General features: G+C 70.6%; 68 protein-coding genes (2 of these 68 only partly in view). 18 read left to right on the plus strand and 50 right to left on the minus strand.

What is annotated here, in order from left to right:
* The 19 genes from ACFY1H_RS44605 to ACFY1H_RS44695 form a co-directional block, all read right to left on the minus strand.
* On the minus strand, positions 1-1489 hold the 5' portion of the coding sequence (locus ACFY1H_RS44605) for a hypothetical protein (protein ID WP_386956138.1). It extends 1520 nt beyond the left edge of the window; only the first 1489 of its 3009 coding nucleotides appear in the window; it begins with the start codon at positions 1487-1489; its stop codon lies beyond the left edge, outside the window.
* Positions 1490-1613: 124 nt separating this feature from the next.
* Positions 1614-1991: a hypothetical protein gene (locus ACFY1H_RS44610; protein WP_386956140.1), complete on the minus strand. Its 378-nt coding sequence runs from the start codon at positions 1989-1991 to the stop codon at positions 1614-1616.
* A 14-nt stretch (positions 1992-2005) separates the two neighbouring features.
* A complete protein-coding gene (locus ACFY1H_RS44615) occupies positions 2006-2413 on the minus strand; it encodes a hypothetical protein (RefSeq protein ID WP_386956141.1) in 408 nt (135 codons plus the stop codon).
* A 9-nt stretch (positions 2414-2422) separates the two neighbouring features.
* Positions 2423-2818, minus strand: a complete 396-nt coding sequence (locus ACFY1H_RS44620) for a hypothetical protein (RefSeq protein ID WP_386956142.1) — start codon at positions 2816-2818, stop codon at positions 2423-2425.
* A gap of 10 nt (positions 2819-2828) precedes the next feature.
* Positions 2829-3599 (minus strand): hypothetical protein, encoded by a 771-nt coding sequence (locus tag ACFY1H_RS44625; protein WP_386956143.1) that lies wholly within the window; start codon positions 3597-3599, stop codon positions 2829-2831.
* Positions 3596-4054: a hypothetical protein gene (locus ACFY1H_RS44630; RefSeq protein WP_386956144.1), complete on the minus strand. Its 459-nt coding sequence runs from the start codon at positions 4052-4054 to the stop codon at positions 3596-3598. The genes ACFY1H_RS44625 and ACFY1H_RS44630 overlap by 4 nt, the downstream gene beginning before the upstream one ends.
* Positions 4051-4428: a hypothetical protein gene (locus ACFY1H_RS44635; protein ID WP_386956145.1), complete on the minus strand. Its 378-nt coding sequence runs from the start codon at positions 4426-4428 to the stop codon at positions 4051-4053. The genes ACFY1H_RS44630 and ACFY1H_RS44635 overlap by 4 nt, the downstream gene beginning before the upstream one ends.
* A 1-nt stretch (position 4429) precedes the next feature.
* A complete protein-coding gene (locus ACFY1H_RS44640) occupies positions 4430-5476 on the minus strand; it encodes a hypothetical protein (RefSeq protein ID WP_386956146.1) in 1047 nt (348 codons plus the stop codon).
* An 80-nt stretch (positions 5477-5556) separates the two neighbouring features.
* Positions 5557-5751, minus strand: coding sequence for a hypothetical protein (locus ACFY1H_RS44645; protein WP_386956147.1), 195 nt, complete (start codon positions 5749-5751; stop codon positions 5557-5559).
* Between the two features lie 4 nt (positions 5752-5755).
* Complete coding sequence (locus ACFY1H_RS44650; RefSeq protein ID WP_386956148.1) at positions 5756-6085, minus strand: SAP domain-containing protein; 330 nt, start codon at positions 6083-6085, stop codon at positions 5756-5758.
* Positions 6085-6435, minus strand: a complete 351-nt coding sequence (locus ACFY1H_RS44655; RefSeq protein ID WP_386956149.1) for a hypothetical protein — start codon at positions 6433-6435, stop codon at positions 6085-6087. The genes ACFY1H_RS44650 and ACFY1H_RS44655 overlap by 1 nt, the downstream gene beginning before the upstream one ends.
* A 143-nt stretch (positions 6436-6578) precedes the next feature.
* A complete protein-coding gene (locus ACFY1H_RS44660; protein WP_386956150.1) occupies positions 6579-7919 on the minus strand; it encodes a phage major capsid protein in 1341 nt (446 codons plus the stop codon).
* Positions 7916-8743 carry a head maturation protease, ClpP-related gene (locus tag ACFY1H_RS44665; protein WP_386956151.1) on the minus strand — a complete coding sequence of 276 codons (828 nt, stop codon included), beginning with the start codon at positions 8741-8743 and terminating at the stop codon, positions 7916-7918. Before ACFY1H_RS44665 ends, ACFY1H_RS44660 begins: the two co-directional genes overlap by 4 nt.
* Complete coding sequence (locus ACFY1H_RS44670; protein WP_386956152.1) at positions 8743-10860, minus strand: phage portal protein; 2118 nt, start codon at positions 10858-10860, stop codon at positions 8743-8745. Before ACFY1H_RS44670 ends, ACFY1H_RS44665 begins: the two co-directional genes overlap by 1 nt.
* Positions 10853-11056: a hypothetical protein gene (locus tag ACFY1H_RS44675; protein ID WP_386956153.1), complete on the minus strand. Its 204-nt coding sequence runs from the start codon at positions 11054-11056 to the stop codon at positions 10853-10855. The genes ACFY1H_RS44670 and ACFY1H_RS44675 overlap by 8 nt, the downstream gene beginning before the upstream one ends.
* A 90-nt stretch (positions 11057-11146) precedes the next feature.
* Positions 11147-12547, minus strand: coding sequence for a phage terminase large subunit (locus ACFY1H_RS44680; RefSeq protein ID WP_386956154.1), 1401 nt, complete (start codon positions 12545-12547; stop codon positions 11147-11149).
* Positions 12544-13116 (minus strand): hypothetical protein, encoded by a 573-nt coding sequence (locus ACFY1H_RS44685; protein WP_386956155.1) that lies wholly within the window; start codon positions 13114-13116, stop codon positions 12544-12546. The genes ACFY1H_RS44680 and ACFY1H_RS44685 overlap by 4 nt, the downstream gene beginning before the upstream one ends.
* Positions 13113-13475 (minus strand): hypothetical protein, encoded by a 363-nt coding sequence (locus tag ACFY1H_RS44690; RefSeq protein ID WP_386956156.1) that lies wholly within the window; start codon positions 13473-13475, stop codon positions 13113-13115. Before ACFY1H_RS44690 ends, ACFY1H_RS44685 begins: the two co-directional genes overlap by 4 nt.
* Positions 13468-13773 carry a hypothetical protein gene (locus ACFY1H_RS44695; RefSeq protein WP_386956157.1) on the minus strand — a complete coding sequence of 102 codons (306 nt, stop codon included), beginning with the start codon at positions 13771-13773 and terminating at the stop codon, positions 13468-13470. The genes ACFY1H_RS44690 and ACFY1H_RS44695 overlap by 8 nt, the downstream gene beginning before the upstream one ends.
* Positions 13774-13890: 117 nt before the next feature.
* On the opposite strand from ACFY1H_RS44695, the gene ACFY1H_RS44700 reads away from it, so the two are divergent.
* From ACFY1H_RS44700 to ACFY1H_RS44715, 4 genes are all read left to right on the plus strand, one after another.
* Positions 13891-14232, plus strand: coding sequence for a DUF6011 domain-containing protein (locus ACFY1H_RS44700; protein ID WP_386956159.1), 342 nt, complete (start codon positions 13891-13893; stop codon positions 14230-14232).
* Positions 14233-14258: 26 nt separating this feature from the next.
* A complete protein-coding gene (locus ACFY1H_RS44705) occupies positions 14259-14624 on the plus strand; it encodes a hypothetical protein (RefSeq protein ID WP_386956160.1) in 366 nt (121 codons plus the stop codon).
* Positions 14625-14701: 77 nt separating this feature from the next.
* The gene (locus tag ACFY1H_RS44710; RefSeq protein WP_386956161.1) at positions 14702-14950 is read left to right on the plus strand and encodes a hypothetical protein; all 249 of its coding nucleotides are present in this window, start codon (positions 14702-14704) and stop codon (positions 14948-14950) included.
* On the plus strand, positions 14947-15138 hold the full coding sequence (locus ACFY1H_RS44715) for a hypothetical protein (protein WP_386956162.1): 192 nt from the start codon (positions 14947-14949) through the stop codon (positions 15136-15138). The genes ACFY1H_RS44710 and ACFY1H_RS44715 overlap by 4 nt, the downstream gene beginning before the upstream one ends.
* Before the next feature lie 66 nt (positions 15139-15204).
* Here ACFY1H_RS44715 and ACFY1H_RS44720 read toward each other — a convergent pair whose 3' ends face one another.
* The 22 genes from ACFY1H_RS44720 to ACFY1H_RS44825 form a co-directional block, all read right to left on the minus strand.
* Positions 15205-15612 (minus strand): hypothetical protein, encoded by a 408-nt coding sequence (locus tag ACFY1H_RS44720; protein WP_386956163.1) that lies wholly within the window; start codon positions 15610-15612, stop codon positions 15205-15207.
* Between the two features lie 53 nt (positions 15613-15665).
* On the minus strand, positions 15666-16184 hold the full coding sequence (locus tag ACFY1H_RS44725; protein ID WP_386956164.1) for a hypothetical protein: 519 nt from the start codon (positions 16182-16184) through the stop codon (positions 15666-15668).
* Positions 16181-16519 carry a hypothetical protein gene (locus tag ACFY1H_RS44730; protein WP_386956165.1) on the minus strand — a complete coding sequence of 113 codons (339 nt, stop codon included), beginning with the start codon at positions 16517-16519 and terminating at the stop codon, positions 16181-16183. Before ACFY1H_RS44730 ends, ACFY1H_RS44725 begins: the two co-directional genes overlap by 4 nt.
* 162 nt (positions 16520-16681) lie before the next feature.
* Positions 16682-16951: a hypothetical protein gene (locus ACFY1H_RS44735; RefSeq protein ID WP_386956166.1), complete on the minus strand. Its 270-nt coding sequence runs from the start codon at positions 16949-16951 to the stop codon at positions 16682-16684.
* A gap of 2 nt (positions 16952-16953) precedes the next feature.
* Positions 16954-17616 carry a hypothetical protein gene (locus ACFY1H_RS44740; protein WP_386956167.1) on the minus strand — a complete coding sequence of 221 codons (663 nt, stop codon included), beginning with the start codon at positions 17614-17616 and terminating at the stop codon, positions 16954-16956.
* Between the two features lie 40 nt (positions 17617-17656).
* Positions 17657-17917 carry a hypothetical protein gene (locus tag ACFY1H_RS44745; protein ID WP_386956168.1) on the minus strand — a complete coding sequence of 87 codons (261 nt, stop codon included), beginning with the start codon at positions 17915-17917 and terminating at the stop codon, positions 17657-17659.
* On the minus strand, positions 17914-18234 hold the full coding sequence (locus ACFY1H_RS44750; RefSeq protein WP_386956169.1) for a hypothetical protein: 321 nt from the start codon (positions 18232-18234) through the stop codon (positions 17914-17916). The genes ACFY1H_RS44745 and ACFY1H_RS44750 overlap by 4 nt, the downstream gene beginning before the upstream one ends.
* A 241-nt stretch (positions 18235-18475) precedes the next feature.
* Positions 18476-19303: a hypothetical protein gene (locus ACFY1H_RS44755; RefSeq protein WP_386956170.1), complete on the minus strand. Its 828-nt coding sequence runs from the start codon at positions 19301-19303 to the stop codon at positions 18476-18478.
* A gap of 115 nt (positions 19304-19418) precedes the next feature.
* Positions 19419-20303: a DUF2303 family protein gene (locus tag ACFY1H_RS44760; protein ID WP_386956171.1), complete on the minus strand. Its 885-nt coding sequence runs from the start codon at positions 20301-20303 to the stop codon at positions 19419-19421.
* Between the two features lie 38 nt (positions 20304-20341).
* The gene (locus ACFY1H_RS44765; RefSeq protein ID WP_386956172.1) at positions 20342-20674 is read right to left on the minus strand and encodes a hypothetical protein; all 333 of its coding nucleotides are present in this window, start codon (positions 20672-20674) and stop codon (positions 20342-20344) included.
* A 41-nt stretch (positions 20675-20715) separates the two neighbouring features.
* The gene (locus tag ACFY1H_RS44770) at positions 20716-20955 is read right to left on the minus strand and encodes a hypothetical protein (RefSeq protein ID WP_386956173.1); all 240 of its coding nucleotides are present in this window, start codon (positions 20953-20955) and stop codon (positions 20716-20718) included.
* The gene (locus tag ACFY1H_RS44775) at positions 20952-21368 is read right to left on the minus strand and encodes a response regulator transcription factor (protein ID WP_386956174.1); all 417 of its coding nucleotides are present in this window, start codon (positions 21366-21368) and stop codon (positions 20952-20954) included. Before ACFY1H_RS44775 ends, ACFY1H_RS44770 begins: the two co-directional genes overlap by 4 nt.
* A 145-nt stretch (positions 21369-21513) precedes the next feature.
* Entirely contained in the window at positions 21514-21900 is a 387-nt protein-coding gene (locus ACFY1H_RS44780) for an SsgA family sporulation/cell division regulator (RefSeq protein WP_386956175.1), read from the minus strand.
* Entirely contained in the window at positions 21900-23033 is a 1134-nt protein-coding gene (locus ACFY1H_RS44785; RefSeq protein ID WP_386956176.1) for a hypothetical protein, read from the minus strand. The genes ACFY1H_RS44780 and ACFY1H_RS44785 overlap by 1 nt, the downstream gene beginning before the upstream one ends.
* Entirely contained in the window at positions 23030-23941 is a 912-nt protein-coding gene (locus tag ACFY1H_RS44790; protein ID WP_386956177.1) for a PD-(D/E)XK nuclease-like domain-containing protein, read from the minus strand. Before ACFY1H_RS44790 ends, ACFY1H_RS44785 begins: the two co-directional genes overlap by 4 nt.
* Positions 23938-24060 carry a hypothetical protein gene (locus ACFY1H_RS44795; protein ID WP_386956178.1) on the minus strand — a complete coding sequence of 41 codons (123 nt, stop codon included), beginning with the start codon at positions 24058-24060 and terminating at the stop codon, positions 23938-23940. The genes ACFY1H_RS44790 and ACFY1H_RS44795 overlap by 4 nt, the downstream gene beginning before the upstream one ends.
* Positions 24057-24245 (minus strand): hypothetical protein, encoded by a 189-nt coding sequence (locus tag ACFY1H_RS44800; protein ID WP_386956179.1) that lies wholly within the window; start codon positions 24243-24245, stop codon positions 24057-24059. The genes ACFY1H_RS44795 and ACFY1H_RS44800 overlap by 4 nt, the downstream gene beginning before the upstream one ends.
* A complete protein-coding gene (locus ACFY1H_RS44805; RefSeq protein ID WP_386956180.1) occupies positions 24242-24562 on the minus strand; it encodes a hypothetical protein in 321 nt (106 codons plus the stop codon). The genes ACFY1H_RS44800 and ACFY1H_RS44805 overlap by 4 nt, the downstream gene beginning before the upstream one ends.
* On the minus strand, positions 24562-24918 hold the full coding sequence (locus tag ACFY1H_RS44810; protein WP_386956181.1) for a hypothetical protein: 357 nt from the start codon (positions 24916-24918) through the stop codon (positions 24562-24564). The genes ACFY1H_RS44805 and ACFY1H_RS44810 overlap by 1 nt, the downstream gene beginning before the upstream one ends.
* On the minus strand, positions 24915-25589 hold the full coding sequence (locus ACFY1H_RS44815) for a hypothetical protein (protein WP_386956182.1): 675 nt from the start codon (positions 25587-25589) through the stop codon (positions 24915-24917). The genes ACFY1H_RS44810 and ACFY1H_RS44815 overlap by 4 nt, the downstream gene beginning before the upstream one ends.
* Positions 25590-25666: 77 nt before the next feature.
* Positions 25667-25858 carry a hypothetical protein gene (locus ACFY1H_RS44820; protein WP_386956183.1) on the minus strand — a complete coding sequence of 64 codons (192 nt, stop codon included), beginning with the start codon at positions 25856-25858 and terminating at the stop codon, positions 25667-25669.
* Positions 25855-26088: a helix-turn-helix domain-containing protein gene (locus tag ACFY1H_RS44825; protein ID WP_386956184.1), complete on the minus strand. Its 234-nt coding sequence runs from the start codon at positions 26086-26088 to the stop codon at positions 25855-25857. The genes ACFY1H_RS44820 and ACFY1H_RS44825 overlap by 4 nt, the downstream gene beginning before the upstream one ends.
* A 131-nt stretch (positions 26089-26219) precedes the next feature.
* Between ACFY1H_RS44825 and ACFY1H_RS44830 the strand changes: the two genes are divergently transcribed.
* On the plus strand, positions 26220-26639 hold the full coding sequence (locus ACFY1H_RS44830; RefSeq protein ID WP_386956185.1) for a hypothetical protein: 420 nt from the start codon (positions 26220-26222) through the stop codon (positions 26637-26639).
* A 487-nt stretch (positions 26640-27126) separates the two neighbouring features.
* Here the strand turns inward: ACFY1H_RS44830 and ACFY1H_RS44835 are convergent, their stop codons facing one another.
* Both ACFY1H_RS44835 and ACFY1H_RS44840 read right to left on the minus strand, forming a co-directional pair.
* Complete coding sequence (locus tag ACFY1H_RS44835; RefSeq protein ID WP_386956186.1) at positions 27127-27405, minus strand: hypothetical protein; 279 nt, start codon at positions 27403-27405, stop codon at positions 27127-27129.
* A gap of 22 nt (positions 27406-27427) precedes the next feature.
* Positions 27428-28927 (minus strand): recombinase family protein, encoded by a 1500-nt coding sequence (locus ACFY1H_RS44840; protein ID WP_386956187.1) that lies wholly within the window; start codon positions 28925-28927, stop codon positions 27428-27430.
* 31 nt (positions 28928-28958) lie between these two features.
* Between ACFY1H_RS44840 and ACFY1H_RS44845 the strand changes: the two genes are divergently transcribed.
* The 4 genes from ACFY1H_RS44845 to ACFY1H_RS44860 are packed head-to-tail and all read left to right on the plus strand — an operon-like array spanning position 28959 to position 33324.
* On the plus strand, positions 28959-29894 hold the full coding sequence (locus ACFY1H_RS44845; RefSeq protein ID WP_386956188.1) for an ABC transporter substrate-binding protein: 936 nt from the start codon (positions 28959-28961) through the stop codon (positions 29892-29894).
* Between the two features lie 3 nt (positions 29895-29897).
* Positions 29898-30854: an ABC transporter permease gene (locus ACFY1H_RS44850; protein WP_366589447.1), complete on the plus strand. Its 957-nt coding sequence runs from the start codon at positions 29898-29900 to the stop codon at positions 30852-30854.
* A complete protein-coding gene (locus tag ACFY1H_RS44855; protein WP_366589444.1) occupies positions 30851-31723 on the plus strand; it encodes an ABC transporter permease in 873 nt (290 codons plus the stop codon). The genes ACFY1H_RS44850 and ACFY1H_RS44855 overlap by 4 nt, the downstream gene beginning before the upstream one ends.
* A gap of 11 nt (positions 31724-31734) precedes the next feature.
* The gene (locus ACFY1H_RS44860; protein ID WP_366589441.1) at positions 31735-33324 is read left to right on the plus strand and encodes an ABC transporter ATP-binding protein; all 1590 of its coding nucleotides are present in this window, start codon (positions 31735-31737) and stop codon (positions 33322-33324) included.
* 63 nt (positions 33325-33387) lie between these two features.
* On the opposite strand, the gene ACFY1H_RS44865 is transcribed toward ACFY1H_RS44860, so the two are convergent.
* Positions 33388-34875 (minus strand): exo-alpha-sialidase, encoded by a 1488-nt coding sequence (locus ACFY1H_RS44865; protein ID WP_386956189.1) that lies wholly within the window; start codon positions 34873-34875, stop codon positions 33388-33390.
* 156 nt (positions 34876-35031) lie between these two features.
* Between ACFY1H_RS44865 and ACFY1H_RS44870 the strand changes: the two genes are divergently transcribed.
* Positions 35032-37818 (plus strand): transcriptional regulator, encoded by a 2787-nt coding sequence (locus ACFY1H_RS44870; protein WP_386956190.1) that lies wholly within the window; start codon positions 35032-35034, stop codon positions 37816-37818.
* Between the two features lie 4 nt (positions 37819-37822).
* Here the strand turns inward: ACFY1H_RS44870 and ACFY1H_RS44875 are convergent, their stop codons facing one another.
* Positions 37823-38410 (minus strand): ABATE domain-containing protein, encoded by a 588-nt coding sequence (locus ACFY1H_RS44875; RefSeq protein WP_366589111.1) that lies wholly within the window; start codon positions 38408-38410, stop codon positions 37823-37825.
* Between the two features lie 120 nt (positions 38411-38530).
* On the opposite strand from ACFY1H_RS44875, the gene ACFY1H_RS44880 reads away from it, so the two are divergent.
* Positions 38531-39073, plus strand: coding sequence for a carboxymuconolactone decarboxylase family protein (locus ACFY1H_RS44880; protein WP_366589109.1), 543 nt, complete (start codon positions 38531-38533; stop codon positions 39071-39073).
* Between the two features lie 52 nt (positions 39074-39125).
* Here ACFY1H_RS44880 and ACFY1H_RS44885 read toward each other — a convergent pair whose 3' ends face one another.
* Positions 39126-39722, minus strand: coding sequence for an XRE family transcriptional regulator (locus ACFY1H_RS44885; RefSeq protein WP_366589107.1), 597 nt, complete (start codon positions 39720-39722; stop codon positions 39126-39128).
* Positions 39723-39945: 223 nt separating this feature from the next.
* Here ACFY1H_RS44885 and ACFY1H_RS44890 point away from each other — a divergent pair, with 223 nt between their 5' ends.
* The 5 genes from ACFY1H_RS44890 to ACFY1H_RS44910 are packed head-to-tail and all read left to right on the plus strand — an operon-like array spanning position 39946 to position 45579.
* The gene (locus tag ACFY1H_RS44890; protein ID WP_386956191.1) at positions 39946-41511 is read left to right on the plus strand and encodes a hydantoinase/oxoprolinase N-terminal domain-containing protein; all 1566 of its coding nucleotides are present in this window, start codon (positions 39946-39948) and stop codon (positions 41509-41511) included.
* Positions 41498-42580, plus strand: a complete 1083-nt coding sequence (locus tag ACFY1H_RS44895; RefSeq protein ID WP_366589103.1) for a DUF917 domain-containing protein — start codon at positions 41498-41500, stop codon at positions 42578-42580. The genes ACFY1H_RS44890 and ACFY1H_RS44895 overlap by 14 nt, the downstream gene beginning before the upstream one ends.
* Positions 42577-43788, plus strand: coding sequence for an amidohydrolase family protein (locus ACFY1H_RS44900; protein WP_366589100.1), 1212 nt, complete (start codon positions 42577-42579; stop codon positions 43786-43788). Before ACFY1H_RS44895 ends, ACFY1H_RS44900 begins: the two co-directional genes overlap by 4 nt.
* A gap of 24 nt (positions 43789-43812) precedes the next feature.
* Positions 43813-44196, plus strand: coding sequence for a nuclear transport factor 2 family protein (locus ACFY1H_RS44905; protein ID WP_366589098.1), 384 nt, complete (start codon positions 43813-43815; stop codon positions 44194-44196).
* Between the two features lie 54 nt (positions 44197-44250).
* The gene (locus tag ACFY1H_RS44910) at positions 44251-45579 is read left to right on the plus strand and encodes a purine-cytosine permease family protein (protein WP_386956192.1); all 1329 of its coding nucleotides are present in this window, start codon (positions 44251-44253) and stop codon (positions 45577-45579) included.
* Positions 45580-45599: 20 nt separating this feature from the next.
* Here the strand turns inward: ACFY1H_RS44910 and ACFY1H_RS44915 are convergent, their stop codons facing one another.
* Positions 45600-46637 carry a hypothetical protein gene (locus tag ACFY1H_RS44915; RefSeq protein WP_386956193.1) on the minus strand — a complete coding sequence of 346 codons (1038 nt, stop codon included), beginning with the start codon at positions 46635-46637 and terminating at the stop codon, positions 45600-45602.
* Between the two features lie 56 nt (positions 46638-46693).
* A complete protein-coding gene (locus ACFY1H_RS44920) occupies positions 46694-47140 on the minus strand; it encodes a winged helix-turn-helix transcriptional regulator (protein ID WP_386956194.1) in 447 nt (148 codons plus the stop codon).
* 119 nt (positions 47141-47259) lie between these two features.
* Here ACFY1H_RS44920 and ACFY1H_RS44925 point away from each other — a divergent pair, with 119 nt between their 5' ends.
* The gene (locus ACFY1H_RS44925) at positions 47260-47625 is read left to right on the plus strand and encodes a tautomerase family protein (RefSeq protein ID WP_366589087.1); all 366 of its coding nucleotides are present in this window, start codon (positions 47260-47262) and stop codon (positions 47623-47625) included.
* A 3-nt stretch (positions 47626-47628) separates the two neighbouring features.
* Here the strand turns inward: ACFY1H_RS44925 and ACFY1H_RS44930 are convergent, their stop codons facing one another.
* Both ACFY1H_RS44930 and ACFY1H_RS44935 read right to left on the minus strand, forming a co-directional pair.
* Positions 47629-51114, minus strand: a complete 3486-nt coding sequence (locus ACFY1H_RS44930; RefSeq protein ID WP_386956195.1) for a multifunctional oxoglutarate decarboxylase/oxoglutarate dehydrogenase thiamine pyrophosphate-binding subunit/dihydrolipoyllysine-residue succinyltransferase subunit — start codon at positions 51112-51114, stop codon at positions 47629-47631.
* Between the two features lie 102 nt (positions 51115-51216).
* Positions 51217-52683: a class I adenylate-forming enzyme family protein gene (locus ACFY1H_RS44935; protein WP_386956196.1), complete on the minus strand. Its 1467-nt coding sequence runs from the start codon at positions 52681-52683 to the stop codon at positions 51217-51219.
* A gap of 65 nt (positions 52684-52748) precedes the next feature.
* Between ACFY1H_RS44935 and ACFY1H_RS44940 the strand changes: the two genes are divergently transcribed.
* Positions 52749-52832 carry the beginning of a TetR/AcrR family transcriptional regulator gene (locus tag ACFY1H_RS44940; RefSeq protein ID WP_366589082.1) on the plus strand. Its footprint extends 525 nt past the window's final position, so 84 of the gene's 609 nt are visible here — the first part of the coding sequence; its start codon is at positions 52749-52751; its stop codon lies beyond the right edge, outside the window.

The raw sequence follows: 52832 nt of genomic DNA on the forward strand, positions 1-52832 counted from the left end.
GGTTCGCGGAGGCGTTCTTGTCGGCCAGAGCCTGCGAGTTCACCTGGTTCGTGTGGTCGCCGAGGACGCCGCTGTCCTGGCGGAGCGCGTCGGTCAGCTGCCGGACGTTCTCCTTGTGCGCCGCGGCGTACTCGGCGGCCTTCTCCTGCGCCTGCCCGAACGCGGACAGCAGGAACGAGCCCGCAGTGAGGACCAGGCCGAGCGGGTTGAGCCCGTTCGAGACGAGCGAGTTCAGGCCGGCCTTGAGCTTGCTGGAGCCGTTCTTGTCGGCGTCGTTCAGGGCGGCCTTGAAGGGGCTGATCTTCTGGTCGCCGTCCTGCACGGTCTTCGCGAGCGCGTTCACGCCGAACCCGGTCTGCGTGAGGCTGGTGCCGAACAGCTTCAGCATGCTGTTCGTGGCGAACAGCGTGCCGCCGACGTTGCCGAGCGGTTGTGCCCACGCGCCGAGCCCCTGCGCGAACGCGTTCACGATGCCGAGGCCGCCGCTGATCACGCTCAGGGCGCCGCTGGAGGCGCCTTGGAGGGCGGGCATGCCGTTGTGGGCCAGCGTGAGGACGGTGTCCTCGGCGGAGTGCAGAGTGGTGGCGAACTTCGGGAGGACGTTGGTGCTGCCGTTCGAGAGCTCGGCGAGCAGCGACCCCGCAAATCCCTCGAGGTCGCGCACGACGCCGCCGGTGGTGGCGATCGATTTGCCGGCGGAGTCCGAGCCCTCCGAGAGGTTGGTGAAAAAGTCGGTGACCCCGGCGCCGGCCTGCCCGGCGAAGTCGTGCACGCCCTTGAGCGGGGCCTGCGCGGACTTCGCCGCGATCACGAGGCCCGGCATGGCGTTCTCGGCGAGGTCGGTCACCGTGCCGGTGAGGTCCTCGACCGAGCCCGACGAGTAGTCCATCGCGGTCTGGATCTCCGGCTGCAGCCGGTCGAAGCTCGCGACGACGTCGGCGTTGGCCTTGAGGATCGGGTCCCGCAGGCCTTGGGACATCCGGGTCACGCTCGTGAGGACGTGGTCGGAGGTGCTGTCGAACGCGTCGTCGATCTGCTGGTTACCCCTGAGCGCGGCCACGCCGATCCCGACGAACAGCGCCGGTACGGCGGCGAGGGCGAGCGAGGCACCCGCGGCGCCGACGGTCGCGGCGGCCGGGAGCCCGACCGAGAAGGCGGTGAACTTCATCGCCTCGAACTGGGCCTGCGTACGCTTCGCGACTTGTTCGGTGGCCTTCTCGGTCTCCTTCGAGCCTTTTTTGTAGCCCTCGGCCTGCGATTTGCCGGCTTCCTCGCCGGCCTTCTCGAACCCCTCCTTGGCCTTGGTCTCGACGTCCTTGGCGGCCTTCTCCGCCGCGGCGACGCTCTTTTTCGAGAGGGTGCCGGAGAACGAGCCCGAGAACTCGTCGCCCGCCGCGCCGCCGGCCTTCTTCGCCTTGGCCTTGACGGTGGCGAACACCTTGTCGGTGTTGTCGTCGTAGGCCTTGACGTGGATCTCGATCTCGTTCACTGCACCTCCTTTCGGGCCATGGCTTCAAGTTCGAGCATGCGGAGCACGCCGGCGTCCTCGGCCATCAGCTGCGATGGCAGGCACCCGAATCGGGTGCAGAGGCCGAGGACGAACTCCGCGTCGGTCAGCTCGCGAGGCTTTCGGACAGGTCGTCCATCGGCATCGATTCCTCCAGCGAGGTCGCGCCAGCGCTCGACTGCTGCTCTAAAGGGGCCGGGATCGTCTGCCGGAGGTTGGTCCAGGCGCGCTGGATCGCGAGGAACGTGGGGTGATCGAGCCGCTTCACGCCGTCCGGAGTCGTCGGCAGCGGCCCGTCGGTGTCCTCGGCGTTCCACTCGACGAGCAGATCCGCATAGAACGAGACGATGTCGTCGTTCGTGTTCAGCTGGTCGAGGTGCATCCGCTGCCCGACGGTTCCGGCGTGCATGCGCACGACCAGGCCCTCAAGCTCGGGGTCGTCGAACACGAGCTTGAGGGTGGTCTGGTTGACCATGAATCCCATGTAGACAGTTCTCCTTAGGACCAGGTGGGGACGGTGCCGTCGGCGAGCGCGAACGGTGCGTCGAACGTGAGCTCGCCGGAGGTGGCGCGCTTGAGGCTGTAGTCGGTGATCAGGCACTCGTTGTTCAGCGAGACACCGCCGACGGTCATCGAGACCGTGCGCGCGACCGAGGTGGACGGCACGGTCTTGAGGACGTCGTGCGCGCGGCCCGTGGCCGGGTTGAACACGCCGGTGAGGGTGCCGGAGAAGTCGGCGAGCAGCAGCAGCCGCTCCATCGCCGACTTGTCAACACCGGTCACGTCCTGCGTCGCGCGCGGGGTCGCGAAGTCCCAGTTCGTGATGTCGTTGCGGATGTCCCGGACCGTGCCTGCAGCGTCGTCGACGCTGAGCGTGGTCATTCCGAGCCCGGACGATTTGGCCATGGTGTGCTCCTATCCTCGGTTGATCAGCCGCGAGAGGCTGTCCTGGTTGGTGTTCAGGTCGTCGACCCACGGATCGGGTCCGGAGTGGACGCGCCGGAACCCGGCGCCCTCGACCAGGTACAGCTCGGGCCGGTCGAGCGGAACGCGGTGCGTGCGGAAACACCGCTGCCCAGGCCCGTACGTGAACACCGTCCGGGCGGCGCCGTCGACCAGCTCGCTCGACTCGACGTGCCGGCGTGTGCGGTCGCCGCGGATGTAGGCGGCCTGCTGCTGACCGAGCTGGGTGGTCTCGTCGATCACCGTGCGCCAGCCGTTCAGGTAGGCCGAGCACCGGTCTTCCTCGCACGTGCCGACGCGGAAGTGCGTGTCGAGCGGCGAGGCGATGCGGTAGTGCTGGATCTGCATGGCCGGTCCCTCAGAAGTCCGTGGCGACGTCGTTGCGGGCGACGACGACGGCGAACTGCGCGTTCGTGAACGTGCCGGTCGTGACGACGCGGAGGTAGCGCTCGACGGTCTGGTTGCGGGCGGTCTGGATCCGCTGCGCTCCGGCGGCGGTGGCCGCGGTGAAGGCGCCGCCGACGACGTCGGCCCACGCGTCCGCCACACCGTTGTCGCTGGACTCCTGCAGCTTCACGGTGACGTCGGTGCCGGTGAGCGCGAACACGTGGAGGTAGGCCTGCAGGCCGAAGAGCGCCGGGCCGGTGAACCCCGGTCCGGAGCCCGGGCCCATGTCGACGCCGACACCGTTCGCGCCCGCGACGTCGGTGCGGATGCCGGGGGTGAGCAGCGTGCCCCACTCCAGCCCGAAGCCGTTGCCGGCCGCGGACACGTCGAACGTGAGGCCGCCGTCGGTGGCGCGCTTGGGGTCGTAGTTGAGCTGCTTCGCGACGAGGCACGCGGCCGCGGCGCCGAGCGCTTTGCCGCGGCAGTAGGTGACGATCTGGTCCGCGGTCGGCAGCGCGGAGAGCTTCGCGTGCACGCCGGTGACGAGGGTGGGGTTGAAGTAGGCGGTGTAGTCGATGCCGCCGTCGCGGAGGCCGCCGATGCGCTCGGCCGCGCTCTTGTCGATGGCGGTGACGTCGAGGGCGGCCGGACCGCCGCCGACCTTGCCGAGCTGGCCGATGTCGCCGGAGTAGTCGCCGCCGTGCAGGAACAGCGCGTCTCCGAGTCCGCTCTGCTTCGTCATGCTGTCTGCTCCCATGCGTCGTTGATGATCACCGGCAGAACGATGTCCACCGTGCGGAACTGGCGGCCGTCCTGGTTGAGGTAGCCGGCCTTCGCCGACAGCGGCGCGCCGAACTGGCCGAGGAGGTCGATGTTGCGGACGGACTCGCCGAGGTCGAAGTCGCCGGAGTAGGCGGCCATCAGCTCGTCGACGGCCTCGACGATCGCAATGTCGATCCCGTCCTGCGGCTGCTGCAGCGCGGGCAGGTAGACACGCACCCAGAACTCGAGGCGCACGCTCGTCGCGGCGAGCCCCGACGCTCCGGCGGCCGGGTTGATGGTCTGGAACCAGATGGCCGCGGTGAGACCATTGCCGGGCGCATTCGTCGGCTCGTGCTGGTTGACGCGGTCGAAGATCCCGAGCTGCTTGGCGTGCGAGATCAGGCTGTCGAACACGTCTGCGATGCCGAGGCTCATCCGTTCAACCTCCCCACGGCGCGCTTGACGGCGTGCTCGACCAGCCGCGGCACCTTCTCCCCCAGGCCCTGCGCGGCGCGCCGGAACGAGGCGTAGCCCTTGAACCGGGTCGTCTTGTTCCGGGAGCCGACGCCCTCCAGCCACGGGCCGTAGATCACGCCGCGGTCGTGCACGACGGCGTTGTCACCGTCGACGTCCACGGCGATCTGCGTTTCGTAGTACGGCGTGGGGTGCCGGATCGAGTGGTCGAGGTTCTGGTGCACGTCGGCCAGGCCCTGCCCGGCGACGCTCTCGACGGCGTCGTGCTTGAGGTCGCGCACGGCGGCGTCGCCGCGGGCGTCGAAGATCGGGCCCTTCAGGGTCACGGTCGCCACGTCACACCGCCCTCGTGCGGGCCTTGCGGCCGTGCGCCGCGTACACCTGGTTGCGGAGGTCGGCGATGCCCTTGCCGGAGGCCTCGCGCTCGTTCTCGCCCGCACCGACCGTGCGCCCGTAGGCCGACGTCTCCTGCTGCAGGCTCGTCACGGCCTCGGCGATGGCGAGAGCCCACACGAGCGGTGGCGGCGTCCACGCGGTCAGCGCCGCGCCGGCGCCGTGGACGCCCGGGGTGGAGCCGAGCACGGCGCGCTCGACGGTGAGCCGCCGAGGCGCCCACACGTGTGCGCCGGTGGTGTGCGCGGCGAGCGCGGTGCCGTCCCAGCCGCGGGCGACGAGCAGCGTGTCACCGGCGACGTCCTCGACCAGCATGCGCTCGGTGTCGACGAGCACCACCTCACCCGCGCTGAACGCGTTCCCGTCCTGCACGTTGAGCGCGGTGGCGTTGTTGCGGTCGGCCAGGTCGGTCGTGAGGGTCTGGCCGGTGTCGAGCTGCCGCTTGCCGGTCACGACGAACCGTTCGTCCTCGACGCGGAACAGCGTGCCGACACCGACCGCGGCCGAGCTGGTGACGTCCACTGTGGTCTGTGAAGCGTCCAGGCTGGCGGCGAGCGCGCCGGCCGGGTTCTCGTCGTCGCCGTAGCCCCAGAGCCCCGTGAGGCTGATGGACCGCTGGTGGCTGGCGCCGGAGGTGAACGCCGCGCTGGTGCCGATGTCGATCTCGACGTGAGTGAACGGCGGCCCGCTGTTGTCGGGGCGCAGCAGCACCGCGTCGGGCGGCACGACCTCGGCGCCGGAGACGAGCGTGTCGCAGCGGATGAGGTCGTTCTGGTCGAGCCACAGCCGCCACGGCCGCGCGGTCTGGGCGTTCGGCCAGTCGAAGGTGCGGGTGTCGGCTTCGGGGTAGAACACACGGTGGCACAAGGCATCGACGGCGCGGGAGCCCGCCGCGATGAGTCGGTCGACCTGCGCGTTGTTGCGCGCGGTCTCCTTGAAGTCCAGGGCAGACTTCACGTCCTCCCTGGTGCAGTACCAGATGCTGACCATCCTGTGCCCTTGCTTTCTTGGCCGTGCCGGCCCGTGAGCCGACAGGGGTGGTGCGTGTGTTCAGTTGTTCGCGTGGCCGTTCAGCAGCGGCGCATGCGTTCGTTCCAGCCGTCGAAGGTGCAGAAGAGGAGCCCGTCGGGGCTCTCGGTGAGCGGTTCGCCGTCGTGGGGGCAGGCGACCGGGCGTTCGTCGTGTTCGGCGCGCGCGATGTCCTGGCGTTCGCGCAGGATGTCGACGAGCCCGTACCAGCCTCCGCTGCCGCCTGCCCCGGTCACGCCGCTACTCCGGGCTGTCCTCGGCGCCGGTGGCCGGGCCGTCGTGCTCGGTGAGCCGCTCGATCAGCTCGTCTTTGTTCCCGCTCTTCGACAGGCCGCGCTCGCCGAGCTCGGCCTTGAGCTGGTCGACGGTCCACGCGTCGTAGCCGTCGGCCGGCTGCTCGGCCGGGGCGGTTGTCGTTTCCTCGAGGGACGCGTCGGACGCTCCCCCGTGGACGGTGATCTTCGCCATCTGCTCGTCCTCCTTGATCGGGTCGTTTGCACCGCACTGGGGGCACCGCGGCGCACCGACGCTGTAGGCCGCGGTGCAGCCGCGGCACTCCCAGGTGGCCATCAGGCGCTCAGCGCCGCGAGGTTGGCCGGCGTGCGCTGGACGGTGAGGTCGTGCACGACCGCGGTGACGAGGCCGGCCGCGCCCGCGGCGCACTTCACGTAGGCCTTGCCGTCCGGCAGCGCCGCTGCCGGAACGTGGATCGCGACCGTGCCGGAGGCGATGGTGACCGCGTTCGATGCGGCCTGCGTCGACTCGGCCCACGCGGCAGTGCCGTTCGTGGCGGTGTTCGTGACCTTGCGCGTGATGATGTTGCCCGGGGACGCGTAGGCGCCGCCGAGCGTGTCCGACACGGTCAGCGTGAACGTGTCGGCGCCGGTGCAGATGAACGTCAGGCCGGTCGCGTTCTTCATGCTGATGGCGACACCAGCTGCGATCGGAACGACGTTGAAAGCCCTGCCGAGCCCTTCCATGGTGATTGCCTTCCTTGTAGGGGTTGAGTGCTACTTCGGGGGGAGCCCGGCCGGGGGCGTTACTGCCCGGCCGGGCCGGCGACTCACCGGGCGGCGAGCTTCACGAACGGCGAGAGGGTGTTCGCGCCCTTCTTCGGGGTGATCGCGGACTGCAGCCACGGCAGCCCGTCGACGCGCTCGATGAATCGAACGCTGGTCTTGTCGTTGGCGAACTTGTAGTGCGGGCTCGACTCGGCCTGCATGGTCTGCCGGTCGCCGATCAGGTAGTAGCCGAAGTCGACGAAGTTGATGTCGCCGGCGTCGCCGACGGATTCGGCCTTCTCGGTGAAGATGACCGGCCGGCCGAGGATCATGGCGGGCGGGCCCTCGACACCGTTGTTGAGCCAGATCGCGGAGCCGCCGGTGCCGACGTTGAGCGCCATCGTGGCCAGCTGCGGGAAGGTGTCGAGGTTCGCGATCCACACCGCGCGGCCCAGCGACGTGGGCAGCATGCGGGAGTACATCTTGACGATGTTTTCCCACTTCAGCGTGTCGGCCGCCTGGCCGGACTCGGCGGTGACCGAGACCGCGGCCGCAGCGTTGAGGAAGCCCTTCGGCTCACCAACACCGGTGCCGGAGAAGAACGCGGAGTCCTCGAACCAGGCGACGGCCTCGGGGAAGATCTGCGAGATCAGGGCCTGCAGCGAGATGAGCGAGTCCTGGAACAGCTCGTTCGGGATTTCGCTGTAGGCGGTGAGCTTCTTCGCCTCCAGCTTCACGCGGCCGAACTTCGCCGAGGACTCGGTGAGTGCGGCGCCCTCTTCGGTCCAGTAGGCGGTCATGCCGCCGTAGACGGAGCTGGCGTTGCTGGTCGAGTCGATCGTCGGGAACGGGACGGTGAGGCTGTCCATCGGGATCACGCGGGCCCGGGAGCGGACGATCGCAGACTCCAGCGACACGCGCAGCAGCTCGGCGCGCAGCACCTCCGGCACGAGGAACCCGCCGTCGGCGGGGATCGTCGAGCCGAAGCTGTTGCGGATCTCGTGGAGCTTCGCCTGCATACCCAGGGCGCTCGGGGTGGTGGCGCGGTGCCACGTCGCCTGCATGAAGTCGGCCCAGTTGTCGACGACCCCGTCGACCTTGGCGCCGGGCGCCTTCGCGTTGTACTGCGCCGCGTACTTGCGGTTGGGCGAGGTTTCCGGCGACAGGTTGAGGTTCTTGAGCTGCTTGGCGCCGTTCTCCTTCAGCCACTCGGCGAGGACGCGCTGGGTCTCGGCCTTGACCTGCTTGCCGATCTCGTCGTCCTTGTTCATGACCGTGCGGCCGTAGTTCGTGACGAACTCGCCGAACTTCTCGGTGTTCTTGAGCAGGTCCTGCATCTTGGCCGAGTCGGCGAGCATCTCCTCCAGCTCGGCAGCGTTGGTCGGGATCGTGGGTGCGGTCACTTGACTGCCCTCCTGGTGGTGACTGCTTCGCGCATGGCCGCGCGGAAGACGTCTGCGGGAAACGGAACGGCCACCGGCGCGGGTGCCGGGGGTTCGGGTGGCGTCGGCTCGGCGGCCGTCGCCGTGGGGGCCGGGGCGGCGATGCGCCCGGCGTACTGGAACACGGTCAGGTCGAACGACGCGGCCGCGGGCGCGCTGTCGTCGGTCTGGTCGCGGCGCTTCGGCGCGAGGACCTCGTCGGCGAGCCCGGCGGCGACGGCTTCCGTTGGCGTGTACCAGGTTTCGGCGAGCATCGCCGCGCGCCACTGCTCGGCGTCGCCGCCAGCGTGGTCGGCGTAGACCTGCGCGATGGTGGCCGAGATGCTGTCGAGCACGTCGACCATCGCGCGCATCTCGCCGGCGTTGCCGATGCAGAGCCCGGACGCGTCGTGGATCATCAGCTGCGACGCGGACATCATGCGGACCGAGTCGCCGGCCATCGCGATCACCGAGGCGGCCGAGGCGGCGAGGCCTTCGACGGTCACCGTGACGTTCCCGTCGAGGTTCGCCAGCATGTTGAAGATCGCGAACCCGTCGAACACGTCGCCGCCCGGGGAGTTGACGCGGACGTGGAGATCGCCCCGGTGCCCGTCGAGCTGCGCGGCGACGTCGGCCGCCATCACGCCCCAGAAACCGATCTCGTCGTAGACGTAGAGCTCGTCAGCGGCATCCTCGACGCGCATCAGCTTCAGCCCGGGCTCGCGCTTGACCTCGGGCCGGGGCCGTTCGTTACGGGCGTTGAGCAAGTCGTGCACGCGGCCGACGAGGCGGGCGTCGACGTCCATCAGGCACCTCCATCGGTGGTCTTGGGGCGCCAGACGCCGACGATGGTGCCGCGGCAGCGCCAACGGCCCTTGCAGTCGATGTAGCCGCCGGTCGGGTAGAGCTTGAACACCGCGGTCAGGTCGTCGGTGGTGGCGATCCACCGGCCGTGGACCTCACGGCACGGGCCGCACGTGTTGCTGTCCATCTGCTCCGACGCGTAGAGCGCGCCGACCGGGCCGTGCCGCATGGTCTGCTGCCGGGCCTGGTTCTGGGCGTCGGTGAGCGCGGCGCCGAGCGCTTGCCGGGCGCCGGCGTCGGACAGCTCGGTCAGCTGCGCGCGGACGTGCTCGACGACGTCGTCGTCCGGGACACCGGGTGCGCGGACGCGCGCGGCTTCGCGTCCGGCGGTGAGGGCGTAGCGCTGGCCCTCGAACGCGGCGGTCTCGCGCGCGGCCGCGGCGAGGTCTGCGGCGCTCGGCCATACCGGCGACAAGGTGACGTCCTGCGCGGCAGCTTCGGCTACGGCGTGCCCGGCGGCCGTCTCGCCGAGACCGGCCATCGCGTGCGCCAGGCGGGAAGCGGCGTCCGTGGTGTCGACCGTGAGGGTGGCGAGCGCGCCGCCGTCGCCGCGGAGCACCGTCCGGATCTGCTCGAGCAACTGGTCGACCCACCCGGCGACCACGCTGGACTGCCACGCCTCCAGCAGTCCGGCGAGCGCGCGCTCCCACGCGGATTGAACCGGGGCCAGGTCGATCGCGTCGACGGTGTCCCGGTCGATCTCCGGCCACCCTTCCGGCGGCGTGCCGAGCGGCGGCGCGGCGCGGAACCTCGACGCGGAGACTCGGGCGGCGGGCGGCTCGGGCGCGGCCGGCGGTGCGGGTGGCTGAGGTGCGCCCGGCGCGGCCGGAACCGGAGCCGTGCCGGGCGCGGGCTGCGGTTCGGGCTTCTCCCACACGAGCCCGTCCGGCAGTTCGAGGGCGTCCTGAACGGACTCGCCGGTGAACCCGGCGTCGATGAACGTCTTCGCCGCGGTCGAGCGCGCGGTGAGGCGTGCGTCTTCGGCGGCCAGGTCCTCGGGGACGGGGCTGTCGTAGTCGAACTCGTAGCCCTCGCCGACGTCGCCGTACATCGGCAGCAGGTGCCAGTTGAGGGCGTCGCGCCAGTCGTCCAGCCGGGGCACGGTGACCCACTCGGCGAACATCGTGTTGGCCTCTTCGCTGTTCGCCTTGTTCGCGTCCTCGACGACGCCGAGCATCGACTTGGGGAACCCGAACGCTTCGAGGATCTGGTCGCGGGTCGCCGTGCGCAGCTCGACGAACTGCATGTCCTTCTGCGACATCTTTCGGTCGACCCACTGGCCTTGCTCCAGGATCGCGACACGGTGGGCCTTGGAGACGCCCTTGTGCTGCTCGTTCCAGCGGGTGCGCAGCTCGTCGAACTCCGGGTCCGACAGGCGCTTGTCGACCTGGATGATGCCGCCGGGCTCCGCGGAGTTGAGGAAGAACGAGCGGTTCCACTCGGCGCTGTACCGGGCCGAGTCGAGGTCGGCGAGGATGGCCTGCACGGCGCCCATGCCGCGGTAGGGGTCGAGCGGGTGCGGCTGCAGGAGCGGGATGACCTCGTCGACGTCGAGCGGGACCTGTTCGCCGTCCGGGGCGGTGTAGATGTAGCCGGCGAGGAACGTGTCGGGGTCCGGCACGGGGGTCATGCGGTCGGGGCGGACGTGCCACATGTCGATGGGCAGCCCGCCCATGCGGCGCACGACGATCCAGCCCTCGCCGACGAGGTCTTTGTGCTGCTGAACGGCGCGCTTGAACCGGTTCTCGTTGAAGAACTTGTTCGGCTTGCGCCACAGGTCGAGCGCGGGGTGACTGGTGACCTCGACGCGGTCCTCGTCCTTGCCGGACTTCGCCTTGCGGTACAGGTGCCACGTCGCCTTTGCGACCGCGCCGCCGATGCGCTCCTGGATGCCGAACAGCGTGCCATTGGCGCCCGGGGCGGCCAGCTGCTGCTCGCGCTCGCGGGACATGCCCCACGGCAGGGACCAGCGCGCGGAGCGGCTGGTGTACGGGATGGGCGGCTGGCCGGCCACAGCGGCAGGCGCTCGGTTGACGAGCCCGCCGAGGAGGCTAGCCACGCTGCGCCCGGTCTCGGCGCTCGATGTCCAGGCGCAGCTCGACCAGGATGCAGGACACACCAACGGAGGCCCAGCCCGCGATCGTGGTCCAGGTGAACGCGGCGACGCACAGGAACGCAAGGCCGATGATCACCCAGAACGCGGGCGCGATGTAGGCCAGCACAGGGCGGAGAGCGGCACCGAGGCTGGTCAGCATGCGCGAAGAATACCTGCACGACTGCACAGGTGAACAGGTATGCATGTTTCGAGGTGCATGAGCGTGTCGCGCCCACGCACCTCGAAGCAGCTACAGCCAGCGCACCCGCGGCCGACCGGCCAGATCCAGCTCGGCGACCACGTACCGCATCGTGTCGTCGGCGTCGTCGAGGATCTTCAGCGGCTGATCCTTCGGCTTGCGCCCGTCGGCGGTGTCCCACACGTAGCCGGGGATCTCGTCGGCCAGGCACGTCGGGTGCTCGGCGTCGACGAGGTCCTGGTCCTCCTCGAGGAGACTGTCGCGCAGCAGCTGCAGCCGCGGCCGGCCGTCCGCCTGGACCACGAGCCGCGCTGCCACGGCCTGGATGCCGTCGGAGACGGTCTTCTTCGCGGCGACCGTGCCGAGGCCGAGGTGCCGTTCGAGGGTGGCGCGGTCCTCGGCGTCGTGGTCGCAGATCACCGAGCGCGGCCGCGGCTCTGTCCACTCGCGACGGCCTGCGGCGAGCGAGGCCAGGATCTCGTTCGCGTGCCCGTCGGCGCCCTCGTCCTGCTCCCCCGGCAGCAGGCGCGTCACGGCGCGCAGCATGGTCCGCGCGTGGTCCTCGACCAGGCGCTTGGTGTGCAGGATCTCCCGGTACAGGTACAGGCGGCCGTCGGGATCCTCGGCCCACCACTGGCACGCGAAGGGGTGGACGAACCCGAAGTCGACCGCCCAATAGCGGGTCCAGTCCTCCGGGATGTCGAACCGGTCGACCACGTGCACGGCGCGGTCGAACCCGTCGAAGATCACGCCCTCGGCCGACACCCACTTGCCGTGCCGGAGCCGGAGCCTGCGCAGGCCAGTGAGCTTGTCCAGCTTGCCCTCGATGTAGGCGCGGCCGGCCTCGGTCATCTCCCGGTTCTCGTCGAAATAGACGGGGTTGTCCTCGTGCCGCGACTCCAGCATGACCGTGGTGCCGTCGATGCACCGCCGGTTGAGCCAGTGGGTTTCCTTGTCGGGGTTGGTGTCGGCGAGCAGCTGCTGGAACGAGAGGCGGCCGTTGCGGAGCCGGGTGGTCAGGGCCTCCCAATCGTCTTTGGTGAGCTCGATGGCTTCCTGCACATAGATCAGGTCGTACTCGGTGGACATGTGCTTGCTGGCCTTGTCCATGCCGCCGACGACCAGGACGGAGCCGTTCGCGTACTTCCACGCCGGGGGTTCGCGCTGCGAGCCGCCGAACCACGTCACATGGCCGGCGGTGATGGACTCCTTCGCGACGTGCTCCTGGTACGTCACGAGTCCGGAGCTGGTCATCGACGCCAGCGTCTTGCGCACCATGAGCGCGCGGACGCCGGGCGTCTTGAGGCACGCGAAGTGCAGCTTCTCCAGGCAGGCGCGGGACTTGCCGGTTCCGGCCGGCCCGGACATGAGCACTTCGGACTCGCGGCGCGTCATGATCTCGCGGGCCGCGCCACGGGGCCGGTAGACATGCCGGATCACGGGCGCGGTCACCCGAGCCCTCCTGACTCAGGGACAGGCGGGTTGCTGCCGACACGCCGCCACCCACTGTCGGAAAGGTCTCGGAACGCGATCTCCACATCCGTCTGGTCAAGCTCGCCCATTCGGTGCGAGATTGAGACCTGGACGTCTCCCGGCAATCTGTTGAGCGGGACCTCCCATCGTTCACTGGGCAGCAGTACGGCTTTTGACAACCCGATGGGGATCACACGGGGCGAGTTGCGGGTGCGCAGGGTCAGCACCTCGACATCGACTACAGGGTCAGTGCCGCGGTTGGTGACCACCAGCTCCCACGACCGGCGCCGCCCGTCGCCGGCGTCCTCCCACTGGCCGCTGACGAAGTAGGGGTGCAGGCGCACCCGCTCCGCTTCACGCACTCGTTCGCGCCGGGTTTCGGCACCCGCAAGCCAAAGCGCAGCAACCACGGCAGCGAGGGAGCCGAGGCCGCCGACCCATTGGCCGAGGCCGGCCCAGTCGTCGGTGCCGAGCCAGAACCGGGTGCCGACGGTCACCGCCACGGCCGCGACGCACGCGATGATCACCCAGGTTCGCGCGCGGATCACGGGCGCCGCCGGGCCTGGAGGAACGCGATCAGGTCGTCGACGAGATCGTCATCACCGCCGCCGCGGGGTTCAGCTGATTCGTCCTCCTCGATCTCCTTGAGGAACAGCGCAACCACTTCCGGGGCCATGAGCATCGCAGCTCCGGCGGGTTGACGCGGGGTGATTCTGAGACCCGGCACGAGGTCGAAGTTGACGACGTAACCCTCGGGACCCCCGGTCGGTCCGTGCAGGACCTCACCACTGCGCGAGCAGTGGGTGGCGATGTTCAGGGCCTCTTCGTAGGTGACGTCTTCGATGGCGATCGACACGGGCATTTCCTTGGCGGTGATGTAGTACGTCACGCGGTCTTCGTCAGCCACGGTCGGTCTCCTTCGTGGACTTGGGGCCGGGTTTGGCCGGCGCGGCGCCGGCTTCGCGGCCGATGCGGCGCACGTAGGCGGCGCTGTAGGGCGCGCGCTCGGCGACCTCCCCCGGGCTGTCGCCGGCTTTCAAGGCGCCGGCGACGGCTTCGTTGACGGCTTCGCGCGCGATCTCGTGCGCGTCTTCGGTGGCCTTGAAGATCGCCGCGGTCGCGGTCACGCGGTCGAGTGTGCCGCCGGCGGCCGCGGCGTCGAGCTCGGCGCGCACGAGGTCGCGTAGTCGGTCTGCGAGTTCCATGCGCGTGACCGTATCGCAACCTAGTTTCGAAACCTAGTGCCGAAACCCTCTTGTCATCTCGATACCTTGTTGCGATACTTAGTTTCGCAACAAGGTAGCGATACAAAGGGAGCCGAGATGACCACCACCGCCACCACCGCCAAGTGCACCCGCTGCGGACGCACGCTGCGCGCGGCGGCCTCGGTCGCCCGGGGCTTCGGCCGCCACTGCCAGGCCAAGGTCACCGCCGCCGCCAAGACCACCGGGCACAAGCCCGCCCAGGTCGCCAAGGCGGTCGAGCTGATCGAGGTCGGCGGCATCGTCCCGCTCCGCACCCGCCACACCCGCGTGTTCGCCGTCGTCGCCTCGGACGGCGTCGGCCGCTACCTCACCGCCCCGCAGGCCTGCAACTGCAAGGCCGGACTACGCGGGGTGTCCACCTGCTACCACCGCATCGCCGCCGAGCTGCTCGCCGCCTGACCGTCCACATCAGACAGGAGAACCCGATGACCCACACCGAGCACCGCACCTTCGAGAGCTTCACCGCACGCGACCTGGACAACACGGCCACGTACGCAGCCGACAGCTACGAGATCGAGCGAGCCCGCTTCACGCGCCCAGGCAGCAACCTCCCGATGTACGTCGCGCTGACCATGCTCCACGAGCTCGCGCTGGAGATGAACGTCCGCCTCGACTTCCACACCGAGGCGCTGGAGATCGCGCGGTGCGTCGCCGACGCTCACGCCCTCGTCGCCGAGCACGGCTACAACGTCGGGCTTGGCTTGGCGCACAAGCGATACGGCACCGAGGCCTACCACGAGGCGTACGGCATCTGGGAGGGCGAGGACGAGCGCCGAAGCGACCAGAGCTGAGCCGAAACGCCCCCGCGCGGGGCGTCCCCGGGATCGAGACCGGGCTGAGGATGGCTCCGAAAGGGAATCGAGGATCGATGACGCACCGAATCGAGCACATGGTATACGTCTACCTGGTGTGGGGTGAGGGCGGGTGGGAGATCGACGGGACCACGATGAGCGGTGAGCCGCTAGACGAGATGGAGAGCGGCGCGTACAGCCAGTGCGAATGCTCCGATGTCGAGGGGTGCAACGCCGCGCTCGCGCAGGCTCGCGACGCGGTCGCGCCGACGGGCCGCGAGCTGTTCAAGGCGATGGCGGACTACATCCGCAAGGTCGAGCCGTGATCGCCGAGCACGAGGGGTTGAAGGCGGTGGACTTCGTGTGCACGGCCTCGTGGTGCGACAAGCCTGGGTGGAGCTGGAGCTACACGGACTGGAACGCGCGCCACAAGCGCCCGATGCTGATCTGCCCCGACTGGCACCTCACCCACGGCCGACGCCGCCGCACGGCCCCTGAGCCGCCGCAGAGCTGACAGGACGCGAAACGGCCCCCGCCCATCATGGGCGGGGGCCGTCGTCGTGTTCAGCCGCCATCGCGGTCACGGCCGCCACCCGGGCGGGTAGCCCGGGTAATACCGCGGAGCCGGTCGGCTCCGCCAGAGCGGAATCGACAGCAGCAGGAGGAGAGCGAGGGCACTGCTGACGACAGCCCACACGGAGCGGGTCACCGCGGCACCCTCGCAGATCTGTCCGTAGTAGCGCTGTTCCGGAGTCGACGTCACCGCGTGCACGGCTGTGAGGAACTCCAACGGGGCGGCCGCGGTGGTTCCGTTGCCGCAGAGCACGGCTCCGGACAACCCGCCGACTTGCTGCGGTGGCAGCGGCAGCACCAGCAGGAGGAGCGCCGCGAGGAGTCCGCCGGCGCTGACGATGCAGGCTGCGGCGACGAGGCCGTTGCGGTTCGTGCGCGGCGGCGGCCCGTAGGCAGGCTGCATCGGGTGGTACATGCCGGAGAGGTCGCGCGAAGGTCGGTTTCCGTTACCGGCGCGGAAGACACCCACTACGTGAGGGCGTCGGGATCGACACCGACGACGGTGTACTCGTACCGGCCGTTCAGGTCCACGGGCTGCCTGACCGGGGTGTCGAGGCCGAGGAGTTTCGCGCGCCGCTCCTCGATGGACAGGATGGCGCGCAGCGCGGCGAGCTTCGGCATGTCGTCGAGTACCGGTTCCCCGGCGCCCTCGAGGATGGTGGCCTCGCCGTCGACGATCTCGGGCGAGCCGATGCGGACGACGCGGCCTTGCGACACGGCGACGTGGTCGCGCGTGAGCACCTCGCGCGCCTGGCGGAGCATCTCGTCGAGCCGCTCCAGCTGTTCGGCTCGGTAGGTCTGCACCTCCATGGCCGGTATCTGCTTGAGCGCCTCGGCGTAGATCTGGTGGGCGCGCTGCTTGGACACGGGCGGGTCGAGGCGCCGGCCGATCTCCTCGAACGGCACGCCGTCGCGGCGCCAGGCGATCACCTGCGTCTTGCGGTCCTCGCTGAGTTCCTTCTCGGCGGGAGTGCGGTTGTCGGTCACGTGACCTCCTCTGCGGTGAACAGCACGGACGGCTTCGCGGCGTCGGGGGCGGGCCGGTATTCGGACTCGTCGGGGTCGTCGGGCACGGGGAAGAGGCGCCAGCGGCCGGGCTCCGGATGGCGCGCGGCGACGCCTTCGCCGAACTGCCGGCGGATCGCGTAGTCGGCGATCGGTCGGGCGCGCTCGACGTCGCCAGTACCCCAGACGATGACGCCGCGGCCGCCGCCCGGGAGGTTGGTGTTGTCCCAGCCGTGGGCGGAGAGCTTGCCCTCCACGTACGCCACGCCCCATCGGGGGTCTCTCGGCGCCGCGCGCAGCGTCAGCTGCTCACCCACGGCGCACCTGCCTGCAAACGCGGTGCACCTGCCCGCGAAGCTCGGCCCAGCGCCAGCCCCACCACAGGCGCAGCCTGCGCCGCCACGGCAGCAGGCGGCGCTTGCACTCGACGCACCGGACCGGGCTGGTAGTGGTCCAGAGGTGCTGGTGCGGTGGGTGCTTCACGGGTTCTGGACCTCGGTGGGCGCGTCGGCGGCCTCGCCCGGTTCGCCGCCGGACGACGGCGGCCGGTCGTCGTGGTCCTGGGCCCACACGATGACGTCGCCGAGGCTGCCATCGGTCGTCTTGCCGTCGTGGAAGCACTCGCCGTGGTAGAGCAGGCGCCACTCGTCCGGCCAGTCCGCGGGAGCGTCGGGCAGCAGCGCGGTACCGGACGTGATGGCGACGTTCTCGGGCCACGAGGTCGGGATGGTGTCGTCAGGGCCGAGCATGGTCAGCGGTCTCCTTCGGGGATGTGTCGGGTCACCTTGTCGGTGAGGCCGGCGGGCGGGCGGTCGTTCTCGACGAGGTCGGCCAGGACCTCGGCCTCGGTGCGGTCGTCAGCCACGGGGCCGGCGTCCTCGGCGTGTGCGTGGTCGCGGAGGAAGGCACGCAGCTCGTCGGCGTCCGACGTCCACGCGCTGTGCGGCTGCGGCTTGTGCTTGGCGCACCACAGCTTGCCTTCGTCGCCCACCCGGCCGGTGTGGATGTGGGCGGGCAGCGCCAGGCCGAGCAGGGTGCGCGCGGCGGGAGCGGGCTCGCGGGCTTCGTCCGCGGCGGAGAGGAACCCTCCGTCGGCGAGTGCGCGAGCCAGCTTGCGGTACGGGTCGCGCTTGGCGACGCCGCTTGGTGAACCGTCCGCGCGCCACATCGCCCATGCAGCACGCTCCACGATGTCGGCGCGGTCGCTTCGCGCGGCCGGACTGCCGGACGGCGGGTAGCCGACGACCACAAGCGCCGCCTTCACGGCCCGCGAGATCAGCGTGGAGACGTCCCACTCCGGCCGGCTGGATCGGACTGCCTCGACGATCGCGGCGAGCGGGACGGTGTCGCACACGGCAACCCACACGGGGTGGGTGCTGTCGCTGAGGTCGACGTTGTCGGTTTGCTCGGGCATTCGGGGTCAAGCCTCCTTGGTCAAGTTGAGTGTGGGCTGGTCAGCGGAGAATTCGGCGGATTGCGCGTGCGAGCCATCCGGGTTGGTCGGCTGGTGGTGCGTCGAGGGCGGCGGTGCGCAGTGCTTCGGCGAAGTGGGGTCCGTCGGGGCCTTGCTCGAGTTGGTCGGCCATCTGGCGGAGCTGGTCGGCGTTGGGTGGTCCGAGGTGGACGCGTTCGCGTTGTGGCGCGAGGGCGGTGTCGATGCGGGCGATGGTGGCGTCGAGGGCGGCGAGGTCGAGGCGTGCGCGGTGGTCGGTCATGGGTGTCTCCGGAGGTCGGTGGTGATGGCGTGGGGCCAGTGGCGGGGGGTCCAGAGGCGGCCATGGTCGCCGAGGGCTTCGAGCCACAGGTCTTGGTCCGCCGAGGTGCGGCCGCGGTCGGATTTGAGCTCGGCGAGGAGGACGCGGCCGTCGCGGGCGAGGACGAGGTCGGGGAGCCCGACGTCGCCCTCGACGGGGGTGCGCCAGCCCTTGGCGGTGCGGGCGGGGCGGAAGTGCGCGACGCGCCAGCCGTAGAGGCCGGCGGCCTGGATGACCATGGCCTGCAGCTCGGTCTCGCTCAGCTTGGCGTCGGGCACGGGGTCTCCTGGGGCGGTGGGGTTTTGCGGCTGTCGTGGTAGCCGCGGAGGGTGCGGCGGCCGCCGCGTTGGCGGCTGGGGGCGGTGCAGCGTTGGCGGGGCGCTGCGTGGCAGTGGGGGCATTCGCGGACGAGGGGCGTGTCTGCGGGGTCGTCGGGGAGCTCCTCGGCGGGGACGAACCCGGGGCCGGGGAGGTCCTGCCAGAGGCCTCGGCGGAGGTTCGCGCGCCCCTTGTGCCGGGTCACGGTGGGTCTCCGGTTTCGTGTCCGGCGGGGAGTCCTCGGCGGCATGCGGCGCAGGAGGGCGTGCCGTCGGGTCGTCGGTGGTTCGGGAGTCCGTGGGGGCAGCGGCGAGGGCGGAGGGTGGCGGGTGTCGGTTCGGGTTCGCGCGCGGTCGGTGGTTGCGTTGGGTCGGGACCAGGGTGTTGGTCTGTTGTGGTTGGTGTAGTGGCTGGTAGTTGTCCACCAGGGTGAGCGCTCAATCGAGGTTTTTGAGCGGTCAATCCCTCGGAAACGTCGTTATTTGAGCGGTCAATCGCGGTGTCCACATCGGATTGAGAGCTCACTAGGGTGAGCGGTGAATCGGAGTTGTCCACAGGGGACACATCCGATTGAGCGCTCGCCTGAGTGAGCGGTGATTCCGGGTTGCCCACCGAGGATTGACCGTCCACCTGGGTGAGCGGTGAATCGGCGGCGGAGCCACGGCGCGCAGCATCCCCCGGCGGCAGCAGCTCCACGCGGTCGAGCAAATCCAGCGGGAGCACCAGGCGGTACTCGGCCGCCTTGCCACGGCCCGCGCGACCCCCGCCACGGGACACCAGACCGATCAGGCCGTACGTGTCGCGCAGCTCGGCGATCCGCCGGCGGACGGTGCTCATGCCCTCCCCCGTCACCGCGGCGAGGACGTCCAGCCCGGGCCGCACGCGGGAGCCGTCGGCGTCGGCGTAGGTGGCCATCACGAACGCGACGTACTTCACCTGTTTCGGCATCTGGGCACGGCGAACGATGCGTTCCCACTCGTACCGGCCGACCGGGCGGCCGCCCGGCATTTCGTTGGCTACGGCGCTCATGCAGCCAGCCCCCAATCGTGCGTAAGGCGCGTCCCGGGCCCCGGGGAGGCAGGCCCGGGACGCGCCGGTTGGTACACCGGCGCGGCCGCATCGGGAGCGACCGCGCCAGCGGTGGTCAGGCTTGCGGGCGGACGGGTTGCGGCGCGGCGCCGAGGAGGACCGGGATGCCGGCCTCCTCCAGACCGTCGGCGAGCTTGCCCCGGATCCCGGCGAACGCGTCGCGGCGGACCAGGTCCGGACGCACGAGGCGGAACCCGATCAGCAGGCCGTCCTTCTGGATGTCGAACCGCAGGCGCGCGGTCACCGCGACCGGGTCCATGCCAAGGAACGGCGACAGCGACACCACGAACTCGCGCGGCACCTCGATCTGGCCGGCCTTCGGCGCGGTCTTCGCGGTGGTCTGCTCGACGTACTGGAACGACACGTCACCGGTCTCCAGGTCGACGGCGGACTCGAACTCGGCCTTGCGGTGGGCCTTGAAGTTCATCGCGACCTCAAGCAGCGTCGCGCCGTCCGGGCTGATGATCGAGGGCGCGTAGTCCTGCAGGAACTCGGCGAAATCGATCTGGCTCATGTAGCCGCCGGACCGCTTCACGAACGCGTTCCACTCGGGGTCGTCCTGCAGCTGCAGCACGGCGGTGTGGTCGCGCCACCCGGGATCGTGCGGGGTCAGGTGGTCGTTGAACACGGCGGTGAAGCTGGTGGCCGCCTCGTTGCCCCACACAGTGGTGCTGCCGTTGCCGAGCCGGTCGACGTACTCGACGAAGTTGTCCGGGTCAAACAGCGTCGCCGCGCCGCGGTTACGGCTCGGCGTGTCCTGCCAGCCCTCCAGGCTGAAGCGCTCGACACGCTCGTCCTGGCGCAGAACGCGGACGACGTTCGAGCCCTGGCCCTCGAGGTCGAAACCGGTGGGCGGGTCCTGGTAGCCGGCGCGGCGGGTGAGGTCCTCGATGAGCGCGCCGTCGGTGGCGGTGGTGTCGAGGGTGGATGGCTCGGTCACGGTTCTCCTTGGTGTGGTGGGGTTGTCGCGCACGGGGGTCAGTAGAGGGCGTGCTGGCGGGGGTCGTCGCGGACCAGGTCGCCGTCGTCGGTGGCGTAGAAGATCGCGCCCTGCTGGTCGAACACCGGGGCGGTCGCCTTGCTGGCCTCGGTGACGATCACCGCGCCCGGCACGCTCTTCTGGGGCTTGACGTTGACCGTGAGCGTCACCTTTCCGGCCTTGCCGGTCTTGGTGACGGCGGCGACGACGTCGCGCAGCTCGTCGGAAAGACGCTGATTCGTCTTGCCCTTGCCCAGCTGGGCAAGGGTGACGGCGAAGTCCATCTTCTCGTCGGTGCTGGTCGTGTCCTCGGTGGACTTGTTGTCGGTCACCGTGGGGTTCCTTTCGTTGGTGTTGCTGGGTTTTCGAGGGCTCATGCGATGCGGCAGCCGTTGCGGTACCAGGCCTCCATCTCCTCGCGCGTCGGCAGCGGCGGCACCGGCGGGCGTTCGCGCTTCGCCGCGATGCGCTCGGCGTGCTGGGCGTTCGCACACTCCTTGCACTCGCTGCAGAACCGCGGTCGCCCCCTCGCGGGCTTGTGGTTGAAGTGGAAGGCGTCCGACGGCTTGGTTTCGCCGCACCGTGTGCATCGACGGCGCTGCTTGGTGCTCACGAGGCACCGCCGAGCAGGCCGAGCCGGTAGCCGAGGTCAACCGCGTGGGCCCGGTCGCGCGCGCCGAGCTTCCGCAGGACGTGCGTGGTATGCGTCTTCACGGTCTCGGTCGAGACGAACAACTCGCGGGCGGTCTCGGATCGGGAGAAGCCGCGGGCGATGCACCGCAGCACGTCCAGCTCGCGCGGAGTCAGCTGCCCGCGGGGCTCACTCCCGCGCGCGGCCGGAGCCGCCTCGATGCGGTACTTCAGGACGTGCTCGTTGACGGGCGTCAGTTCGGTTGCGACCGTGACGCCGTCGAGTGCGCGGCCGACGGTGTCGTAGGCGCCAGCGGTGACGAGCAGTACGGCGACGTACTCGTGCGGCTCCAGCACCGGCACCGCCCGGGGCGCTGCCGGGGACCTCACGACCATGGAAACCTCCTGGACTCCGCCGCGATGCGGTGATCCGTGGCCGCCCACAAGTCCAGCTGCAGGCTCGCGGGGACCGAGTCGGGAGTCGGCCGGCTGTTGAAGGCGGAGCGGATGCGGTGCGCGAGCTGCCGCCACTGCGCGCGGGTCATGCCGTGAACCCGGGGAACACGCGCGCCGTGTCCGACCAGTCGAGGTGCTCGCGCTCGTGGCCGCGCGGGACGAGCGTGTAGGACTCGCGCAGCATGTCGACGAGCTGTTGCCGCGCGAACGCGAGCGTCAGCGTCCTTCCGTCGTGCGGGCCCGTGATCGTGACGTGGACCTCGCGCCCGTGCGGTGCGATGCGCACGTCGCCTTCCCCCACCGCGCGCAAGAGGCCTTCGCCGAACAGATCGCGGCCGGCCACCCACGGCACCGCCTGGCCGTCGGCCGAGCGCACCGTGAAGACGAGCGCGTAGGGATCGCGGCGCGTGTACTCGAAGTCCACGGCGGCGATCACTCCAGCGGTGACCGCCGCCTGCAGCGTGATCTTCATCAGGCCTCGGCCATCTTGCGGGCACGCTCGACAGACCCCGCGAAGCTCCCTGCCTCGACGAGCTCGGGGATGCGCTTGAGGAGGTAGACCACCTCGTCGCCGGTGAGGCTGCCGATACCGTCGACCCGCGAATCGACGAGCAGGCTCGCGACGGCGATCTGCCCGGGCTGGTCGGAGACACCGTTGTCGTTGAGCAGCGTCAGGAGGGCCGAAATCTGCTCGCGGGTCGGCTTGCCGGAGGTGACACCCTCGCCCGGCGTCTCGGGCGTTCCGGTGGCCTGCGGCGGCACGGACGGCTGCTCCGTGGCGGCGGCCGGTTTGGCCTCAAGGTCCGGGAACTCCGCTGCGGACGGCAGGTCCGGCTCAAACGCCTCCTCCCGCTGGATCTCACCGTTCTGCAGCGACCGGCCGATGACGTGCAGCTGCGCGACGTCCATCTCCGTCCACGCGTTGGTTCCCCGGCCCTGTCGCTTCTCCAACTGCTGCTGCGTCACGCCGAGCCGCGCGAAGTTCACGATGGTGTCGCTGATCCGCTTCGGCAGCGGCACACCGCCGCCGTCCCTCACGGTCTTCGCGCACAGCTCCTTCGCCTCGTCCACGAACCAGGGCGGCAGGATGTTCACGATGCATTCCCGGACCCTGCGCGCGCCCGCGTTGGCGTTGTTCTCGTAGATGTCGCGCATGTCCGTGAGCTTCACGGGGCCGCCGGTCTTGTCGCGCATGTGCGGCACGATGAACTTGGTGGAGACGCGGGTGTTGGTCTGGACGTCCCACGCCCACGCGAGCATTTCCGACTGCCCGTGCTCGTCGTCGCGGCGCAGCTCGTCGACGCCGTACTGCACGTTGCCCCAGCATCGGGCCAGCTCCCGCGCGAGGTAGACCGACAGGCCCGCAATGACGCTGCCCGCGCGCTTGTAGCTGAAAAAGGCCTTCTCCGCCAAGAACTTCTGACCGCACGACTCCCGCATCGCGTTCGTCGCGACGGCCACGTTGCGCGGCACGCGCTGCGCCACGATGATCGCGCCCTGCACCTCGGCGATCGCGCGGGACTGCTCGACGAGCGTTCCCTGCCCGACCCGCTCCGGACCGGCCGCGCTCGTGGGCAGCTGGATCTCCTTGCCGTTCGTGGTCATGCTTTCCCCTTAATGTCGTAGTCGCCGCGCTCCAGCGCGATCTCGTAGTTGCGTTCGGCGAAAGTCGGCACGCCGGCGCCGATGACGTCGGTCGCGTAGCCGGGCCACGTGTTCGTGGCCAGGCAGCGGGCGTAGAGGTCGATAGCGGCTCGGTTGAGGACGTGGCCCCAGTCCATTGCGGTCTTCGTGACCGCGGCGACGGTGACGACGTACGGCGCCGTCTTCTCCTGAACCACGAGCAGCGGCACCGGGTTCTTCGCGAGGCCGGTCTCCAGCACGCCGTCGGTGTAGAAGTCGAGCTGCTGGTGGTAGCCGCGGTCGTAGATCGCGCGCTCGATCGCCGAGGGCTCCGCGCTGCGCGCGGTCTTGTAGTCGACGATGAACGTGCGCCCGTCGGCCAGCTGCCGGAGGTAGTCGAGGCGGGCGCGGCACATGACGCCGGTCTGGACGTCGCGCCACACCAGGGTCAGCTCGGTCTTTCCCTGGTCCGGCCGGAGGATCCGCGAGGCGACGGGGTCGGCGAGCAGCGCGTCGGCCATCGCCTCGACCTGCTCGTACTCGTCGGGCAGCAGCGGTACTTGCCCGGCTGCGTGCGCACGGTCTCGTGCCTCGCGGGCGTCCTTCTTCCGGTAGTCGTCCGCCTCGATCAGGACCAGCTCCGGGCCGGTGCCGAGCACCAGCTGGTGCGCGGCATGGCCCAGGTCGAACTCGAGCTTCGGCGCGCGGCCCGTGAGCTGGTCGTGGCGGAACTTCGCCGGGCAGCCCGGCGCCATGATGCTGCGCGCCCCCGACGAGGAGAACGAGCCGCCCTTGACGGGGTCCCGGTGGTAGGCCTCCTCCGGGAAGTCCTCGTAGATGCCGGCCTGCAGGCTCCAGTTGAGCCGCATGCCGAGGGTCTGGGCGGTCACGGGAGCACCCCCGGCTTGAACACCGGGACGCTGTCGATGTCCGCGCGCCAGGCGCGGAACAACGCGCCGAGCGGGCCGTCTTCGGCGAGCACGTCGTCGATCTCGTCGGTAGTGATCACGGGGTCACCGCCTCGTCGTCGACGAGCGCCAGGCCTTCGGCGTGCGCGATCGCGGACTCGACAGCGCTGGCGATGCGCTCGCGGTCGAAGTCGTGGCCGTGCCACCCCGGGGCCACCGCGATACGCACGGTGGCCTCGACGATGTGCTCTCCGTCCATGCCAGACACGAGCCGGATCTGTGTCATCGGTTCACCGACCCGTCTGCCGGGCACCGGTGGTTGCCGTCGTATCCGCACGCGTAGTCCGGCGCGTTCGCGTCCTCCGAGTACGGCGCGCGCGGCGACGGCGTGCCCTCGACCGGCTTGCACCCGGCCAGCGACAGCACCAGCGCGACGGCGACTCCGGCGACACCGGCCATCTCCAGCAGGCGCAGCGGGCAGCCACCGCCGCCCATCGGCGTCGGCGCCGACATCGGGACGCGCACCGGTTTCGGCCGGGGCGCCTCGAACTCGGTGACCTCGTCGGCCCGGCGCGACGCGTCGCGCAGCTTCGGAATTCGCATCAGAACCTCGCCTCGAATCGCACCCAGCGGCCCGACCGGTCGAGGTGCTCGACCTGGATGTCCCGGTCGTCGGCCGACTCCTCCTCGGCGCGCTTCAGCAATCCGCGCGGGCCCCACGTGCAGCAGGCGCACGCCGAAACGAGCTCGTCGAGCACGCCCTCGGTCGGGTGCTCCCCCGGGTGCGGGTAGACGTGCCAGCGCACGACGTGCCCGTCGAGGCCGCACCACTCGCACATCTCGGGCTGCAGCGCGGCCAGCGATGCGGCCTGCCACTCCTCACGGCCGGGCGCCGTCTCGACGAGCGGCATCGGCACCGGCGGGCCGGACAGCACCACGTGCTCACGGACGGCGGTCATCGGATCACCGCCAGCACGCCGACACCGGCGAGCACGAGCGCGGAGAGCGTGGCCACGATCAGGCGCGCGACTGTGCGCGAGTGCTCCAGCTCCCAGCGGGCGGAGAGCCGCACCGACGTCGCGACGAGGTCGACGAGCACGCGGAAGAACGCGAAGAGCCGCATCCACACCGCGAACCGCGGTGCGCGCCTGACGGTAGGCAGCGGCTCCGTGTGCGGGCCGTCCTCGTCGAGCTGGCCGACGGCGGCGAGTACCTCGGTGGGCGCGTCGTCGGGCTCGACGGTGGGCGCCTGGACGGTCGACTCGCCAGCGTCGTCGGCCGGGAGAAACGGTGACTCGGCCTCGACAGCGGGGAGCACGACCTGCACGACGTGCGAGCGGCGGGCACACGCCACGGTCACCCGTGTCCCGCCGACCACGCCCTCGGGCCACGCGATGCCGAAGAGCGTGACGCCGTCGCGGTCGGCGGCGACGCTGCCCAGTTCGTCGTAGCCGCGCACCGCCCGGCGCAGCACGGTGACGCGCACCTTGTCCGTGTCTGCGAGGTTGTCAGCGATGCGCTGGGGGAGGCGCATTTCCCCGTATCGCACGTGGACTGCGGCGAGCCGCGCCACGTCGAACACGTGGGAGTCGGTGACCTCCAACGCGTCGGTATCCTTCGTTTCGATCATGAGAGCCCTTCTCTCGTGGTTAGCCCGCTCCGGAGCCCTGCACGGCGACGGGGCGGGCGTCTTGGTGTTGCGGCAGATCAGGCGGCGCGGCGTTCCTGCGCCTGCGGCTTGGCCAGCGCGCAGCGGGTGTCGAGCACGGCGGCGAGCTGACCGATCGGCGCGGCTTCGGCCCGGGTCAGGGGCGGCAGGGTCGCGGCGAGCGCGGCTGCCCATTCGCGGATCGACTCGGCGGGGTCCTTCCCGCTTCGTCTCGGCAGGCGACCGCTCATGCCGCCACCTTCCGCAGCAGCGTGCGGCGGTCCTCGACGCCGAGCTGGTCACAGATCCGCGCGAACAGTGCAGGACTGACGAACTTCTTGTGACCCCGCTCGATCTGGCTCAGGTAGCCGATCGAGATCTCGACTTTGGGGGCGAACTGGACCAGGTCGTCACCGCCGAGCTTGCGCAGCTGCCGCAGGAGCGTCCCGTCGATCGGGAGTCCAACTGGTTCCTTGTCCATGGGCCGAACAGTACCAAGTTGAGCCAAGTTGAGCCACCAAGTTGGGCCATGCGTGTCAATCCGTTACCAAAGGAGCCCGTGTGTCACCAAGTTGAGCTATCTTGAGCACGTCCAACGGGGAGGATCGAGCGATGCCGGCGAACGACGAGACGCCGCACCAGCGGCTCGCGAGGGCAGTACGAGACCGCCGAGTTTGGCTCGGACTGAGCGTCCGAGCCGCTAGCCGATTAGCAAGCGTCAGCCGCGGCACATGGCAAGCACTCGAAGACGCAACACGTGTCATTCAAAGCCGTAATTACGGCGGTGTGCAACGCGCTCTACAGTGGCCGATCGGCCAGATTGAATCACTGTTGGCCGGCCGAATATCCGTCGCCGACGCCACGAAAGCACCACTCATCGACAATCTGGCGACTCCGCAATCCGACGCCTCTGTCGATCTTCGTGACGACGTCGAGCGGAAGCTGTGGGCCATCACCGACCTGTCGGAAGACGAGCGGTGGGCGTACATCTTCCAGCACCGTGCACGACAAGAGCGACGCTACGGCGAATAGCACACGTGTTCGAGTTTTCCAATACCGACATTTGGGTGGCGGCAGAAGACTCAAATACCGCCAAGCGGGTGAAGTTGAATTGAGAATCTCGCCGCAAGGTTTACTCGGCGATTACCAGGATGCAACTTGCATTAGTGATTTTCATAATTGTTGCGTCCGTTGCCAGTGTCTTCGCAACCGCAGTCGCCGCATATGCCCTGTGGCGCGTGCGACGCGTGCAACGCTGGGTCAACGGGCACCTGAAGGCACAAGCCATCCTGGACGAACCACCGCCGCCCGACGACGGCAGACGCCGGCACCTCCGGATCGTGGCCGTGTTCGGCGCGATCGTCGGCGCCCTCCCCTGGCTCATCCGCCAGGCACAGAACCACCCCGCCGCCGCCACCGCCGCCGTCTCGCTCACGGCAGCAACAGTGACGACCGCGTCCGTGCTCATCCTGGCGCCCGCCACACCGCCGGCGTCTCCTGGCGCGTCTCCAGCGGACCCTCAGCCAACGATGCCCGGCGCCCCCGCCCCCACGACCTCCACGACCATGCCCGTGCCCGTGCCGACAACTACTGATCCCGGCGTCACGAGGACATCCACCGCCCCCGTCTCGCCGACCACATCTCCCCCTCTGCTGGACGTCGGCGCGATCGCCAGCAGCGTGCCGACCCTGCCCATTGGATCCGCGAGCCCGACCAGCCGACTGACCGCGACAGCGGCGGCACCGCTCACCGAAGCCACGGCCTCGGCCTCGGCCTCGACCACGCCGAGCTGCGCCATCCGCGTCGAAGTGCGGGGAGTTCTACGCGCCTGCGCTCCTCACGGCCACTGAGTCCGGGGGGACGATGGCGATGCGCTCGGGGTCGAACACCCGCGGCGCGTGCCGGTCCAGCGGGTTGACGACCAGCCACCGGCCGCGCAGCGCACGTGCCAACAGCACACGACGCTCATCCACGTTGGCGGCCTTCACCCGCGCACGCCAGCCGTTGAGGGATTCAGCCGCCAACTTCGGCGGAAGCTTCATCGTCGGACTGTCGCCGAGCTCCGCCAGCTGCGCACGCAATCGGGCAATCTTCTTGTCCAGAGGGGCCACAGCAGCGTCGTACCGGGCCAGGCTCATCTCCTCGCGGCCGAGCCGTGCCGACAGCTGCTCGGCCAGCTCCTCGGCGCGCGCCAGCTCGTCATGCACGAGCTGGCGCGCGTCGGCCGTCGCCTTGGCCGACGCCTCGATCGCCGCCGCGTGACGTGGATCAGCCAGGATGGCCGCGATCAACTCCAGCACATGGCCATCGAGCGCGCGCTGGTCGACGCTAATGCGGCCACAGCCATGATCATGACCGCGCTTGTGGCACCAGTACTCCCGCCGCACCTCACCGTCCGAGTACCGCTCCGTCTTCTTCCGCGGGCGCCCACTCAGCGTGTGTCCGCACACTCCACAGTGGACCATCCCCGAGCACAGGTAGGCCTCGGACCTTGGCCGGCCGCGGCGTCGCGACGAGAACAGGGCATGCAGGTCCTCCCACATCTCCACGTCGAAGATCGGTTCGACGTCGACGAGCCGTTTCAACTCGCCTGGAACATTCGGGTCGTCGCTAGGTTCGCGCAATACTTCGCCTTGGTAGACGGCAATTCCCGCATTGCGCGGCCGCAGCAGCAGTTGCCGAAGAGTCGTCCGGGTGAACAGTTTCCCGTTGACGGAACGCAAACCGGCCTCGGTCCACTCGATCACGAGGGCGTCTTGCGACTGGAGAGCGAGCACTCGCTTGGCCGCCGCGGCGAGCGCATCCGATTCCGGCTTCCGCAGCGTCTTGTTGTCCTCGTTCCACCCGAACGCGCGTCGGCTGTTATTGGGTTCGCCCTTGAGCGCCTTCAAACGCTTGCCACGCTTGGTCTTCGTCGAGGTTCGATCACTCTCGTAAGCGGCGGTGTTGAGCTGGTCGCGGAATGCTTTCTTCCCGGTCGGCGTGGTCAGGTCGAACTCGCCTTCCGAGTCGAGCACGAGCAGGCCCCGCTCGGCGGCGTCAATCAGCCGCTCACCCTCGATCGGCCGGCGCGAGAACCGCGCCAGGTCGAACACGACCACACCGTCGCTGGCGCCGGTTTCCAAGCGCTGCATGAGTTCGTCCCAGTCCGGACGCTGCACGCGCGGATTCCACGCACTCCGCCCTCGGTCGGCGTCGAGCACCTTGCCGACCTTCGCGCCGATGTCCTCGAGACGAGCCCTGCAGTCGGCGACCTGCCCCTCTACCGAACGCTGACGATCGTCGCCGAGCCGACTCACCCGCGCATAGACGTCGAGCACCAGGCCCTCTCGTGCGCGCTTCCTTGCGACCATGAACCCTCCAGTTCTATGCTTAGCTTATAGCAGGTTAACCGACGCCAACATCCGCGCCGCGAACCTGCGCTCCGGCGACATCCAGGTCGCCGACACGATCTCGCCCCAGGACGTGGACGCGCTCGCCCAGGACCCGGACCTCAAGGTGCTGCAAGCGCCTTCACTGGGCTACCAGAGCGTCACCTTCAACACCGGAAACGTCGACGGTGTCGGCAAACCCACGAAACACATCGACGGACCCCTCGCCAACGACCCCCGCATCCGCCTCGCGTTCTCCCTGGCCCTGGACCGGCAGACGCTCGTCGACACCGTGTTCAACAACTGGTTCGACCCGGCCTGCTCCCCCATCGCGCCGAAGACGCCGTATTCCAGCCCGGCCGGCGACGCCTGCCCGCCGTTCGACCCGGCGAAGTCGCGGCAGCTGCTGAAAGAGGCCGGGGTGCCCATCCCGTTCCCGATCTCCTTGCAGGTGACCAACACCCAGGACCAGCTGCGCTACGCCCAGGCCCTGCAGGCCAGCGTCGCCGAGGGCGGGTTCGCCGTGCAGATCGTGCCGGTCGAGTACTCGACCTTGCTGGACGTGCAGAAACGCGGCACGTTCGAAGCGCTGATGCTCGGCTGGTCCGGCCGCATCGACCCCGACGCCAACACCGCGCGCTTCCTGTCCACCGGCTCGGGCGGCAACTACGGCGGCTTCAACTCGTCCACATTGGACAACCTGCTCACCGCGGCCACGCGCACCATCGACACGAAGCAGCGCGCCGCGTTGTACGGGCAGGCCGTGCAGCTGATCCAGCAGCAGAACCCGATCGTCTACACCTACCGGGTCCGCAACCTCACCGTGCACTCCACCCGCGTCACCGGCATCCAGGTGTACGCCGACGGGGTGGTCCGGCTCGGCAAGGCCGCGTTCGTCGGCAGTCAGGAGGGCTGAGCCGTGGGACGTTACCTCCTCCACCGCCTGTGGCAGTCCGCGCTGACCCTGGTGCTCGCGTCGATCGTGGTGTTCATCGGCGTGCGCGCGCTGCCCGGTGACCCCGCCACGGCGATGGCGGGCGAAGAAGCCGACCCCGCCGCCATCGCGGCCGTCCGCGCGCAGCTCGGGCTCGACGACCCGTTGCCCGTGCAGTACTTCAAGTTCGTCGGCCACGCGCTCACCGGCGACTTCGGCAAGTCCGTGCGCACCGGCACCCCGGTGCGCGAGATGATCGGCGCGACCCTGCCGGTGACGGTGCAGCTCGCGGTGTTCGCGATGCTCGTCGCCGTCCTCATCGGCGTGCTCGCCGGCGTCGTCGCGGCGGTGTTCCGCGGCCGCTGGCCCGAGTGGGGCGCCAACGGCTTCTCGCTGTTCGCGCTGTCGGTGCCGACGTTCTGGCTCGGCATCCTCGCCGTGCTGTACCTGTCCGTGCAGCTGCGGTGGTTCCCCGCGTCCGGCTACGTCTCGCCGTTCGAGCAGCCGTTGCGCGGGATCTACTACCTCACCCTGCCCGCGGTCATCCTCGGCCTCACGCACGCGGCCGTGGTGCAACGGCAGACGCGGTCGTCGATGGTCGAGACGCTCACCGCCGACTTCGTGCGCACCGCGCGGGCGAAGGGACTCGGGCGCGCCGCCGTGATCTTCCGCTACGGCCTGCGCAACAGCCTCATCGTGGTCACCACCATCGTCGGGCTCCAGCTCGGCGGGCTCATCGCGGGCGCCGTGGTCACCGAGCGCATCTTCAGCCTGCCGGGCATCGGCAAGCTGACGCTGGACTCGGTGTTCACCCGCGACTACCCGGTGATCCAGGCCGTGGTCCTGGTGATCACGGCGGCCTACATCGTGATCAACCTGCTCGTCGACTTCCTCTACACGGTCATCGACCCACGCCTGCGAGTCTCCGGGAGGACCCGATGACGATCGCCGCCGAAACCCCCGCGCCCCTGGCCCGCGTCCACGGCCGCGTCACCCGACGGCTCCTGCACAACCCGCTGGGCGTGATCGGCGGCGTGCTGCTGCTGATCGTCGTGATCGCCGGGGTCTTCGCGCCGCTGCTGGCACCGTACGCACCGACGGAGGTCCACTTCGAGACGCCGTTCCAGCAGCCGGGCACGGTCGGGTTCGCCCTCGGGACCGACGACCTCGGCCGCGACATCCTCTCCCGCGTCCTCTACGGCACCCGCGCGTCGCTGGAGGTCGGGGCGCTGTCGGTGCTGTTCGCCGTGGTCGTCGGCGTGCCGCTCGGGCTGCTGTCCGGCTACTGGCGGTGGCTCGACGCGCTGATCTCCCGGCTCGCGGACCTCCTGCTGGCGTTCCCGTTCCTCATCCTCGCCGTCGGCCTTGCCGCCATCAACGGCGGCGGCCTGACCAACGCGGCGATCGCGCTCGGCATCGCGCAGATCCCGACGATGACGCGCGTGGTGCGCGCGGACACGTTGCGGCTCAAGGAAACCGACTTCGTGCTCGCCGCGAACACGATGCACGCCGGCCCGTGGCGGATCCTCGGGCAGCACGTGCTGCCCAACGCGGCCTCGGCGATCATCGTGCAGGCCACCGTCATCATGCCGGTCGCGGTGATCGGCGAGGCGGTGCTGTCGTTCCTGGGCCTCGGCATCCAGCCGCCCGCGCCGAGCCTCGGGATCATGCTCTCGGACGCGCAGCAGTACCTGTTCCGCACGCCCTGGCCGGGCATCTTCCCCGGGATCGCGCTCGCGGTGATCTGCCTGGGATTCAACCTGTTCGGCGACGCCCTGCGCGACGCGCTGGACCCGAAGAGCACGCGGTGAAGGGGACCACGATGACCGGACCGCTCCTGGAAATCAGCGACCTCGAGGTGTCCTTCGGCCGGACCCCGGCCGTGCGGGGCGTGAGCCTCGAGGTCGCGCCGGGTGAACGCGTGGCCGTCGTCGGGCAGTCCGGCTCCGGCAAGTCCACCACCGCCCACGCGGTCATCGGCCTGCTGCCCGGCGCCGGGCGCGTCACCGGCGGCGCGATCCGGTGGCGCGGCGAGGACCTCACGCACGCCGGGGAGAAACGGCTGCGCCGCCTGCGCGGACGCGAGGTCGGCCTGGTGCCGCAGGACCCGATGTCCAACCTCAACCCCGTGGCTCGCGTCGGCCGGCAGGTCGCCGAAACCCTGGTGGCACACCGGGTGTGCTCGCGCCGCGAGGCCTGGACCCGGGCGGTGGAACTGCTCGGCGAGGCCGGGATCCCGGAACCGGCGCGGCGGGCGCGGCAGTACCCGCACGAGTTCTCGGGCGGGATGCGCCAGCGCGTGCTGATCGCGATCGGCCTCGCGTGCCGGCCCGACCTGCTCATCGCCGACGAGCCCACCTCGGCCCTCGACGTCACTGTGCAGCGGCAGATCCTCGACCACCTGGAGAAGCTCACCCACGAGCTGGGCACGGCGTTGCTGCTGGTCACGCACGACCTGGGGCTGGCGGCGGACCGGGCCGACCGGGTCGTGGTGATGTCCGAGGGCGAGATCGTCGAGACCGGACCGGCACGCCGCGTGCTGACCGAGCCGCGGGAGGGCTACACGCAACGGCTGGTGGCCGCGGCTCCTTCGCTGCACGGTCCGATGCCGGAGGCCACGGCGGCGCCCGAGGTGGTGCTCGAGGTGTCGCACGTGTCGAAGGAGTACCGCGTGCGCGGCGGCGGTGGTGCGCTGCGGGCCGTGGACGACGTGTCGTTCACCGTCGGGCACGGACGGACCACGGCGATCGTCGGCGAGTCCGGTTCGGGCAAGACGACCACCGCGCACATGGTGCTCGGCCTCGTGCCCGCGACGTCGGGCACGATCCGCCTCGACGGCGCCGAGGTCGTCGGCCTGCGCGGCGCCCGGCTGCGGGCCGCCCGGCGCGCGATGCAGCCGGTGTTCCAGGACCCGTACGCGTCGCTCGATCCGATGTGGACGGTCGAGCGGCTGATCACCGAGCCGTTGCGGACGTTCGGCGTCGGCGACCGCGCGGCGCGGCGCAGGCAGGTGGCGGAGCTGCTCGACCAGGTGGCGCTGCCCGCCGCGCTGGCCCAGCGTTATCCCAACGAGCTGTCCGGCGGCCAGCGCCAGCGCGTCGCCATCGCCCGGGCGCTGGCGGTGCGTCCGCGGCTGGTCGTGTGCGACGAACCGGTGTCGGCGCTGGACGTGCTGGTGCAGGACCAGATCCTCGGCCTGCTGCGGACCCTGCAGGAGGAGCTGGGGCTCAGTTACCTGTTCATCTCCCACGACCTCGCCGTGGTCCGGTCGCTGGCCCACGACGTGCTCGTGATGCAGGCGGGCCGCGTCGTCGAGCACGGACCGGTCGGCGAGGTCCTGTCCGCACCGGCCGACCCGTACACGCGGCAGCTGCTCGACGCCGTGCCCGGGACCGGCACGTTCACCTCGTGACGGACGGGGGTCCTCCAGCCGCGTGCGGCCGGAGGACCCCCTGGTTTCAGCCGCAGCGTTCGATCAGCCGCAGTGTTCCAGCGGGCTGTCGTACTTGTCCGCGCCGATCGCGCCTCCCCACTGCACGCACTTGCCCGCCGCGGCCGCCGAAACCGGGCCGGCGTAGTAGGAGAACGCACCCGAGTCCGTCTTGCGCGTCGCGCCCTCCACCTGCAGGTAGGCCGAGGTCTGCGACGGCGTGCCCGCGCCGGTCTTCTTCATGGTGCTCACGCAGTTCTGGCCGTTGGCCGCGTTGTACGACAGGTACGCGGTGCCCGCCGTGCCGAGCGGGGCCGAGTCGATCACGCCGTAGCCGGTGCCGCAGGCCGGGGCGCCGAGCTGCGCCTCGGTGACCGTGGACCAGCGGATGCTCGCGTCGGCCTGGAACTCGGGACCGGCCTCGTACAGCAGGCCGACCGAGGTCGCGCTGAGCGAGATCAGGTCGGTGTAGGACGCGTCCTGGCCCCACACCAGCAGGCTGTTCGCGTCGCTGGTCCACGTGCCGCCCTCGTCGAACGACGAGCGCACGCGCAGCTCCTTGCGCCGGTCGCAAGTGGACGGTCCGGCGAACAGCAGCCGGTCGTACGCGCCGCCGGCGGTCGTGGCGCTCATCTCCAGCACCGAACCCTGTACCCGCGGAGTCGTCAGATCCGGCTCCACGACGAACTTCTGCGAGAACGTGGCTCCGCCGTCGGAGCTGATCGCGAAGGCGCGGTTGTGGATGGCGCACGCGTCGGCAGGCGTCGAGCGGTGGTCGTTGCGCGCGGCCGCGTAGACGCGCCCGTCGGCGAGCTCGGTGACGCTGATCTCCTGCGGGTTCAGCGTGTCCGGGTCACTCGCCTGGTCTGTCGCGCCCAGGTGCCAGGTGACGCCTTGGTCGTCGCTGTAGATGAGCGCGCCGACGTTGGGGCTCGAGGTGGTCGCCTGGTAGCTCATGCCGACCACCAGCCGGCCGGCGTGCGCACCGCGCTGCAGCACGATGCCGTGGCCGGGGCCGGTCGCGAGCCACCCGGGCGCGGTGGTGAAGCCGAGCTGCGCGGTGAGCGCTTTCGGCGCCGTCCAGGTCGTGCCGTTGTCGTCGCTGTAGCTCACCCGCGGCACCCGCCCGCACGCCGCCGACTTCACGCACTGCATCTCGGTCAGCAGCACGATCCGCCCGGTCGGCAGCACGATCGGCACCGCGTTGTCCTTGGTGTCACCGAAACCCTGCACCGCGATGGTCGAAGCGCTCCAGGTCTTGCCGTTGTCCTTCGACCGCTTGAGCACCACGTCCACGTCACCGATGTCGGCGCAGTCGGCGCCGGTGTGCCGCCCCTCGGCGAAGGCGAGCAGGTCGCCGTTGTGCGCCTGCACCACCGCGGGGATCCGGAAGCAGTCGTACCCTCCGGTGTTCGCCTGGAACACCACCGTGCTCGCCACGTCGGCCGACGCGGGCGCGGCGGGCAGCGCGCCCAGCCCCGCCACCGCGGCGGCGGCCGCCAGCGCCCCCGTCGCGAAACGTCTCAATCCCATGATCCCGGCTCCGTCCTGGTTCCTCTGAAGTGCGGCCAGGATCGCGGCGGACCGTACAAGCGCCGTACAACGGCGATTGTTCTCAGTCGTGCCGGGAGTGCTGAAGTTTCCGGGTTCGCCGGTGTGGACACGTTCGCCCCGATAGGATGCCCCGCTGTGACCGCGCCGCCACAGTCCCTCGCCGATGCCCTGCCGGAGCCCGTGAGGGAAGCCGAACCGGTCCGCGACGAGCTCGTCGACGAGCTGCGCGAGCTGATCAAGCCCACGGCCGAGGCCGTGCTCGGTCTCTTCGCCGAATCCCCGGACCTGACCGTGGCTCACCGGGTCCGGGACGAAGGCGTGCGGACGGAGGTCGTGCAGCGGGTCACCGCGGACTCGGACACGCTGCTCAGCAAGACCAACGAGCAGATCTCCGCGCTGCGCCACGCCCGCCAGGCCCTCGAAGCGCACGAAACCCCGCCCCAGCACGCGGCCGGGCAGCCCGACCCGCGCGACAAGGGCGCGCACGCGCTGCTGGGCGCCGCCCTGTGGCTCGGGGTCCTGGTGCCGGTCGTCGTCTGGCAGCTGCTGCAGACCCCGCTGAGCCCGGCCGCGCACTTCTGGGTGTCGGCCGCCGTGGTGGTCGCGGGATTCGCCTTGCTGCGGCCGGTGTACCTCGCCGTCGCCCGGGCGGGCCGGCGGCTGAACGGCGAACCCGCGCTCGGCGGTGCGGGCTGGCCGTTCCTGACCGGCTTCACCACGACCTACCTCGTGCTGATCGTGCGGTTGTGGCCGTCCTCGCGCGAGACCATGGGCTCGGTCTGGGCGGTGGTGGTCTGGGTCGCTCTCGGCCTCGTCACCGCGTTCTTGCTGTTCCTGGTGGTGGCGATCGGGTTCCTGAAGCTCAAGGACGAGCCGCCGGGCCGGCGGGTCCCGGCTCCGGTCGTCTGGCGGGAACTGCTCGTCACGGTAGCGGCGGCCGCGATCCTCAGCCCGGTGTTCACCGCGGCGGGCGCGAACTGGACCGCGTGGCTGGTGGCCGACGTGCTGTGTTCGCTCATCGCGGTCGTCGGCGGTCCTTTTCTGCTCGTCTCCGTGCCCGCGCGGCTCTCGCGGGACCCCGCCCGATTCGGCAGTCCCGCGTGGACCCGCCGCCGCAACCAGCTGGAGCTGGCGCGCGACACCGCGAGCAAGGAGTGGACGAAAGCCGTCGCGACGCAGGTCGAGCAGAGCGTGCGGCTGCACCTCGCCGCGGTGCTCGACCCGCCGTTCAGCACGGTGCTGCCGGAGCTCGATCGCGGGGCGCTCGGCCAGATGCGCCCCGGCGAGCAGGTTTTCCTGGACACCGACGCGGCCCGGCGGCTGCGGTCCTTGCTCTCGGGCATCCGCGGCGGTGCGGTCGGAATGGCCGGCCCGCGCGGCGTGGGCAAATCGACGCTGCTGGAGGCGTACCAGGCCGGCCGGTTCCTGGACCCCAACCGTGTGCACATCGCGTTGCTGGAGAGCGTCCCCGTGCGCTACGACGCGCGCGAGTTCGTGCTGCACCTCTACGCCCGGATGTGCGAGGAGGTGATCAGGTTCTGCGAGTCCGAGGGCGCCGAGCCCGCGGACCGGCCGAGCCGGTGGTCGGCGGTGTGGCCCGTGCTGCGCCGGGCGTGGCCGTTCGCCGCGGTGGTGGTCGCATGGGTCGTCGCCGGTGTCCTCGGGTCGCTGACGTTGCGCAGCCCGCAGGCCGATCTGCGCACGTGGCTCACGGCGAACTGGTGGACGCTCGTGACGCTGCTGGGCGTGGCCGGAGTCGCGGCTCTCGCGCGGCGCCTCCGGCGCGTCCCGTCACCGGAGCCGGCGGAGGTTCGCGAGCAGCCTCGCCTCGAACCCGGTGACGTGCGGGCGCTGAAGGCCGTCGCGGAGGGCAACCTCGGCCGGATCCGCTTCCAGCAGAAACACACGTCGGGCTGGTCGGGCAAAGTCGGCCTGCCGGTCGGCGCCGAGGCCGGTGTGAGCGGCTCTCGCGAGACGACCCGGCAGCCGCTGACGTACCCGCAGATCGTGCACGAGTTCAGCGCGTTCCTCGGCCTGACCGTCGACTGCGTCCGCGGGTTGCCGCAGATGGCGACGCCGTCCGTGGTCGTCATCCTCGACGAGCTGGACAAGATCGTCTCGGCGGAGGCGGCCCAGGATTTCGTCAACGAGATCAAGGCGGTGCTGACCTTCGACGTGCCGGGTTTCCTGCTGCTGGTCTCGGTGTCGGAGGACGCACTGGCGTCGTTCGAACGGCGCGGGCTTCCGGTGCGCGACGCCTTCGACAGCACGTTCGACAGCATCTTCCGGCTGGAGTACCTGCGGCTCGGCGACGCGCGGCAGCTGCTCAACCGGCGCGTGCTGGGGCTGCCGGAACCGTTCGTGTGCTTGGCGCACTGCCTGTCCGGCGGGCTGCCGCGCGAGCTGATCCGCGTGACGCGGCAGGTGCTCGGCTCGGCCGGGCCGCTGGCCGACGTGGCACACCGGCTCGCCGGGGAGGAGCTGCGGGACAAGCGGGCGGCGCTGCGCACGGTCGTCGGGCGCGACAGCTTCGACGACGTCGCCGTGAGCGAGCTGGTCCGGCACGTCGACGCCCACGCGCTCGCCGACAGCGCCTCACTGCTGACGGCCGCGGCTCAGCCGCCGATCACCTCCGCCACGAGCACTGAAACCGTTGCACTGCACCGGCTTCAGCTCGAATCGCTGGGGCACCTGTACTACCTGGGCACCGTCCTGGAGGTGTTCGGCCCGGCGTTCAGCCCCGCGGACCTCGAACGCGGACGCGGCGAGGGAGACGCGTCGTTCGACACCCTCACGTCGGTCCGGCAGCTCTTCCCGGTCAACGCCCGGCTCGCGTGGCTCACCATCAGCGCGTTCCGCCGGGCCTGGGACCTGCCGGTCGTCGACCCGCCGGACGCCGCCCGGGGCGACAACGGCGCCTAGGCCGTCAGCTCTTGGCGTGGTGCCGCTGGTAGTGCCGCTGAACCCGCGCCCGGTTGCCGCACCCGGCCGAGCACCACTCGCGCCGGGAGTGGTCCTTCACGAAGAACAGCAGGCAGTTCGGCGCCAGGCAGGCGCGCAGCTTCTGCCGCTGCTCGCCGCCGAGCAGGTCGATGCCTTGGTGCGCCAGGAAAGCCACCGCGCGTTCGGCCGGGGTACCGCCTGAGCGAAGTACGCGGGCGGGCTCGCCGTCCTCGGGCCAGACCAGCTCGGCGCGCGTCTGGGCGAGGTCGTTGAGCGTGGCCAGCGCCTCGGCCCGGGCCACCTCGACCGCCACGGGGCGGGGGTCGTCGGTGGCCTCGGCGGCGAGCGCGCGCAGGGCGTCCCGCAGGCGTCGCAGCCGGTCGGCGACGGGCGCCGAGTCGTCGTCGAGCGCCACGCCGGCCTCGGTTTCGAGACGAGGAGCGACGGCGGCCAGCCAGCTGACGACGTCGGCGTCGTCCGTCAACGCGTCGGTCACGCCGTCGCGGCCGGCGTTCACGGTGTTCATCAGCTCCACCGGGAGGGGTTCGCCGAGCAGGGCAGCGGTCGTCATGGCACCCACTCTAGCACTTCCTAATGGAAGTCTGCGTCACAACCATTTGACAGCGCGGAGCGACCCGTGCCACTTTGACCTAACGGTTAACAAGACTCCAAACATTAGAAAGGCTTCGAGATGCCGACGCTGCCCCAGATCGAGCTCGAGCACGCCACCGGCCAGGCCGCGGTCCTGCTCGCCGAGACGAAGAAGAACATGGGCGCGATCCCGAACATGGCGAAGACCATGGCGAGCAGCCCCGCGCTGCTGAAGGGATACCTCGGCCTGTCCGGCGCGCTCGCCGGCGGGGTGTTGCCCGCCGCCGTCCGCGAGCGCCTCGCCCTCGCCACCGCCGAGTACAACCAGTGCACGTACTGCCTGTCGGCGCACACGATGATCGGCAGGAAGGTCGCCAAGCTCGACGCCGACGAGATCGAGCGCGCCCGCCATGCCGACTCGGCCGACGCGCACGTCGCCGCCCTGCTCACCCTGTCCGACGCCATCGCCCGCGGCCGCGGCACGATCGACGAGACCGTGCTCAAGACCGCGCGCGAAGCCGGCGTCACCAACGCCGAGATCGGCGAGGTCGTCGGCAACCTCGCGCTCAACGTCCTCACGAACTACTTCAACATCGTCGCCGACACCGACAACGAGTTCCCGGTCGTGCGGCCCCACGACTGATCACCGCGGGCGGGGTTCGGGCCTGGCTCGAACCCCGCTCGACGCAAGGGTTTCAGTCGGCCGGACCGCCACCGGGGAAGCCACCCTGCGACAGCACGGTGATCACCTCCGCCGCAACGTCCCCGCGGTTCGCGAAGCGATGCCGCCGTCCCGTGCGCAGGTAGACGCTGTCGCCGGGTTCGAGGTCCACTTCGGACTCCCCGCCGTCGAGCACGAGCTGCACCGCACCGCGCACGACGTGCACCCATTCCTCACCGTCGTGCACGGAGTCCTCGGCCATCACCGCGCCCGGTTCCAGCAGGGCGATACCCGACAGCAGCGTGCGGCGGGTATCCGGGGAGGCCAGGTAGACGCTCATGCCGGCGGCCGGGCTGTAGACCCGCTGACGCTCGGCGGCGCGCACCACGATCCCCTCCTCCGGATCGCGGGCGGGCATCAGGTCCGCCAGGTCCACGCCGTAGAGCGTGAGCAGCCGGTGCAGGCGGCCGAAGGTGATGTCGTTGGTGCCGTTCTCCACCAGGGACAGGAACGACTTCGAGATCCCCGTCGCGAGCGCCACCTGCTGCAGCGAAAGCCCGCGCCGCTTGCGGCACGCGCGCAGGTAGGGACCGATCTCGGGGACCGCCTCGTCGAGAGACCCGGATGACATGGTCCGGGACGGTACCCGATCGTCCAGTTTTCTGGAAGTCGTGTCCGGTGTTGTGAACTTTCCCCGCCGCCGCGGTGACGCATCCGTTATCCGGCAAGCGGTTGACCCGCGCGAACTCGGCTCGTACTGTACGCCGCAAGTTCAGTGTTCAGTTTACTGGATTCACGTTCTGTTTACTGGATAGCGGCGGCGGGCCCTGCCCCGTGGTCCGGGAAGGGCAACGATGCGCATCGGAATCGACGTCGGCGGCACCAACACCGACGCAGTCGCGCTCGACGGCGAGCGGGTCGTGGCGTGGACGAAAACCACCACGACGGCCGACGTGCTCACCGGCGTGGCCACGGCACTCGCCGCAGTGGTCGCGCAGGTCGGCACCGCCGCGGTCGAGGCCGTGGTGATCGGCACGACACAGTTCGTCAACGCCGTGGTGGAGGCGCGCCGCCTCGCGCCGGTGGTCGTCATCCGGCTGGCCACGCCGCCCCAGACGCTCGAACCGTTCACCGACTGGCCGCCGCCCCTGGCCGCCGCGGTACGGGCGCGGGCTCACGTGGTCGGCGGCGGGCACCAGTTCACCGGTGAACCGCTGCAGGCGCTCGACGCGGACGCCGTCCGCGAGATCGCCCGGACGGCGCCCGAGGGCTGCGAGTTCGTGGTCAGCGGCACGTTCTCCCCGGTCAACCCGGACGCCGAGCGCGAAGCCCGCGATCTCATCGACCGGGTGCGTCCCGGAGCGTCGGTCACGCTGTCGCACCAGATCGGCCGCCTCGGCATGCTGGAGCGGGAGAACGCCGCGATCCTCAACGCCGCGCTGCGGCCACTGGCCGTCCGCGTGATCACCGGCTTCGCCGACGCCCTGGCCGACGTCGGCCTCGACGTCCCGCTGTTCCTCTCCCAGAACGACGGCACCGTGATGAACCTGGCCCTGGCGCGGGCGTTCCCCATCCTCACCATCGCCTCCGGGCCGACGAACTCCCTGCGCGGAGCGGCTTTCGAGTCGGCCGAGACGGACTGCATCGTCGCCGACGTCGGCGGCACCACCACCGACATCGGCCTCGTGCAGGGCGGGTTCCCGCGCGAGTCGGCCATCGCGATCGACCTCGCGGGGGTGCGCACCAACTTCCGGATCCCCGACGTCGTCTCGCTCGGCATCGGCGGTGGCAGCCTGGTCGCCGAGCACGACGGCCAGGTGAGCGTCGGGCCCGAGAGCGTCGGCCACCGGCTCACCGAACGCGCGCTCGTCTTCGGCGGCGACACACTCACCCTCACCGACGTCGCGGTGGCGGCCGGCCTCGCCGACGTCGGCGACCCGGCCCTCGTCGCCCACCTGGAAGCCGAGTTCACCGGCCGGGTGCTGGCGCACGTGCACGAGCGGATCGCCGAAGCCGTGGAACGCGCGAAACTCAGCGCCGCGGCCATCCCGGTGATCGCCGTCGGCGGCGGGGCCTTCGTGGTCGGCGACGAGATGCCCGGCGTGTCGGCAGTGCTGCGACCTGGCCACGCGCCCGTGGCGAACGCCGTCGGCGCGGCGACCGCGAACGTCGGCGCGGAGGTCGACCGGATCTACTCCCTCGCCGAGCGCTCCCGCGACGACGTGCTCGCCGAGGCCCGCCTGAGGGCGCACGAACGCGCGGTCGAGGCCGGCGCCGTCGCCGGGACGGTGCGGATCGTCGACGAGGAAGACCTCCCGCTCGCCTACCTGCAGCACACCACGAGGGTCCGCGTCCGGGCCGTCGGCGACCTCGGCACCTTCGTGCCCCCACGTGAGGAGCAGCTCCATGCAGCTCGATGAACCCGTGCTCGACGACCTGGTCACCGGCGCCACCATCCTCGCCGCCGGTGGCGGCGGCGATCCCTACCTGGGCAAGCTGATGGCACGGCTGTCGATCCGCGAGCACGGCCCGGTGCCGCTGCTCGACGTGGCCGGGATTCCCGACGACGCGCGGGTCGTGTTCGTCGCCGGCATGGGCGCGCCGAGCGTCGTGGTGGAGAAACTGCCGCGGGCGAGCGAAATCGTGGCCGCGCTGGAAACCCTGGAACAGCACCTGGGCTACCGCTTCACCCACGTCGCTCCCGCCGAAGCGGGCGGGCTCAACGCGGTGATCCCCGTGACCGCGGCCGCGTTGCACGGCATCCCGATGCTCGACGCCGACGGGATGGGCCGCGCCTTCCCGACGCTCGACCTCGTCACCCCCGCCCTCTACGGCGCGTCCACCACGCCCATGTCCCTCGTGGACGAACACGGCAACCGGCTGGTCATCACCGCGGAGTCCAACGACTGGGCCGACCGCATCGCCCGGTCCGCGATGATCACCTCCGGCTGCGTGATGATGTCGGCGCTGTACCCGATGACCGGCGCGCAGGCCAAGCAGTGGCTGGTGCGCGGTGCGCTCAGCCTGGCCGCGAGGCTCGGCAAAGTCGTGCGGACCGCGAGGGCCGAGCACACCTCGCCGGTGGACGCCGTCGTCGCCGAACGTGGCGGGGCACGGCTGTTCGACGGGAAGGTGGTCGGTGTCGAGCGCGCCACCGAGGGCGGCTGGACGGTCGGCGAGGCCGTGCTGCAGGGCCTCGACGCGTTCGCCGGGCAGGAGTTCCGGCTCGGGTTCCGCAACGAGTACCTGGTGGGCCGGCGCGACGGGCGGATCGTCGCGACCACGCCCGACCTGTTGATGGCGCTGGAACGCGAGACCGGCGCACCGATTCCCGCGGAGGAGCTGCGGTACGGCTACCGCGTGGCCGTGATCGGGCTGCCGTGCGACGAGCGGTGGCGCACCGAGGCGGGCCTGCGCGCTTCCGGCCCGCGGCGATTCGGGTACGACGTGGACTTCACGCCGGTCGAGACCGGTGCGGTGGCCCGATGAGCCGCACGGTCCTGCGCGGCGGCCGGGTGCTCGACGGCACCGGCGCCGCGCCCGCCGACGGCGACGTGGTGATCGAGGACGGCCGCATCGCCGAAGTCGGGCTCGGCCTCGACGGCGACGAGGAAGTCGACGTCACCGGCCGCACAATCCTGCCCGGCTTCATCGACTGCCACGTGCACGTGGTGTTCTCCGGCGTCGACCCGTTCCGGATGCAGCACGAGCCGTTCTCCTACCAGTTCTACGCCGCCGCGCGGAACCTCGCGGCCACTGTGGACACCGGCGTCACCACCGTCCGCGACGCAGGCGGGGCCGACGCCGGGATCAAGAAAGCGCTCTCCGACGGCCTGATCGAGGGGCCGCGGCTGCGCACGGCCGTCACCGTGCTCGGGCAGACCGGGGGCCACACCGACGGCTGGAGCGCGAGCGGCGAGACCGTGCGCCTGCTCGTGCCGCACCCCGGCCGGCCGGACATGATCGTGGACGGCCCTGACGAGATGCGTCGCCGCGTCCGGGAACTCGTGCGCGCCGGCGCCGACGTGATCAAGATCTGCACCTCCGGCGGAGTCCTCTCCCCCAGCGACGACCCGCGCCACGGCCACTTCTCCCCCGAGGAGATCGACGTCTGCGTCGCCGAGGCGGCCGCCGCCGGGCTCGGCGTGATGGCCCACGCCCAGGGCACGGCCGGGATCAAGAACGCCGTGCGTGCCGGGGTCGTCTCGATCGAGCACGGCGTCCACCTCGACGACGAGGCGATCTCCCTGATGCTCGAACGAGGGACCTGGCTCGTGCCGACGCTGATCGCCGGGCGGGCCCTGCTGCGAGACGTCGACGCGGGCACCACGCGGTTGCCGGCGGCCGTTCTCGACAAGGCCCGCGCCGTGACGGCCGAGCACCTGGAGTCGATCCGCCGCGCGGTCGACGCCGGCGTGCCGATCGCGCTGGGCACCGACAGCGGTGTGTTCCCGCACGGCTCGAACCTCGACGAACTGGAGCTGCTCGGCGAGGCCGGACTGTCCCCTGTGGACGCTCTGCGCGCCGGAACCTCCTCCGCCGCACGGCTGCTCGGCCTCGGCGACGAGCTCGGCAGCGTCGAACCCGGCAAGGTCGCCGACCTCGTGGTCGTCGACGGCGACCCGCTCGACCTCACCGGTTACGGCAAGCGCGTCGCGCAAGTCTGGCAACGCGGGCACCTCGTCCGCACCCGTTGATCTCCCTTCCCCGAGGAGTCCCCCATGGCAAAGGCGCCTGACGAAGTCGTGAACCTGGTCAAGGACTGGCTGGCCGCGGGCCACCGGCGTGACGTCGAGTTCATCACGAAGCACTCCCACACCGAGGACGAGAACTTCGTCCACACCGTCGCCTCCGGTCCCGACGGCGCGCTCACCCTCGCGCAGTTCCTGGACCACCTGCGCCAGTACCAGCCGCGTGAGGTGCTGGTCTCGGACCCGCAGGGGTTCGTGCACGGTGACGTCGCGTGGATCTTCGACTCGCCGCGGGTCGACCTGCTCGACGAGGGCGTGATCGACGCCCGCTTCACCGCGGTGCTGCGCCGCGTCGACGGCGATTGGAAGGTCGTGCACGCGCATCTGTCCGAAGGCGTCCCGCACCAGCCCTGACCACCCATCGTTGCAGGGGGGATCCACCACATCGAGCCGGCCTTGGAGGCTGTCATGAGTTCGGCGGGTTCTGACGACTACTCCCTCGCGCGCGTGCCGCTCACCGCGCGCCGTTCCTGGTTCGGGATCGCGGTCCAGCGGTTCGGCCAGCTCTCGGCCCTGATCCAGTTCCTCATCGGGGCCACTCTCGGCTACAGCATGCACTTCTGGACCGCGTTCTGGGCGCTCACGCTGGGCGCGCTGGTGATCGAGCTCGTGTCCGTCCTGGTCGGCGTGATCGCCGTGCGGGAAGGACTGCCGACCGCGTTGCTGGCGCGGTGGACGGGCTTCGGCACCGGCGGCTCGGCGCTGCTGTCGCTCGTGCTGGGGCTGTCCATCACCATCGGGTTCGGCGTGCAGTCGGGCGTTTCGGCGCAGGGCCTGCTGTCGCTGCTCGGCGGGCTGCCGCTGTGGGCGTGGGCGATCGTGTTCGGGCTCGTGGTCACGGGCATCGTGGTCTACGGCATGACGTCGATGGCGTGGACGGCGTACCTGGCCGTGCCGGTGTTCCTCGCCCTCGTGGCATGGTCGGTCGGCACCGAGCTGTCGCGGCACTCGCTGTCGGACCTGGTCGCCTCTCCCCCACCGGGCCCGGCCATGACGCTCGCGCAGGGCGCCGCGCTGGTCGCCGGCTCGTTCATCACCGGCGCCGTGATCACGCCCGACATGGCGCGCTTCAACCGGTCCGTCGGCGACGTCGTGAAGCAGACCGTCGTGGGCATCACCCTCGGCGAGTACGTGATCGGGCTGGCCGGCGTGCTGCTCGCCCACGCGGCGGGTTCCAGCGACGTCATCGCGATCATCGTCTCGTCCGTCGGCTGGGTCGGGGTGCTGGTGATCCTGCTGGGCACCGTGAAGATCAACGACTGGAACCTCTACAGCGCGAGCCTCGCCCTGGTGTCGTTCGTCGAGATCATCTTCCGCCGCAAGGTCCACCGCGCGGCGGTGACGATCGCCGTCGGCGTGGTCGGCAGCATCACCGCGGCGTTCGGCGCACTGGACTGGTTCACCTCGTACGCGGCGGCCCTGGGGTACATCTTCCCGCCGGTGGCCGGGATCATGCTGGCGGAGTACTTCGTGGTCCGCTCGTGCCGTCCGTTGCTCGACCGGGGCCGCGCCACGGACGAGCTTCCGCCCGAGGCGCCCCGCTGGGTCCCGGCCGCGCTGGTGGTTTGGGTGCTGGCTTCGCTCGCGGGCGCGTTGGCGGGCTTCGGAAGCCCGGCGATCACGTCACTGGTGGCGGGGTTCGTCCTCTACGCGGCGGCCGGGAAACTCGGCCTGGTGCGGCGTCCGGTCGTGCCCGCGGCCGAACCCGCTCCGGCCACCGCGGCGGAAGCGTCGTGACGTCTTCGCCGGACGGCCGGCTACCGCGGCTCTTCGTCGGGGAGGTCCTCGACGGACAGCCGCAGCCAGTCGTGCTCGAGGAGAACGTGCAGGTCCGGCCCACGGCCGATGGCGCGGACGGCGGGCAGTTCCCGGCCGTCCGGCCGGACCAGGCGGTACTCGCCGGTCACGTGCACGCGGTCGTCGCCGAGGACACCCACGACGAGCCGGTCGCGCTCGGCGCCGTAGCCCCCGTAGAACACGACCCGGGAACCGCCGACGGCCAGGGCCCTGGCGCCGTGGACGTCGTTGTGCCAACCGGTCACCTCACCGTCTCGGATGCGCACGACGGGGAAGTCGGTGTAGTGGGAGGTCCACGCCGTGTCGCCGTCGACGTTGAGGGCGTAGCAGTCGCTGATCCCCCAAGACCCGTGCTCGTCGGGCGGGCGGAAGCGCCAGGTCAGGGTCAAATCGGCGGAGAAGCGGTTCAGCCCGTGATCGCCGAGGGGTTCGTCGGCGTTTTCGCCACCCCAGCCGTAGTTTCCGAAGACGCCCTCGTCGAAGTAGCCCGCCCAGATCTCGCCCCGGCGCGTCGCGCCCACGTGTTCGATGCCGTCGCCCAGGGTCTGTTCGATCACCGGCGTTCCGTCGGCGTCGAAGACGATCGCGTTGCGGTCCGGGCCGCCCTCGCGCCACCGGCACCGGGCGCCGACGATCAGCGTCCGGCCATCGGGCAACGGCTGCACGTGGGGGTGCGCCACCGGAAGCCGTGCGATCCGCGTGGTGCCGATCGGTTCCGGTGCGTGCACGCTCACGCGGGCCGCGACCGCATGGGGCGCCACGGCATCGGGAAACGTGGCCCAGCCCGGCTGCGTGGTCGTGGACCGCAGCGCCGCGAGATCTTCGGGCGTCGACCAGAGGGCCACGGCCTCGCCGGAGGGGCCGATCGACGCGGTCACCCGCACGTCACCTTCTTGCGGGGCAAGGATCTTCGCGTGGTGCCGGAGCCGGACAGTGGGCAGGGTCAGCATCTCGGCGCGCCGTTCGAGGTCTCGTCGGCGGTAGTCAGCTTCAGTCATCGAGAACATTCGAGCACGGTCAAGCGCCCGTGGCCCACCGAATTTCGCGAAGGCGCTCACCAGGCGCCCGGTTCGAGCTCCGCGGTCAGGTCGCGCCAGCCCACCGGTTCGCCGCAGTGGGCGCACGTCGGGCGGGGGTCGGCGGGGTGGCCGCAGTCGCGGTGGTGGAGGCGGACCGGGGGGACCTCGTTCTGGTACTTGTCGCCCCAGGACATGACGGCGAGGAGGATCGGGTAGAGGTCCGCGCCCTTCTCGGTGAGGCGGTATTCGTGCCGCGGCGGGGTGTCCTGGTACTGCACGCGGTCCAGGACACCCTCAGCGGTGAGCAGGCGCAGGCGGTCGTTGAGCACGTTGCTGCCGAGGCCCAGCTTGGTGCGGAAGTGGTCGTAGCGCCGCTCACCGCGGAAGCACTCACGCAGGATCATCATCGTCCAGCGCTCGCCGATGACCGACCACGTGCGGGCGACGGAGCAGTAGACGTCCTGGAGCTCGTCGTGCTTCATGGCAGCCATCGTAGGACAAGGCCGAGTAGGACAACTTTCGAGTCTTACCTGGTTGCGGGCATCGTGGCTGCCCCCTAGAGTCGGACTCGATCCGAGTCCCGGCGGCCGAGAGGACGACGATGCCCTTCTACCAGTTCACGGTCCCGAGCGGTGGCGCGACGCTGAAGCACCGGGCGGAAGTGGCGGCGGCGGTGACGAAAGTCCACGCCGAGGTCACCGGCGCGCCCGAGGTCTACGTGCACTGCTCGTTCACCGAGGTCGCGCCGGGCAGCATCTTCGTCGCCGGGGAGCCGGTGACAGGCCCGCGTCTGGTCGGCTTCCTCCGCTCCGGCCGGCCGCCGGAGCTTCGGGCCCGGCTGCTGCACCGGCTGGCCGACGACTGGTGCGCGATCACCGGCGACGCCAAGGAAAGCGTCGCGATCTTCCTCACCGAGATCCCCGGCGCGAACGTCCTCGAAGACGGCCGGATCCTCCCCGAGGTCTGAGCCTCAGAGCACCCGCCGCACCAGCTCGGCCTGTTCCTTCTGGTGCCGGTGGTGCGAACCCGTCGCGGGTGACGCGGCCGCGGGCCGCGACACCACCGTCAGCCGCTTGCCGGCCGGCGGTTCGAACTCGCCGCGCAGGAACGACCACGCTCCCTGGTTCTTCGGTTCCTCCTGCGCCCACACGAGGTCCGCGTTCGGGTAACGGGACAGCACCCGCGTCAGCTCCGCCTGCGGCAACGGCGACAACTGCTCCAGCCGCACCAGCGCGACGTTCCCGCCCGCCCGCGCGAGCAGGTCGTAGTACAGCTTTCCGGACACCAGCACGACCTTCTCGACGGCGGCGGGATCGAGATCGCGGGGGTCGTCGAGCACCGGCGCGAAGGCACCGTCGGTGAAGTCCGCGACGGCACTCGTCGCGGCCCGCAGCCGCAGCATGCTCTTCGGCGTGAACACCACCAGCGGCTTGCGCACCGGTGCGAAAGCCTGGCGCCGCAACAGGTGGAAGTAGGACGCCGGCGTCGACGGCTGCGCCACGATCAGGTTCTCCTCGGCACACAGCTGCAGGAACCGCTCGATCCGCGCCGACGAGTGGTCCGGCCCGCGGCCCTCGTACCCGTGCGGCAGCAGCATCACGACCGACGACGACTGGCCCCACTTCTGCTCCGCCGAGCTCACGAACTCGTCGACGATCACCTGCGCACCGTTCACGAAGTCGCCGAACTGCGCCTCCCACAGCACGAGCGCGTCCGGCCGCTCGACCGAGTAGCCGTATTCGAACCCGAGCGCCGCGTACTCGCTCAGCAGCGAGTCGTAGATCCGGAACGGCGCCTGCGTCTCGCCGAGGTGCGCCAGCGGTGTCCACTCCCGGCCGGTCTCGTGGTCGTGGAGCACGGCGTGGCGCTGCACGAACGTGCCGCGCCGGCTGTCCTGGCCCGCGAGCCGCACCGGCACGCCGTCGAGCACCAGCGAGCCGAACGCGAGCAGCTCCGCGAACGCCCAGTCGATGCCGCCCTTCTCCCCCATCTCCGCGCGCTTCGCCAGCAGGGGCGCGAGTTTCGGGTGCACGGTGAAACCCTCGGGCTGATCGGTGAACGCCGTCGCGATCTGTTTCACGGTCACGTCGGAGATCGCGGTCGGCCGCACCGGCGCGGCGCGCCGAGTCTCCGAAGAGGCGACACTGTCCACGGTGGTCTGTGCGAACGCCCGCTCCAGCCGTTCGCCGAAGTCCCGCTCGGCGGCCGCGAACTCGTCCTCGGTGAGGTCGCCGCGCCGCGTGAGGATGTCGGTGTAGAGCTTGCGCACCGAGGGCTTGGCCTCGATCACGGCGTACATCCGCGGCTGGGTCATCGACGGGTCGTCGGCCTCGTTGTGCCCGCGACGGCGGTAGCAGATCAGGTCGATCACCACGTCGCGCCCGAACTCCTGCCGGTAGGCGAACGCGAGCCGCCCGGCGCGCACGACGGCCTCGGGGTCGTCGCCGTTCACGTGCAGCACGGGCGCCTGGATCGTCTTGGCGACGTCGGTCGAATACACCGACGAACGCCCGTCCTGCGGCAGCGTGGTGAACCCGACCTGGTTGTTGATGTTGACGCGGATCGTGCCGCCGACGCGGTAGCCGCGCAGCTGCGACATCTGCAGCGTCTCGGCGACCACGCCTTCGCCGGCGAGCGCCGCGTCGCCGTGGACGATGATCGGCAGCGTCGAGAACCGCCCGTCGCCGCTGCGGTCCTGCCGCGCGCGGGCCACCCCGAGCAGCACGCCGTCCACCGCGTCGAGGTGCGACGGGTTGGCGGCCAGGTACACGGGCAGTTCGGCACCGTCCGCGGCGGTGAAGACGCCCTCGGTGCCCAGGTGGTACTTCACGTCGCCAGAACCGTCACCCGCCTCGGCGCTGTCCTCGAACTCGTCGAAGATCTGGCGGTGCGTCTTGCCGGCGATGGTGGCCAGCACGTTGAGCCGGCCGCGGTGCGCCATCGCGATGGTGGCGCCGGACAGGCCCTCGCCGGCCGCGCGGCCCAGGATCGCGTCGAGCAGCGCGATCGCCGACTCGCCGCCTTCGAGGCTGAAGCGCGTCTGGCCGACGTACTTGGTCTGCAGGAACGTCTCGAACGCCTCGGCTTCGGTGAGCTTGCCGAGCAGGTGCAGCTGCTCGCCTCGACCGGGCTTCGCGAACGGCTGCTCGACGCGTTCACGCAGCCACCGGCGCTGCTCGAGATCCTGGATGTGGGTGTACTCGATGCTCAGCGTGCGGCAGTAGGCGTCCCGCAGCACAGCGAGGATGTCGCGCAGGGCCATCCGCGCGCGGCCGCCGGTCGCGAACTCGCGGTCGAGGTCCCAGAGGGTGAGGCCGTGGGTGGCCGGGGCGAGGTCCGGGTGCGAGCGCTGCCGGTACTCCAGCGGGTCCGTGTCGGCGGCGAGGTGACCGTGGGCGCGGTAGGCGTCGATGAGCTCGTGGACCCGGGTCGTTTTGTCGACCGCTCCGGTGACCTCGGCGGCCCAGCGGAGCGGCTCGTACGGGATCCGGAGCGCGGCGAAGACGTCGTCGTAGAAGCCGTGCTCACCCAGCAGCAACTCCTCGACCAGGCGCAGGAACTCGCCACTGCCCGCACCCTGGATCACGCGGTGGTCGTAGGTGCTGGTGAGCGTGAGGGTCTTGCCGATGCCGTTGTCCGCGAGCCACTCGGCACTCGCGCCCTTGAACGCCGCCGGGTACTCCAGCGCGCCCGCGCCGATGATGGCGCCCTGGCCCTGGGTCAGGCGCGGCACGGAGTGCTCGGTGCCGATCCCGCCGGGGTTGGTCAGCGACAGCGTGAGGCCGGCGAAGTCGTCGACCTTCAGCGCGCCGCCGCGGGCGCGTTCGACGAGGTCTTCGTACGACGCCAGGAACTCGGCGAACGTCAGCGTCTCGGCGGCCTTGATCACCGGCACGACGAGCGTGCGGCGGCCGTCGGGGCGCGCCAGGTCGATGGCGATGCCGAGCCCCACGTGCTCGGGCGTGACGACGGCCGGCTTTCCGTCGACCACGGCGTAGTGGACGTTCTGGCCGGGGAACCGCTTCACGGCCTGCACCAGTGCCCAGCCGAGCAGGTGCGTGACGCTGACCTTGCCGCCGCCGATACGGCGCAGGTGGTCGTTGACGACGATCCGGTTCTCGACCAGGAGCTTCGCCGGCACCGTGCGGACGCTCGTGGCGGTCGGCACGGAAAGGCTCGCGTCCATGGCCGACGCCAGGGTTTTCGCGGTGCCGCGCAGGACGGTGACGTCTCCGTCCGGCTGCTCACCGGGCGCCGGTGCGACGGGAGGCTGCGTGCTCGGGGTGTCCGGGGTGTCCGGGGTGTTCGCCTCGGGCCGGTAGTTCTCGAAGACCGGCCACCAGGACCGGTCCACCGAGGTCTTGTCCTGCCGATACCGGTCGTACAGCTCCTCCACCAGCCACTCGTTGACCCCGAACCCTGCCGGGGACCCCTCGTCGACGTCCGTGCCCGCCATTTCGATCCAGCTCCTGTTCCCTGAGAACGCTCGTTCTCACCGCTCGACATCAGTCTACGCCCCGGAAGAGGACCGTTCGCCCGGCCCCGGATCCGGGGGAAATCAGTGGTGTGGCAAGCGATCCACGACGTGCACCACCGTCGGGACCTTGTACGGCGCGAGGCGATCGCGCAGCCACTCGCGCAACGTCGTGCCGACCGCCGGATCGGTGGTGACGACGTACGCGGCCACCGTCTCGCCCCACCGCGGATCGGCGACCCCGGTCACCCGGACGGCGGTGACGGCCGGATGCGTGAGAACGACCTCTTCCACCTCGTCCGGGTAGACGTGGAACGAGCCGGTGTTGATCATCCCGTCGAGCCGGCCGGTCAGCCGCAGGTAGCCGACGCCGGTGAGCTCGGCGGTGTCGCCGAGCCGGCACCAGCCGTCCACATCCGCGAAGGCGGGCGAAACCATCGGGCTGCGGGTGCGGACTTCCCCGCCGACGATCCGCAGGTCGACGGCGGGGACCGGGCGGCCGCACGTCCCGGCCACCTGCTCGTCGCCCGCGAGCAGGCGCCCGTGGTCGTCGGGGCTGAGGACGGTGAGCGGCCAGCCGGCCTCGTAGCGGCCGTAGAGCTGGCAGAGGGTGCCGCCGAAGACGCGGTGCAGACGGGCGAGCTCGGCCGTTTCCACCGGCGCGCCACCGTAGAGGACGCGGCGCAGCGAAGCCAGGCGGCCGGGGTCGCCCACCGCGTCGGCGACGCGGCTCAGCATTCCGGGAACGGCGAACACCGTCGTGATCCGGTGCCGTTCGATCGCCTCGGCCATCGCGCCGGCGGAGAACCGCGGCAGCAGAACCTGGGGCAAACCCAGGTGCAGGAAGGGAAAACTGCCGACCAGGCCGGTCGCGTGCATCAGCTGGACGACGGTCAGGTAGCGCTCGCCGGCGGCGAGCGGCGGGCCGTAGCCACCGGCGCGGTGGAGGTCCACGTTGATGTCGATGATGGCGCGCCAGTTGGCGTAGCTGGTGGGGATGCCGAAGAGCTCGCCGCCGCGGACCGCGCGCGGGTAGACGACCAGTGGCTGTTCCGCGCGGACGCAAACCCGGTCGAACCACTCGGGGCCCGGTGCCGGTGAAGCGTCGTGGTGCACCAGAGTCGCGGCACCGAGCGCCGTGCTCGTCCAGCCCGTCGGATCGTCGCGGACGTCGTCGTGGTGGCCGTCGGTCAGCACCGCCCGCGCGCCGCCGGCGTCGAAGATCGCCCGGGTTTCGGCTGTCGCCGCGGACGGTTCGACCGGCAGGCGCGTGGCCCCGGCCAGCTCTGTGGCGAGAAACGCCTCGAGCGCGGCCGCGCTGTTGCGGAACGACAGGCCGACCGTCGCGCCCGTCAGCCCGCGCTCGATCAGCCGGCCCGCCAGCGCCCGGGCCCGTCGCAGCAGGTCTTCGCCGGTGCGGGTCACGGTGCCGTCGGGGCTGGAGGTGAGCACGGTGTCGGCGGCTCGGGTCAGCGCTTCCCGGATCTCCCGGCCCGCTTCGATCCCGGAGGGACGGTCCATGGTGTCCTCGTCGTCGGTGAGAACGTTCATTCTCACGGTGGTGGTAGTCTAGGGTTCACTTTTCCGACCGTCAACGTCCGCTTACGTGAGGTGCCGTGACCAGCGCCGAGGAACTCCGAGACCCCGTCCGCGAGCAGCTGCTCGACGCCGCGGAGCAAGTGTTCTACTCGCGGGGCATC

The sequence above is a fragment of the Amycolatopsis sp. NPDC001319 genome (assembly GCF_042896185.1).
Classification (GTDB): domain Bacteria; phylum Actinomycetota; class Actinomycetes; order Mycobacteriales; family Pseudonocardiaceae; genus Amycolatopsis.

Coding starts and splice junctions, on each gene's coding strand:
- ACFY1H_RS44675 (WP_386956153.1), bottom strand. CDS start 11,056: ATGCTGACCAGCCTCGGTGCCGCTCTCCGCCCTGTGCTGGCCTACATC.
- ACFY1H_RS44800 (WP_386956179.1), bottom strand. CDS start 24,245: ATGACACAGATCCGGCTCGTGTCTGGCATGGACGGAGAGCACATCGTC.
- ACFY1H_RS44880 (WP_366589109.1), top strand. CDS start 38,531: ATGCCGACGCTGCCCCAGATCGAGCTCGAGCACGCCACCGGCCAGGCC.
- ACFY1H_RS44630 (WP_386956144.1), bottom strand. CDS start 4,054: ATGAGCCTCGGCATCGCAGACGTGTTCGACAGCCTGATCTCGCACGCC.
- ACFY1H_RS44860 (WP_366589441.1), top strand. CDS start 31,735: ATGACCGGACCGCTCCTGGAAATCAGCGACCTCGAGGTGTCCTTCGGC.
- ACFY1H_RS44930 (WP_386956195.1), bottom strand. CDS start 51,114: ATGGCGGGCACGGACGTCGACGAGGGGTCCCCGGCAGGGTTCGGGGTC.
- ACFY1H_RS44740 (WP_386956167.1), bottom strand. CDS start 17,616: ATGCCCGAGCAAACCGACAACGTCGACCTCAGCGACAGCACCCACCCC.
- ACFY1H_RS44865 (WP_386956189.1), bottom strand. CDS start 34,875: ATGGGATTGAGACGTTTCGCGACGGGGGCGCTGGCGGCCGCCGCCGCG.
- ACFY1H_RS44620 (WP_386956142.1), bottom strand. CDS start 2,818: ATGCAGATCCAGCACTACCGCATCGCCTCGCCGCTCGACACGCACTTC.
- ACFY1H_RS44815 (WP_386956182.1), bottom strand. CDS start 25,589: ATGATCGAAACGAAGGATACCGACGCGTTGGAGGTCACCGACTCCCAC.
- ACFY1H_RS44640 (WP_386956146.1), bottom strand. CDS start 5,476: ATGGTCAGCATCTGGTACTGCACCAGGGAGGACGTGAAGTCTGCCCTG.
- ACFY1H_RS44625 (WP_386956143.1), bottom strand. CDS start 3,599: ATGACGAAGCAGAGCGGACTCGGAGACGCGCTGTTCCTGCACGGCGGC.
- ACFY1H_RS44830 (WP_386956185.1), top strand. CDS start 26,220: ATGCCGGCGAACGACGAGACGCCGCACCAGCGGCTCGCGAGGGCAGTA.
- ACFY1H_RS44735 (WP_386956166.1), bottom strand. CDS start 16,951: ATGCTCGGCCCTGACGACACCATCCCGACCTCGTGGCCCGAGAACGTC.
- ACFY1H_RS44845 (WP_386956188.1), top strand. CDS start 28,959: ATGAACCCTCCAGTTCTATGCTTAGCTTATAGCAGGTTAACCGACGCC.
- ACFY1H_RS44705 (WP_386956160.1), top strand. CDS start 14,259: ATGACCCACACCGAGCACCGCACCTTCGAGAGCTTCACCGCACGCGAC.
- ACFY1H_RS44900 (WP_366589100.1), top strand. CDS start 42,577: ATGAGCCGCACGGTCCTGCGCGGCGGCCGGGTGCTCGACGGCACCGGC.
- ACFY1H_RS44655 (WP_386956149.1), bottom strand. CDS start 6,435: ATGAAGAACGCGACCGGCCTGACGTTCATCTGCACCGGCGCCGACACG.
- ACFY1H_RS44895 (WP_366589103.1), top strand. CDS start 41,498: ATGCAGCTCGATGAACCCGTGCTCGACGACCTGGTCACCGGCGCCACC.
- ACFY1H_RS44885 (WP_366589107.1), bottom strand. CDS start 39,722: ATGTCATCCGGGTCTCTCGACGAGGCGGTCCCCGAGATCGGTCCCTAC.
- ACFY1H_RS44805 (WP_386956180.1), bottom strand. CDS start 24,562: ATGCGAATTCCGAAGCTGCGCGACGCGTCGCGCCGGGCCGACGAGGTC.
- ACFY1H_RS44710 (WP_386956161.1), top strand. CDS start 14,702: ATGACGCACCGAATCGAGCACATGGTATACGTCTACCTGGTGTGGGGT.
- ACFY1H_RS44785 (WP_386956176.1), bottom strand. CDS start 23,033: ATGACCACGAACGGCAAGGAGATCCAGCTGCCCACGAGCGCGGCCGGT.
- ACFY1H_RS44925 (WP_366589087.1), top strand. CDS start 47,260: ATGCCCTTCTACCAGTTCACGGTCCCGAGCGGTGGCGCGACGCTGAAG.
- ACFY1H_RS44700 (WP_386956159.1), top strand. CDS start 13,891: ATGACCACCACCGCCACCACCGCCAAGTGCACCCGCTGCGGACGCACG.
- ACFY1H_RS44780 (WP_386956175.1), bottom strand. CDS start 21,900: ATGAAGATCACGCTGCAGGCGGCGGTCACCGCTGGAGTGATCGCCGCC.
- ACFY1H_RS44820 (WP_386956183.1), bottom strand. CDS start 25,858: ATGAGCGGTCGCCTGCCGAGACGAAGCGGGAAGGACCCCGCCGAGTCG.
- ACFY1H_RS44915 (WP_386956193.1), bottom strand. CDS start 46,637: ATGACTGAAGCTGACTACCGCCGACGAGACCTCGAACGGCGCGCCGAG.
- ACFY1H_RS44855 (WP_366589444.1), top strand. CDS start 30,851: ATGACGATCGCCGCCGAAACCCCCGCGCCCCTGGCCCGCGTCCACGGC.
- ACFY1H_RS44905 (WP_366589098.1), top strand. CDS start 43,813: ATGGCAAAGGCGCCTGACGAAGTCGTGAACCTGGTCAAGGACTGGCTG.
- ACFY1H_RS44615 (WP_386956141.1), bottom strand. CDS start 2,413: ATGGCCAAATCGTCCGGGCTCGGAATGACCACGCTCAGCGTCGACGAC.
- ACFY1H_RS44665 (WP_386956151.1), bottom strand. CDS start 8,743: ATGGACGTCGACGCCCGCCTCGTCGGCCGCGTGCACGACTTGCTCAAC.
- ACFY1H_RS44835 (WP_386956186.1), bottom strand. CDS start 27,405: ATGGCGCAGCTCGGCGTGGTCGAGGCCGAGGCCGAGGCCGTGGCTTCG.
- ACFY1H_RS44775 (WP_386956174.1), bottom strand. CDS start 21,368: ATGGTCGTGAGGTCCCCGGCAGCGCCCCGGGCGGTGCCGGTGCTGGAG.
- ACFY1H_RS44755 (WP_386956170.1), bottom strand. CDS start 19,303: ATGAGCGCCGTAGCCAACGAAATGCCGGGCGGCCGCCCGGTCGGCCGG.
- ACFY1H_RS44875 (WP_366589111.1), bottom strand. CDS start 38,410: ATGACGACCGCTGCCCTGCTCGGCGAACCCCTCCCGGTGGAGCTGATG.
- ACFY1H_RS44810 (WP_386956181.1), bottom strand. CDS start 24,918: ATGACCGCCGTCCGTGAGCACGTGGTGCTGTCCGGCCCGCCGGTGCCG.
- ACFY1H_RS44610 (WP_386956140.1), bottom strand. CDS start 1,991: ATGGGATTCATGGTCAACCAGACCACCCTCAAGCTCGTGTTCGACGAC.
- ACFY1H_RS44890 (WP_386956191.1), top strand. CDS start 39,946: ATGCGCATCGGAATCGACGTCGGCGGCACCAACACCGACGCAGTCGCG.
- ACFY1H_RS44695 (WP_386956157.1), bottom strand. CDS start 13,773: ATGGAACTCGCAGACCGACTACGCGACCTCGTGCGCGCCGAGCTCGAC.
- ACFY1H_RS44745 (WP_386956168.1), bottom strand. CDS start 17,917: ATGACCGACCACCGCGCACGCCTCGACCTCGCCGCCCTCGACGCCACC.
- ACFY1H_RS44825 (WP_386956184.1), bottom strand. CDS start 26,088: ATGGACAAGGAACCAGTTGGACTCCCGATCGACGGGACGCTCCTGCGG.
- ACFY1H_RS44650 (WP_386956148.1), bottom strand. CDS start 6,085: ATGGCCACCTGGGAGTGCCGCGGCTGCACCGCGGCCTACAGCGTCGGT.
- ACFY1H_RS44935 (WP_386956196.1), bottom strand. CDS start 52,683: ATGAACGTTCTCACCGACGACGAGGACACCATGGACCGTCCCTCCGGG.
- ACFY1H_RS44910 (WP_386956192.1), top strand. CDS start 44,251: ATGAGTTCGGCGGGTTCTGACGACTACTCCCTCGCGCGCGTGCCGCTC.
- ACFY1H_RS44920 (WP_386956194.1), bottom strand. CDS start 47,140: ATGAAGCACGACGAGCTCCAGGACGTCTACTGCTCCGTCGCCCGCACG.
- ACFY1H_RS44720 (WP_386956163.1), bottom strand. CDS start 15,612: ATGTACCACCCGATGCAGCCTGCCTACGGGCCGCCGCCGCGCACGAAC.